49 protein-coding genes, 1 tRNA gene, 1 pseudogene and 1 other annotated feature (2 of these 52 cut by a window edge) are annotated in these 56,878 nt (G+C 62.8%); of the genes and pseudogenes, 29 read left to right on the forward strand and 22 right to left on the reverse strand.

The window, feature by feature from the left end; genetic code table 11:
* The 4 genes from E7811_RS15830 to E7811_RS15845 all read left to right on the forward strand — a co-directional run.
* Positions 1-644: the 3' portion of a hypothetical protein gene (locus E7811_RS15830; protein WP_136395650.1), read on the forward strand. 88 nt of this gene lie to the left of the window's left edge; 644 of the gene's 732 nt are visible here — the last part of the coding sequence; its start codon lies beyond the left edge, outside the window; it ends in the stop codon at positions 642-644.
* Positions 645-748: 104 nt separating this feature from the next.
* A complete protein-coding gene (locus E7811_RS15835) occupies positions 749-943 on the forward strand; it encodes a helix-turn-helix transcriptional regulator (protein ID WP_136395651.1) in 195 nt (64 codons plus the stop codon).
* A gap of 33 nt (positions 944-976) precedes the next feature.
* On the forward strand, positions 977-1,402 hold the full coding sequence (locus tag E7811_RS15840; protein WP_136395652.1) for a helix-turn-helix domain-containing protein: 426 nt from the start codon (positions 977-979) through the stop codon (positions 1,400-1,402).
* Positions 1,403-1,451: 49 nt separating this feature from the next.
* Entirely contained in the window at positions 1,452-2,471 is a 1,020-nt protein-coding gene (locus E7811_RS15845; RefSeq protein ID WP_136395653.1) for a site-specific integrase, read from the forward strand.
* Between the two features lie 114 nt (positions 2,472-2,585).
* On the opposite strand, the pseudogene E7811_RS15850 reads toward E7811_RS15845, so the two are convergent.
* Positions 2,586-2,771: pseudogene (locus tag E7811_RS15850) on the reverse strand (transposase); the annotation flags it as partial.
* Positions 2,772-2,974: 203 nt separating this feature from the next.
* Here E7811_RS15850 and E7811_RS15855 point away from each other — a divergent pair.
* The 5 genes from E7811_RS15855 to E7811_RS15875 are packed head-to-tail and all read left to right on the forward strand — an operon-like array spanning position 2,975 to position 10,948.
* Positions 2,975-6,148: a sigma factor-like helix-turn-helix DNA-binding protein gene (locus E7811_RS15855; RefSeq protein ID WP_168733064.1), complete on the forward strand. Its 3,174-nt coding sequence runs from the start codon at positions 2,975-2,977 to the stop codon at positions 6,146-6,148.
* 2 nt (positions 6,149-6,150) lie between these two features.
* Positions 6,151-8,238 (forward strand): DNA phosphorothioation system restriction enzyme, encoded by a 2,088-nt coding sequence (locus tag E7811_RS15860; protein WP_136395655.1) that lies wholly within the window; start codon positions 6,151-6,153, stop codon positions 8,236-8,238.
* A gap of 49 nt (positions 8,239-8,287) precedes the next feature.
* On the forward strand, positions 8,288-8,479 hold the full coding sequence (locus E7811_RS15865; protein ID WP_136395656.1) for a hypothetical protein: 192 nt from the start codon (positions 8,288-8,290) through the stop codon (positions 8,477-8,479).
* A complete protein-coding gene (locus E7811_RS15870) occupies positions 8,476-10,527 on the forward strand; it encodes an AAA family ATPase (protein ID WP_136395657.1) in 2,052 nt (683 codons plus the stop codon). The genes E7811_RS15865 and E7811_RS15870 overlap by 4 nt, the downstream gene beginning before the upstream one ends.
* Positions 10,517-10,948, forward strand: coding sequence for a DNA phosphorothioation-associated protein 4 (locus E7811_RS15875; RefSeq protein ID WP_168733065.1), 432 nt, complete (start codon positions 10,517-10,519; stop codon positions 10,946-10,948). Before E7811_RS15870 ends, E7811_RS15875 begins: the two co-directional genes overlap by 11 nt.
* 72 nt (positions 10,949-11,020) lie before the next feature.
* Here the strand turns inward: E7811_RS15875 and E7811_RS15880 are convergent, their stop codons facing one another.
* Entirely contained in the window at positions 11,021-12,280 is a 1,260-nt protein-coding gene (locus tag E7811_RS15880) for an aminotransferase class V-fold PLP-dependent enzyme (RefSeq protein WP_211092134.1), read from the reverse strand.
* A gap of 22 nt (positions 12,281-12,302) precedes the next feature.
* Between E7811_RS15880 and dndB the strand changes: the two genes are divergently transcribed.
* The 4 genes from dndB to dndE are packed head-to-tail and all read left to right on the forward strand — an operon-like array spanning position 12,303 to position 17,341.
* Entirely contained in the window at positions 12,303-13,394 is a 1,092-nt protein-coding gene (gene dndB / locus E7811_RS15885) for a DNA sulfur modification protein DndB (RefSeq protein ID WP_136395659.1), read from the forward strand.
* A complete protein-coding gene (gene dndC, locus E7811_RS15890) occupies positions 13,378-14,943 on the forward strand; it encodes a DNA phosphorothioation system sulfurtransferase DndC (RefSeq protein WP_136395660.1) in 1,566 nt (521 codons plus the stop codon). Before dndB ends, dndC begins: the two co-directional genes overlap by 17 nt.
* Positions 14,940-16,943, forward strand: a complete 2,004-nt coding sequence (dndD, locus tag E7811_RS15895; protein WP_136395661.1) for a DNA sulfur modification protein DndD — start codon at positions 14,940-14,942, stop codon at positions 16,941-16,943. Before dndC ends, dndD begins: the two co-directional genes overlap by 4 nt.
* Complete coding sequence (gene dndE / locus E7811_RS15900; protein WP_136395662.1) at positions 16,943-17,341, forward strand: DNA sulfur modification protein DndE; 399 nt, start codon at positions 16,943-16,945, stop codon at positions 17,339-17,341. Before dndD ends, dndE begins: the two co-directional genes overlap by 1 nt.
* Positions 17,342-17,386: 45 nt before the next feature.
* On the opposite strand, the gene E7811_RS15905 is transcribed toward dndE, so the two are convergent.
* Both E7811_RS15905 and E7811_RS15910 read right to left on the reverse strand, forming a co-directional pair.
* Positions 17,387-18,621, reverse strand: a protein-coding gene (locus E7811_RS15905) for an IS3 family transposase (protein WP_136395663.1) whose coding sequence is annotated in 2 segments (ribosomal slippage) — positions 17,387-18,321 and positions 18,321-18,621 — 1,236 coding nt in all. Because the reading frame shifts where the segments join, the coding sequence is not laid out codon by codon here.
* Positions 18,218-18,334 (reverse strand) — a sequence feature (AL1L pseudoknot). (Overlaps the previous gene by 117 nt.)
* 191 nt (positions 18,622-18,812) lie before the next feature.
* A tRNA-Ser gene (locus E7811_RS15910) sits at positions 18,813-18,902 on the reverse strand.
* A 652-nt stretch (positions 18,903-19,554) separates the two neighbouring features.
* On the opposite strand from E7811_RS15910, the gene E7811_RS15915 reads away from it, so the two are divergent.
* The 4 genes from E7811_RS15915 (at position 19,555) to E7811_RS15930 (ending at position 22,918) form a co-directional block, all read left to right on the forward strand.
* Positions 19,555-20,691: an aromatic ring-hydroxylating oxygenase subunit alpha gene (locus E7811_RS15915; RefSeq protein ID WP_136395664.1), complete on the forward strand. Its 1,137-nt coding sequence runs from the start codon at positions 19,555-19,557 to the stop codon at positions 20,689-20,691.
* A gap of 47 nt (positions 20,692-20,738) precedes the next feature.
* On the forward strand, positions 20,739-21,152 hold the full coding sequence (locus E7811_RS15920) for a RidA family protein (RefSeq protein WP_136395665.1): 414 nt from the start codon (positions 20,739-20,741) through the stop codon (positions 21,150-21,152).
* A gap of 41 nt (positions 21,153-21,193) precedes the next feature.
* Positions 21,194-21,871, forward strand: a complete 678-nt coding sequence (locus E7811_RS15925; RefSeq protein WP_136395666.1) for a DUF1028 domain-containing protein — start codon at positions 21,194-21,196, stop codon at positions 21,869-21,871.
* 90 nt (positions 21,872-21,961) lie between these two features.
* Positions 21,962-22,918: a LysR family transcriptional regulator gene (locus tag E7811_RS15930; RefSeq protein ID WP_136395667.1), complete on the forward strand. Its 957-nt coding sequence runs from the start codon at positions 21,962-21,964 to the stop codon at positions 22,916-22,918.
* Here the strand turns inward: E7811_RS15930 and E7811_RS15935 are convergent.
* Positions 22,904-25,531 (reverse strand): ATP-binding protein, encoded by a 2,628-nt coding sequence (locus tag E7811_RS15935; protein WP_168733066.1) that lies wholly within the window; start codon positions 25,529-25,531, stop codon positions 22,904-22,906. The two genes, E7811_RS15930 and E7811_RS15935, sit on opposite strands and share 15 nt — an antisense overlap.
* A 190-nt stretch (positions 25,532-25,721) precedes the next feature.
* Here E7811_RS15935 and E7811_RS15940 point away from each other — a divergent pair, with 190 nt between their 5' ends.
* Positions 25,722-26,330 (forward strand): response regulator transcription factor, encoded by a 609-nt coding sequence (locus E7811_RS15940; protein WP_136395669.1) that lies wholly within the window; start codon positions 25,722-25,724, stop codon positions 26,328-26,330.
* 30 nt (positions 26,331-26,360) lie between these two features.
* Here the strand turns inward: E7811_RS15940 and E7811_RS15945 are convergent, their stop codons facing one another.
* The 5 genes from E7811_RS15945 to E7811_RS15965 all read right to left on the reverse strand — a co-directional run bounded on the left by E7811_RS15945 (position 26,361) and on the right by E7811_RS15965 (position 32,725).
* Positions 26,361-27,752 (reverse strand): glutamine synthetase family protein, encoded by a 1,392-nt coding sequence (locus tag E7811_RS15945; RefSeq protein WP_136395670.1) that lies wholly within the window; start codon positions 27,750-27,752, stop codon positions 26,361-26,363.
* Entirely contained in the window at positions 27,749-29,113 is a 1,365-nt protein-coding gene (locus E7811_RS15950) for an aspartate aminotransferase family protein (protein WP_136395850.1), read from the reverse strand. The genes E7811_RS15945 and E7811_RS15950 overlap by 4 nt, the downstream gene beginning before the upstream one ends.
* Before the next feature lie 197 nt (positions 29,114-29,310).
* Complete coding sequence (locus E7811_RS15955) at positions 29,311-30,882, reverse strand: 5-guanidino-2-oxopentanoate decarboxylase (RefSeq protein ID WP_136395671.1); 1,572 nt, start codon at positions 30,880-30,882, stop codon at positions 29,311-29,313.
* Positions 30,879-32,072 carry a pyridoxal phosphate-dependent aminotransferase gene (locus E7811_RS15960; protein WP_136395672.1) on the reverse strand — a complete coding sequence of 398 codons (1,194 nt, stop codon included), beginning with the start codon at positions 32,070-32,072 and terminating at the stop codon, positions 30,879-30,881. Before E7811_RS15960 ends, E7811_RS15955 begins: the two co-directional genes overlap by 4 nt.
* A complete protein-coding gene (locus E7811_RS15965; RefSeq protein WP_136395673.1) occupies positions 32,069-32,725 on the reverse strand; it encodes a TetR/AcrR family transcriptional regulator in 657 nt (218 codons plus the stop codon). The genes E7811_RS15960 and E7811_RS15965 overlap by 4 nt, the downstream gene beginning before the upstream one ends.
* Positions 32,726-32,799: 74 nt before the next feature.
* Here E7811_RS15965 and E7811_RS15970 point away from each other — a divergent pair, with 74 nt between their 5' ends.
* Genes E7811_RS15970 through E7811_RS15985 form a run of 4 tightly spaced genes read left to right on the forward strand, consistent with a single transcriptional unit; the run spans position 32,800 to position 35,923 of the window.
* A complete protein-coding gene (locus E7811_RS15970; protein ID WP_136395674.1) occupies positions 32,800-33,582 on the forward strand; it encodes an ABC transporter ATP-binding protein in 783 nt (260 codons plus the stop codon).
* Positions 33,583-33,622: 40 nt separating this feature from the next.
* Positions 33,623-34,396: a transporter substrate-binding domain-containing protein gene (locus E7811_RS15975; protein WP_136395675.1), complete on the forward strand. Its 774-nt coding sequence runs from the start codon at positions 33,623-33,625 to the stop codon at positions 34,394-34,396.
* Between the two features lie 13 nt (positions 34,397-34,409).
* A complete protein-coding gene (locus tag E7811_RS15980) occupies positions 34,410-35,156 on the forward strand; it encodes an ABC transporter permease (protein ID WP_136395676.1) in 747 nt (248 codons plus the stop codon).
* Positions 35,153-35,923 carry an ABC transporter permease gene (locus E7811_RS15985; RefSeq protein ID WP_136395677.1) on the forward strand — a complete coding sequence of 257 codons (771 nt, stop codon included), beginning with the start codon at positions 35,153-35,155 and terminating at the stop codon, positions 35,921-35,923. The genes E7811_RS15980 and E7811_RS15985 overlap by 4 nt, the downstream gene beginning before the upstream one ends.
* 21 nt (positions 35,924-35,944) lie before the next feature.
* Here E7811_RS15985 and E7811_RS15990 read toward each other — a convergent pair whose 3' ends face one another.
* Complete coding sequence (locus E7811_RS15990; protein WP_136395678.1) at positions 35,945-36,823, reverse strand: cation diffusion facilitator family transporter; 879 nt, start codon at positions 36,821-36,823, stop codon at positions 35,945-35,947.
* Positions 36,824-36,884: 61 nt separating this feature from the next.
* Entirely contained in the window at positions 36,885-37,493 is a 609-nt protein-coding gene (locus E7811_RS15995) for an SH3 domain-containing protein (RefSeq protein ID WP_211092137.1), read from the reverse strand.
* Positions 37,494-37,680: 187 nt separating this feature from the next.
* Between E7811_RS15995 and E7811_RS16000 the strand changes: the two genes are divergently transcribed.
* From E7811_RS16000 to E7811_RS16015, 4 genes are all read left to right on the forward strand, one after another.
* Positions 37,681-38,667, forward strand: coding sequence for a 2-hydroxyacid dehydrogenase (locus tag E7811_RS16000; RefSeq protein ID WP_136395679.1), 987 nt, complete (start codon positions 37,681-37,683; stop codon positions 38,665-38,667).
* A gap of 194 nt (positions 38,668-38,861) precedes the next feature.
* The gene (locus E7811_RS16005; RefSeq protein ID WP_136395680.1) at positions 38,862-39,890 is read left to right on the forward strand and encodes an ABC transporter substrate-binding protein; all 1,029 of its coding nucleotides are present in this window, start codon (positions 38,862-38,864) and stop codon (positions 39,888-39,890) included.
* 15 nt (positions 39,891-39,905) lie between these two features.
* Positions 39,906-42,125, forward strand: coding sequence for an ABC transporter permease (locus E7811_RS16010; RefSeq protein ID WP_136395681.1), 2,220 nt, complete (start codon positions 39,906-39,908; stop codon positions 42,123-42,125).
* Positions 42,126-42,129: 4 nt separating this feature from the next.
* Entirely contained in the window at positions 42,130-43,203 is a 1,074-nt protein-coding gene (locus E7811_RS16015; RefSeq protein ID WP_136395682.1) for an ABC transporter ATP-binding protein, read from the forward strand.
* Here E7811_RS16015 and E7811_RS16020 read toward each other — a convergent pair.
* Positions 43,200-43,985, reverse strand: coding sequence for an inositol monophosphatase family protein (locus E7811_RS16020; RefSeq protein ID WP_136395683.1), 786 nt, complete (start codon positions 43,983-43,985; stop codon positions 43,200-43,202). The genes E7811_RS16015 and E7811_RS16020 overlap by 4 nt on opposite strands.
* A 68-nt stretch (positions 43,986-44,053) precedes the next feature.
* On the opposite strand from E7811_RS16020, the gene E7811_RS16025 reads away from it, so the two are divergent.
* Both E7811_RS16025 and E7811_RS16030 read left to right on the forward strand, forming a co-directional pair.
* Positions 44,054-44,728, forward strand: coding sequence for an HAD family hydrolase (locus E7811_RS16025; protein ID WP_136395684.1), 675 nt, complete (start codon positions 44,054-44,056; stop codon positions 44,726-44,728).
* Between the two features lie 58 nt (positions 44,729-44,786).
* Positions 44,787-46,187 (forward strand): bifunctional enoyl-CoA hydratase/phosphate acetyltransferase, encoded by a 1,401-nt coding sequence (locus tag E7811_RS16030; RefSeq protein ID WP_136395685.1) that lies wholly within the window; start codon positions 44,787-44,789, stop codon positions 46,185-46,187.
* On the opposite strand, the gene E7811_RS16035 is transcribed toward E7811_RS16030, so the two are convergent.
* The 7 genes from E7811_RS16035 to E7811_RS16065 form a co-directional block, all read right to left on the reverse strand.
* Entirely contained in the window at positions 46,166-47,410 is a 1,245-nt protein-coding gene (locus E7811_RS16035; protein WP_136395686.1) for an NAD(P)/FAD-dependent oxidoreductase, read from the reverse strand. The genes E7811_RS16030 and E7811_RS16035 overlap by 22 nt on opposite strands.
* A 56-nt stretch (positions 47,411-47,466) precedes the next feature.
* Positions 47,467-48,630, reverse strand: coding sequence for an iron-containing alcohol dehydrogenase (locus tag E7811_RS16040; RefSeq protein ID WP_136395687.1), 1,164 nt, complete (start codon positions 48,628-48,630; stop codon positions 47,467-47,469).
* A gap of 4 nt (positions 48,631-48,634) precedes the next feature.
* Positions 48,635-50,014, reverse strand: coding sequence for an aldehyde dehydrogenase family protein (locus E7811_RS16045; protein WP_136395688.1), 1,380 nt, complete (start codon positions 50,012-50,014; stop codon positions 48,635-48,637).
* Between the two features lie 57 nt (positions 50,015-50,071).
* Positions 50,072-51,436: a glutamine synthetase family protein gene (locus E7811_RS16050; protein ID WP_136395689.1), complete on the reverse strand. Its 1,365-nt coding sequence runs from the start codon at positions 51,434-51,436 to the stop codon at positions 50,072-50,074.
* Positions 51,437-51,646: 210 nt separating this feature from the next.
* On the reverse strand, positions 51,647-52,990 hold the full coding sequence (locus E7811_RS16055) for a TRAP transporter large permease (RefSeq protein WP_136395690.1): 1,344 nt from the start codon (positions 52,988-52,990) through the stop codon (positions 51,647-51,649).
* 1 nt (position 52,991) lies between these two features.
* A complete protein-coding gene (locus tag E7811_RS16060) occupies positions 52,992-53,498 on the reverse strand; it encodes a TRAP transporter small permease subunit (RefSeq protein WP_136395691.1) in 507 nt (168 codons plus the stop codon).
* 9 nt (positions 53,499-53,507) lie between these two features.
* A complete protein-coding gene (locus E7811_RS16065) occupies positions 53,508-54,293 on the reverse strand; it encodes an N-formylglutamate amidohydrolase (RefSeq protein ID WP_136395692.1) in 786 nt (261 codons plus the stop codon).
* A gap of 165 nt (positions 54,294-54,458) precedes the next feature.
* On the opposite strand from E7811_RS16065, the gene E7811_RS16070 reads away from it, so the two are divergent.
* A complete protein-coding gene (locus E7811_RS16070) occupies positions 54,459-55,310 on the forward strand; it encodes a MurR/RpiR family transcriptional regulator (protein ID WP_168733077.1) in 852 nt (283 codons plus the stop codon).
* An 18-nt stretch (positions 55,311-55,328) separates the two neighbouring features.
* Here E7811_RS16070 and E7811_RS16075 read toward each other — a convergent pair whose 3' ends face one another.
* Together E7811_RS16075 and E7811_RS16080 are read right to left on the reverse strand one after the other, a co-directional pair.
* Positions 55,329-56,225, reverse strand: a complete 897-nt coding sequence (locus E7811_RS16075) for a DMT family transporter (RefSeq protein ID WP_246020497.1) — start codon at positions 56,223-56,225, stop codon at positions 55,329-55,331.
* Positions 56,226-56,344: 119 nt separating this feature from the next.
* Positions 56,345-56,878 carry the 3' portion of a 2-hydroxyacid dehydrogenase gene (locus tag E7811_RS16080; RefSeq protein WP_136395694.1) on the reverse strand. It continues 399 nt past the right edge of the window, so the window shows 534 of its 933 coding nt (coding positions 400-933); its start codon lies off the right edge, out of view; it ends in the stop codon at positions 56,345-56,347.

Here is a 56,878-nt window from a genome sequence, read left to right on the forward strand (position 1 = left end):
GCGCTCGTGACCAGCAACAAGCGTTGATACTCGCGGACATCGAGAAGGCAGAATTTGTTCGCGTGGGAGGGGCCAAATATAAGCCCACCGAGATTTTCCGTGCAGCATCACGGATTGCAGAAAAGCGCACGGCTCACATCTACCTGACAGGATTTGTGGCACTTTCATATATTTGGCAGAAAGACTTCGGCCAGTCACCAAGCCTAAACCGCTCTGCCATTATAGCATCCTGTGCGGCAAATTCTTTTGGAAAGATCAGGTGGCGTCCGGCCATAGACCCGTTCGGAAAGGAAAGGGCGACGTCCGTAACCAGCGACTTATCCAGCGTTGAGCGCATATTCCGAAAATATCGCAGTGTGGCGCATATTTGCGCCGCGCATGTTGCTGCGAGTGAATACTTGGCCCCCACGCATCTATGGGACGAAGTGCCCGAGGTGACGGCTTCACTGATTACAAACGCCGCCATGTATCAAGCGGCACTCTCTGTATCCACGAATACAAGCGGTTGGAACATTTGGGATGTCCATAAACACTTCCCTGCGTCTCTCGGGCAATGGCCGTTTCTGGAACCTGGCGAGGAGGTGCTTTCATGGATTGCACACGGCTATGAGGTTGCTGTTTCCGAGGGTCTAATCAAGAAATAGACGGGGGGGAAGTTCAACTTCCCCAGGGGGAAGAGAAACTTCCCCAATTTTTTCAGGAATGGAAAGCGGCCAATCTTCCTGCATCGCAATGCATGGAGACGCACATGCCCGAAACTTACCTTTCCGACCGCCAGCTTGGGGCGCGTTACTCGGTTCACCATCTGACGCCACGGCGCTGGGTTAACGAAGACCCGACCTTCCCTAAACCCGTGAAACTCAGCCCCGGCTGCGTGCGCTGGCGCTTGTCCGAGATCGAGGCTTGGGAAGCGGTGAAAGCCTCCGAAGATGGTAAGCGCTGATGCGGGGGTCGAGTGGCAACGGGAGGGGGCGGCATGGCTAAGCGACCGAACCCGCGCGCCATCCGCTCGACCCGCACCTACACGATTGACGAGGCGGCAATCGCCATGAACATCACCACCAGCACGATCCGCAGTTGGGTCAAGGCCGGTTTGCCCCTGATGCGATCCCGGCGACCTTATCTGATCCTCGGTGATGCGTTGCAGCACTTCTTACAGGATCGCGCAACGCAATCGCGCACACCTTTGAAAGCAGATCAGCTCTATTGCTTGTCGTGCAAAGCAGGCCGCGCGCCGATGGGCATGATGGTCGATTGCATTCCCCAAACCCCGAAGACCGCCCGACTTGAGGGCCTATGTGAGGCCTGCGGCGGCACCTGCAACCGGATGATCAGCCGCGCCCGGATCGCGGATTTTGCGGCGATCTTCGATCTCGCCCTAAACGAGGGGCGGCAAGCCTAAAGGATACTGCCAACTCCCTCTTAAACCTTCACTTCGGAAAGGATGCGCGATGGCCCGGAAGTTCAACGAAGAAAACGAACGGATCAAGCGCCGTTACCTTGAGTTTCTGCGCGAAGCCAAGCGCAGCGACATGGCGACGGTCGACAAGGCAGGCGAGGCGATCCTTCGGTTCGAACGCAGCACCGGGTTCAAGCCCTTCAAGCGGTTCCACATCGATCAGGCCATTGCCTTCAAGCGTCACCTTTCGAACGAACGGAATGCCCGCACCGGGGCACCGCTGGCCAAGGCCACCATCGACAGCACCTTGCGGATGGTCAAGGCCTTCGTCCTGTGGCTGGCAGGGCAACCCGGCTACAAGTCGCGCATCGCCTATGCCGACGCCGAATACTTCAACCTGAATGCCAAGGATGCCCGCATTGCCCATACCGCGCGCGATGCGATCTATCCGACGCCCGAACAGTGCCGCCATGCCTTTGGCCTAATGCCCAGCACCACGCCCTTGCAGCGCCGCGACAAGGCGCTGTTCGCCTTCCTGATGCTGACGGGCGCGCGGGACGGGGCGATTGCGTCCTTGCGGCTGAAAAGCGTCGATCTGGTTCAGGGCTGCGTCTACCAGGATGCCCGCGAGGTAAAGACCAAGTTCGCCAAGACCTTCACGACATGGTTTTTTCCGGTCGATGCCGCCTATCTGGAAGCCTTCAGCGATTGGGTGACTTACTTGCGCAAGGATCAACTCTTTGGCCCCAATGACGCCCTGTTCCCCAAGCCCCTGATGGGCCTGAAGGATGGGTCCTTCGCTGCCTTGGGCCTTTCTCGTGAGACCTACAACAATGCGGGAAAGTTGCGCGCAGTGATCAAGGAAGGCTTCATCAACGCAGGCCTGCCCGCCTACGCCCCGCACAGCTTCCGCAAGACGCTGGGCCTGATGGCAAATGATCACTGCAAGACGCCCGAACAGTTCAAGGCATGGTCGATGAACCTGGGCCACGATAACATCGCCACAACGCTCAGTGCTTACTGCCCTGTGTCGCCGTCTCGGCAGGGGGAATTGATCCGGGGGATGGGGTGATAAAGTGAACCGCGCCGGGTTTGCCGGAGGCTGATTTTCGTTAGTTTCGCGGCCATGGGTTCAGTTTCCAGAGTTGCGTAGAAGTTGGCCTCGGCTTCTGCGGGCGGAATGTTCCCGATTACCGCCGTCAACCTCGGCCTTCTTAACCCACTCGTTCAGCGTATGGGCCGAACAGCCGATCTTCGCCGCAATCGATACGATCGCCTGCCAACGCGAGCCATGCTGACCCTCGTTGTCGAAGACCAGCCGCACCGCGCGTTCACGCACTTCGGGGGAAAACTTGTTCGTTGTCTTGCTCATGATACTCCATCCTACTCAGGAGTTGGAGCCTCCGGCAAACCCGGCGCGGTTCAATCCAGGCGGTTGGAACATGGCAAGAGCAAGCGTCAGATTGATACCCAGCTTTTGCCACGCGGGGGCTTTACGCACCATCTCAGAACCGGGTACGATATTGGTGCTCCGCATCCGGAATGCAACAAAATCAACGGATTCAACGAACGCTCATGCTGTCCGGCCTCGCTAGGAAGATATCAAGCCTGTTGCAGGCTCCGACCAAGGTCAGGGAAGACTCAGCCGCTTCTGATGATGACACACGCCGAGCCGAACCACTTGAGGCCGGTACCACGGGATTTCTCGAGGGATCCGACCCAGACGAAGTACCTGCTGAACAAGCCGCCAAGCCTGAGTGTCTTAGGACGGAGACCCTTCCATTGGTGCAGCCTCAGCGCGCCAGGTACGATCGTATGGAGCCGGCGCCAGAAGGTCCCACAGATGATATGTCTCAGACAAGTGAGCATGCAGACTTAATCGGTGATCTCGAAGGTAAGGACAAAGCTGTTCCCTTACTGCTAACCGAGCAGGTCGCGGATAGCGATGCGGCTGACGAGGCAACGGTACGCATCCTTCAGGCCTTGGCGGATGAAGACGGCGCAACCGTCTCAGCGGATGGACCACACAAGTCACCGGGCAGGATCCAAGAGGAAATCTCATCAAACTCGGATCGTTCCGAAGGGTCTGAAGATGCGCTTCCTACCCCGGAACCATCCCGAGACCTCCGCGCCTCAGCGGAGAATGTACCCCACCCAGGGGCGAATGATGCGTTCGATGCGGTAGTCACCTCGGAAGAAGAGCATTTGATAGCAGAATTGGCCCGGTTCACGCGGGACTACGAGGAAGCGGTGGATGAGCACGAGCGCGCGTTCAGGATGGGGCTCGTCGACGAGGTAATCAGACGCCTTGATCGCTCGGTAGGCGAGGAGCGGTCCAGATTCATCCAAGATTACGTCCGACGTTCGGCAGCTGCTGAGGAGGAGACTCCAGAGGCCATGGTGAAGGAGCGGACAATCAAGGCACTTGTCGCAGACAGCGAGTGCTCGGTGCGTTTGCGCAATGCGATTGCCGGAGCTAGCAACCTACCAGTCGGGACAGTAGCTGAATATATGCGTGCGCCCGAACAATCACGCGAGGCTTTCAAGAGAATCCGAAATCTCGGTACGAAATCCATCGAAGAACTCCACGAGCTTGTGACAGACGCTTTCAGCTCGGAAGGCGTCGCCGAAGGGAAGGGCGAGCTTAGCGAGGGCGCGCAGGCCGGACGACAAGTAGAGGAAAAATTCCAGCGGGCCCTCGCTGTTGCACAGCGAATGATTGAAGGTCTTCAGTTTCCGGATGATGTTCTAAACCAATTTCCGTCAGCCCGACTGAAAAATTGCCTCGTCAAGGCCTATGCAGATCACTCGATAACGTTCTCCAAGCTACTTTCTTCGTATGAGGAGGTTGTGAGAAACCTCAGATGGAAGGGAAATTTCGGTACCAAGTCAAGCAAAGAACTCGATAGACTAATCACCGACGTAATTAGGAGCCGACTATCGGCGCATCGCATAGGTGAAGCCTTTGCTTCGAGCATTAGGGACCTTCTCGCGGGTAGGTGGATTGGCGACGAGAGTCTGCGCGCCGTCCTATCATATGAAGACGTGGACATTCTTCCCCCGTTGAAGGAGCAAGTCAGCTTAGAATGGGGTGAAACGGTTAATGAGATTGTTACCAATCTCTTGAATTATTTAGCAGAGCGCGAGCGCGAGGTGGTCAAGCGTCGCTACGCGCTAGATGGTGGCGAACCAGAAACCCTCGAGGAAATATCGAGAGACCACGATGTTACGCGGGAACGAATTCGTCAGATCGAAGCAAAAGCGCTTCGGAAGATGCGCAACAAGAGGATCATAGAAGCTCTTTCGGCAGCATTAGACTCGGAAGACGCAATTGAAGTGGTCTTTAAAAATCGGAGATTGGTGACGGAGGAACAGATTGCTTCGGTCTTTAAGGCTTTGGATCCTCGCCTTCGGTTGGCAATAGATATTTGTTATACAGGGTTGAAAGGTTTTCTTGAACGCGAGAGCGTAAAGACAGAATCAGGGTGGACGCTCGAGCAGTATCTGCTCGAGTTGCCGGAAGAACCTGAGGTATTTGCGGGTTCTCTGCGTCAACGTCTTGTTGACGCGATTTTGGGTGAAGCCTTGCCTATTCGCATATCAGCTATAGCCGATAAATTTCCTGACATTTCCATGGAAGAGCTTAAGCAGGAGCTTCGGTCGAGTTTCTCCGCTAAGATTGATGGTGATGAACTTCGGGCTGCACCTCGCCTTCCGACATACGTTCGCTATACCCTCATCCTTCGTGACGCAGGACATGCATTACATTGCAAGGAAATCAGGGCGTTGAACCATGAGATATTCGGCAAGGATGAAAGTATTCAACAAATCGGCTCGATCCTAGGTGGACTAGATGAGGCTCTCATCGTTGCAAGAGGGACCTACGATCTCTATGAGAACTTGAAGCTCAGTTCAGATGACCTGAAGACCATTAGGGCGAACGCACACGATTATCTTGAGGCACGCGAAGAGTATGTTAGTGTCAAAGTTCTCTTTTCAGAACTTTTCCAGGGATCAACGGAAAAATTTGGCGCTGATTTCGACTATTACATGCTCCTGGGGATACTACAGGATGATGAGAGATTTGATGTCAGGCGAGGGCTGATGGTAGGCCTTGCTAAATTCTCATCCAGTCAAGGTTTCCTAGGTCTCAATGAAGAAATAGTATCTGTTTTGACCGAGTCTTCACGGGCGATGTCGCTGGAGGAGATCGCGGCCGCGTTGGAAGGGCGTCGTGACACCTTCCTGACGTCAATTGCAACGAGCCTTGAGAATTCACCGCAGGCCGTATCGGTTGGCCGGGGTCATTACGATCTGACGAGCCGAGTTTTTGGTGACGAGCAGCAACAGGGGCGGCTGCGTGACTGCTGCTGTATTGCGCTTTCTTCGGGCCCAAAAACTGTGCTGGCCCTTGTAGAACTGATTTCGCCGATACTTGGCGATTTTCCTTCTCGTCCTTTAAAAGGGTTTCTTTCCGGATTTGATGCCTTCCAGGTGGAGAGCGACCTAGTTTATCTCAGACAGACGCCGCCAGAAATTTCTCGGTACCTTGAAGTCCGAGATGCGGCGTTGCGCGAGCTTGGGGACGGGGCTGACGATATAGCCAGGGTACGAGACTATTTAGCACGAAAAGGTGTGAGAGACTTGGCTGATCTTGACCCGACGCTTACGCGTGGGGCGGGGACAGCTGGAACAAGAAAGGATGAGGACGAACTTCTCGACAAACTTCTGGGTGACTTTGGGATCTAAACATGAGCCTGAAGGATATTTCACTGCCCCTATATGTTACTACTAGCGAACATGACCCGATCGCGGATTTTTTCGATCCGGTACTTGAACGAGCGTCCTACTACGATGTCGCGGTTGGATATTTCAGCACAGCGTGGTTGCGCGATGCTGCTCATGGGATAGCCGAGTTTGCGCGAGCCGGAGGAAGGGCGCGATGGATCATATCGCCTGAGCTGTCCGAGGATGATTTTCGGGCGCTTGCAGTTGATGGGGCGCCGGGGGGTGACCGCGTCGATGAGATCATATCTCGTTCCTATCAGGAACTCTATTCGGAGCTAACCCAACGAACCCGTGAAGCTCTGGGCTGGCTCATTATTGATGGAGTTCTGACTTTCAAGATCGGCATTCCTCGCAACCGCCTGTCAGGCATCATGCATGCAAAGCAAGGTCAGTTCCGAGATAGGGAAGGCAATCGTGTCGGCTTTCTTGGGTCATATAATCTGACTGGCGGCGCAGGTACTAATTGGGAGGCGTTTAGCGTCTTCTGCGATTGGGCCTCGGAGGAGAGCACTAGCCGAAACGATGCTATTGCATCATCTTTTGAGCGCATGTGGCGGGGGCAAGACCCGAACCTCGCGGTTCATGATCCGAGAGAAGCCGATCTAAGCGTATTTGCGGAGCAAGCGCGCCGCTCGACCCGCCACTATGATCTTTTCCCCAGCGCCGTCAGCGATGGTCCTTGCGTTCCCCCGCATTTTTTGAACAACGGTCGGCTTCGGGATTATCAGGAGGACGGGATAAGAAACTGGTTCAAGAATAATGGTAAAGGTATTCTTCATATGGCGACCGGGACGGGGAAGACCGTTACAGCTCTCACTACCATAACTAGGCTGAATGAGTACGTCACATCAAAGCAAGGGGAGCTGCTCACCATCATTGCTGTGCCTTATCAGCATTTGGCTGAACAATGGGCAAAGGAAGCTCGGGAGTTCGGGTACGATCCTATACTATGCTACGGTGGCTTGAGCCGCTGGATGAACAAAGCTCAAAGCCTTTTGAACGATCTTCGAGCCAAGGTACGCCAGCAGGGGATGTTCATAGTTGTAAACGCGTCCCTTCGCGACAGACCCTTCCAAACGCTAATTGAGCAAGCGCCCGGCCATCTTCTCTTCGTCGGCGACGAGATGCATAACCTGGGCGCCCGCAACGCGCTTGCCTCCTTGCCGCAGAATGCAAATTTCCGACTTGGCCTGTCAGCCACGCCTGATCGTGCTGGTGATGAAGAAGGTACGACGGAGCTCAGGCGTTACTTCGGGCAAACAGTCCTTGAGTTTGGTCTCGACAAAGCAATTCAGGGCGGCTTTCTTTGCCGCTATTTCTATTATCCAATTTTGGTGCATTTCGACGATGAAGAACAGACTGAATACGATGAACTATCCACTCAGATCAGCAAGCTATTTGCGCAAGGGGAAAAACCCGACAATGAGGAAGGAAGTGAGGCACTCAAACGCCTTCTCATCCGCCGAGCACGCCTGATCGGCAAAGCAAGTAACAAGTTGCCAGCGCTTCTCGAGCTTCTGAGGAAGCAAGAGGATGTGCATCATACATTGGTTTACTGCGGTGATAGCAAAGAGGAAGAGAAGCGCTACATCGACACGGCGCTCGAGCAAATTGGATCTGGCCTTCGGCTTCGTGCGAACAAGTTTACCTCGCAAGAGAGCAATAGCGAAAGAAGCAGGTTGTTGTCTCAGTTCGCGTCTGGTGACCTTCAGGTTCTCCTCGCAATTCGTTGTTTGGACGAAGGCGTTGACGTACCAATGACGCAGACTGCCTACATCCTAGCCTCATCAACGAACCCAAAGGAGTTCATCCAACGCAGGGGTCGCGTCTTGCGTAGGTTCCCTGGAAAGGAGCGGGCAACAATCTACGACTTTATCGTAACTCCCAGTCCAGACCTCCTGGAGGACAAGGGTGTCTCCAATGTCGAGCGGTCGCTCATGCGGAGAGAGCTCGCTCGGTTCAACGAGTTCGCAGGCCTTGCCGAAAACCATGGAGAGGCTTTATCCAAGATACGGGCGATCAAAGAGAAGCTCAGACTCCTTGACCACTAACCACACTGAATCATTACAGAATCGTACTTGTAGAAAGGGCGCCAAACATATGAGCAGCGATAAGCTCTCCCCTCGCGAGATACTGCAAGCGGCATCGCCGCGCGTGAGAACAACAGTCAACGAGATCCTGGAGATCGAGCACGAGTATCATAGCTATCGAAACCTTAGCTCTGCAGGTAGCGTCGAGAAAGAGATCGCGCAGCGCATCAAACAGCTCATCGAGCGAGAGGTGAAGAAGTGAGGATAAAGCGTCTTCTCCTTCGGAATTTTCGGCAGTTCTATGGTGACTGTGTTCTCAGCTTTGAAATAGACGACCAGTCTCGCATCACAGTAATTCACGGTGAAAATGGCGCCGGGAAGACCTCTCTCCTCAATGCCTTCAAGTGGGTGCTGTATGGACGTACAGACTTTGACACAGGTGAGCAAACGATCCTCAATGAGCTCGCGTTGTCGGAAACGGCGCCTGATGGCATTGCGGAGCTATTCCTTGAACTCGAATTTGAGCATGAGGGTTCAATCTATACTGTTAGTCGAAAACAAGAATACCGTCGAGTGGGTGACAGCCTTGATGCTGAACCAATTGGGAAATCCGTTCCGAGTGTCACTTGGGTTGATACAAGCGGAAAGTTCCAGCGGTCTCAGAATCCGTCTAGCCAAATTAACCAGTTGATACCTGAGAAGCTGCATTCGTACTTCTTTTTTAATGGTGAGAGGATTGAGAAACTTGCGAACGTCTCCGCGGCTGGTGAGATCCAGAATGCGATTCGTACATTGATGGGACTCGAGATCGTCGAAAGAGCGAGTGATCATTTGGGGCGGCTCGTTATAAAAGATTTTCGTAGGGAGGCTAGCGAGACAGCCTCGTCCGATTACCGTGAGCTCCTGGTGCGTCAGGAAAAAATCCTGCAAGACGTCGAGGAGCAAAAAAGCATCAGGAGTCTAGCTGAGAAAAATCGTGCGGGTTATCAGGGAGAAATCGACGCTATTAATGCGGCTTATGAGGAGATTTCAGAGGTTAAGGCAAAGGCGGAACGACGACGAGCTCTCGAAGATGAGAACGGGGGCTTGAAGGCTGATCTTGAGGATCTGCGAAAAGCGCGTATGGAGCTGATCTCCCAGGTAGGTGCGCTGGCGTTCCTGCCGGAGAGTATCTCTAGAGTATCCGAAAAGCTGGAAGACTGTCGGCGCCGTGGTGAGCTCCCCTACAAGATAAGGCGCACGTTTGTAGATGATTTGCTGCATGCCGGTACCTGCATTTGTGGCAGCCCCCTCGACGAAGGTTCCTCTGCGCGACATTCTGTCGAGGCCTATCGTGATAGAGCGACGGGCGAAGACCTCGAAGCGGCATTCACAGAGACAGTGAGCAACCTGCGCGCCATGCCCCGCGAGCGTGAACGGCTCTACAAGCAGATCAAGTCTTGGGCGGCAAAGGAGTCTGATTATAGGGAGCGCCTAAAGGCGATCTCTGAAGAACTCGACGAAATAAGCGGTACTTTGGGTGCGTCGGATATCGAAGACGTCAAACGCCTTGAAGAGCGCCGGAAGGAGCTCGGACGCCTCCAGGCGGATGAGCTGGTTGCGATTGCTAGGGCGAGTGACGAAATCAAACAGTATGAAGACGAGCTTTCGGGAATCAAGAAGGAAATTGAGAAGGTCAAGTCGAAATCGGAAAAAGAAGACGTGGCCCGCCAGCGTCTTGAATTTGCAGAGGAATGCAAAAGGCTTGTGGATCAGTTGCATGAGGCACTTGCCGAGGAGACGCGGAAACGACTCTCTGAGCGCGTGAATGATACATTTCGCGCGATTCTGCGGAAAGACTTTTATGCAGAGATTGATCCTGACTACACTCTTAAAATTTTCAAAGATCTTCCAGGTATTGGCAAGCAACTTGTTTCGGAGAAATCAACCGGTGAAAATCAAGTTATCAGTCTTAGTTTCATCGCAAGCTTGGTTAGTCTTGCGAAGGAGCGTAAGCAAGCCAAGGGCGCATTCTTCAAGGGTGGAGTTTTTCCAATAATAATGGACTCGCCTTTCGGTGCGTTGGATCGAGAGTATCGTGAGAAGATTGCGGAGCATATTCCTCAACTTGCCGATCAGGTGATAATCTTCGCTTCAAACTCGCAATGGAGCGATGAGGTGGACCAAAAGTGCCGTCCCTACATCGGCAAAGAGTATAGCCTTGTCTATCACGCGCCGAAGTCGGCCGGGAGAGAAGAGGATGACAGTTACGTGAAGCGAACGGATGGTCCGGAGTTCACAAAAATCGAGGAGGGCTATCTTGGCCGGTAGAGTTAGACGTCCCGCCGAGTTCGATGATATGCTCAACGAGCTGCGCGAGTCCGGTGTCTTTGCGACCTATAAGGATGCATTGGTTTTCGCGGCCGCTCTCGGTTTTCGACGTGGAAACCGAAAGTCCTTCAAGAAAAGTTCTGAGCCGATCGACCTGGATATCTTTCGGGGGGATTTTGATCGCACCATCATGAGCATACTAGCCATCGAGGAAACGGATGATCCTACAATGATTGCGCCGTCCAGCGAAGACGCGAGGGTTTTATGTTTCGAAGAGTACGCAAACGGTGGCTTGGAGATCATGAAGCGCGAGATCTGGGATGGGAAGCAAGACTGGCGAGACGGTCTTCTGGCACTCGTTCAACGTGAGGAAGAAGACCACACAATGCTCGACGACATCACGGAGCTTGCGAACTTCTAGCCTTGGTTTGCCCAATGTTGGCGACAAAGTGAGCGCGGAGGCAGCAAGGATATTGCTGCTTCTCCCGCTCGCTTATGCAAAGACCGTCAAATCCTTAATCTGCTTCGCCAGTTCTTCCCAGGCTGTTGGTGGCTGCAAGTGACTCCACGAGAAGCGAGCGACTGCTTCAATTACATCCGGATCTAGCCCCATTGCTGTGAGAACATGTGATGCCTCGCGCCTTGCAGAGGTGCAGGCTGAGCCGTTCGAGATCGCCACTTGATCACGGAGCGCGAGCATAAGCGCCTCAGAGTCCACGCCCTTGAAGCCGAGCGCTAGAACATGATCCAAAGCGTTGGACTGGTCGCCGATCACGGTCGGTTCGAGAGGTCCAAGCGCTTCGAGGGCTCTTCGCCGTTCCATAGAGCAGAACTCTTTGCGAACACGGTAGTCGCGTAATGCGATTGCTGCGGCCATACCGAAGCCGGCAATCAATGGAACGGGCAAAGTACCTGGTCGTAGACCTCGCTCTTGACCACCGCCATGGGTGAGCGGCTTTAGAGGAGGGCGCTCGTATCCCCGGCGCCTCGCGATGAGAGTGCCGACCCCTTTGGGTCCGAAAAGCTTGTGTGCGCTGGCTGAAAGCATGTCGATCCGAGCGTGCCTAGGGCCCTCTAGCTCCTTGCCGAAGCCCTGCACGGCATCCACGTGAAAGTAGGCTGTATGACCTTGCAGGCCTTCGGCGATCTCGCCAATGGGTTGCAGAACTCCTGTCTCATTATTTGCGTGCATCACGGAAACCAGCAGTGTGTCCTCACGGACCGCAGCAAGAACATCCTTTGACGAGACGCGTCCGGAGTCACCAACGCCTACTATGCTGAGCTCAAAACCGTGCGCCTCGAGCGCCCGCATCGGCTCCAGGACGGCCTTGTGCTCGATTGCAGTTGTAACCAGGTGTTTCCTTCCACTGCGGTGGCCGTGGTCAGCCAAGCCCAAGATGGCGAGGTTGTTTGCTTCGGTTGCCCCTGATGTGAATAGAACTTCAGTGGGGTCAGCGCCGGCCAACTCGGCGATCTGCTCCCTCGCGAGTTGCACGGCTTTGTTTGCCCGCGCACCATACTCGTGCGTGCGGCTGTCAGCGTTGCCATACTCAACATCGAAGTAACGCAGCATGACGTCCCGAACTTCCGGCTCCAAGGGCGTGGTGGCGTTGTTGTCTAGGTAGGTCGGCATCTCTAGATCGCACTCCGTTTGATCCGTCAGAATCGGTGGAAACCGGCGGATCGAGATGGCAGTTTGGCAGTACGTTAACTGTTTGCTATTCCATTTGACAAACAGTTTGTGGTTGGGCATGCGTGGGGTAGCGAGAGGCACCATGGACAATACCTTCCACTACGCATTTCCTGCCATCCGCGGCGTCCAGGCCGGCCGGGAATACTATGTGTCAATGTGCCCTCTGCGCCTGATTCCAAAGATTTTTCTCTTCGACGAAGAGGAGTTGACGCCAGAGCTGCGCTCGCAGCGTACGCTGAACAAGGCCCGAATTCCAGAGATGGCAAGGTACATCACCGAGCATCCTGACGGCTATGTCTTTTCAGCGCTGACAGCCTCGGTCGATGCCGATTTGGAGTTCGAGCCTGTTTCGCAGGAGAACGACCGACTGGGAGTTCTGCGAATCCCGATGTCAGGTACCTTTATCATCAATGATGGTCAGCACCGACGTGCGGCTATCGAGGCCGCGTTGAACCTCAACCCAAAGCTAGCGGACGAGTCCATTGCGGTCGTCTTTTTCAGCGACATCGGCCTGGCGCGCTCCCAGCAGATGTTCGCCGATCTGAATCGCTACGCGATCCGCCCATCTACGTCGATTTCTCTGCTTTACGACCATCGAGACAAGGCGGCGGAATTGACGCGACGGCTTGTCCTCGAAGCTGAACCATTTCGAGATCTTGTCGAGATGGAAAGAAGCACGCTGTCAGCGCGTTCACGGCGGCTATTCACGCTCAGTGCGATCTATCAAGCCACCAATGCCCTATTGGTGGACGCAACAGACGATCTAGAGGCCGGTCTGTCGACGGCTAAGGCCTTCTGGGAGGAGGTTGCAAAGCAGCTCCCAGAGTGGAGCCAAGTGCGGCGTGGGCAAATTCCAGCAAGCGAGGTGCGGCAAGACCTCATTCACTCACACGCTGTCGTCTTGAACGCCATCGGCAAGTCTGGCGCTGCCTTGTTGCGCGAGGCGCCAAAGGATTGGAAGAAGAGACTGAAGGCACTCTCGAAGATCGACTGGTCCCGGAACAGCCCAACATGGGCAGGTCGCGCGGTGGTCGGCGGGCGCCTTTCGAAGGCCACACAGAATGTCATTCTGACAGCGAACTACATCAAAAAGAGCATGGATCTAGAGCTGTCGCCGGAAGATCGGCGCATTGAAGATGCATTTCAGCGGGGAGACTATGAGCGAAGCACCTAGAACAACACGCCAATCTGTCTTCAAGGCCTCAGGCTTTCAGGAAGCGCTTTCCCAATCAGTCGAGCAAATCCAGAGGACCTACCTTGCAGACCAGATCCCGTGGGTGATTGGCTATAGCGGCGGTAAGGATTCGACCGCAGTTTTGCAGCTTGTTTGGCTAGCACTCTCGAAGCTTCCCAAGGAAGATCGTCGGAAACCAGTTCACGTTATTTCGACGGACACGCTGGTGGAAAACCCAGTGGTAGCCGCGTGGGTTGATCGATCTCATGAGGTGATGGGAGAGAATGCAGCACGTGAAGGTCTGCCGATCTATCCGCACAAGCTCACTCCTGATGTACAAAACACGTTCTGGGTCAACCTGATCGGTCGAGGCTATCCTGCGCCTCGACCAAAGTTCCGTTGGTGTACGGAGCGAATGAAGATCACCCCCGCTGATCGCTTCATTTCTGATGTGGTCAAGCAGAATGGTGAAGCGATTGTGGTGCTTGGAACGCGCAAAGCAGAGAGTTCGGTCCGTGCTGCGCGCATGAACGCAAGCGACGAGGGACGTCTGCGCGAGAACCTAAGCTCGCACAGCTCGCTGCCGAATGCCTTTATCTACAGCCCGATTTCGGAATGGACGAATGACGACGTTTGGCTGTTCTTGCTCCAGGTGAAGAACCCTTGGGGACATGACAACAAAGCTTTGTTGAGCATGTACCAAGGTGCCTCGCCGGATGCCGAGTGCCCCGTGGTGCTGGATACGTCTACACCGAGTTGCGGTGACAGTCGCTTTGGCTGTTGGGTTTGCACGCTTGTCGAGAAAGACAAGTCTATGTCGGCGATGATTCAGAACGACGAAGAAAAGGAGTGGATGGCGCCCCTGCTTGAGCTGCGCAATGCTCTTGACGAACCTGACCACGACAAGCGTGACTTCCGCCGAATGAGCGGGGCAGTGCAGCTTTTCAACAGGGACGCCCGGCCAATTCCAGGCCCGTACACACAGGCTACTCGCGAAGATTGGTTGCGCCGTCTTCTGACTGCTCAAGAGGTCGTGCGCAACCACCCGAAGGCCCCACCAGAGGTTCGTGGCATAGAGCTAATCACTCAGGACGAACTTCACGAGATTCGGAGGATATGGGTCATCGAGAAATACGAAGTCGAGGACCGGGTGCCCGTGATCTACGCAGAGACGACCGGTCGCACGTTCGGCGCGAAAAGGCTGGATGATTCACAGCCCTTCGGAGAAACCGAAATGACTATCCTGAAGCAAGTTGCGGGTGAGGATCAGATCCACTTTGAGCTTGTTCGGGAGCTCCTACAGGTTCAGCGAAGCTATCGATCCTCTGGCCGACGAGCGAAACTCTTCGAGCGTTTGGAGGAAGCCTTCAAACGAGGTTTCTACAATGATGTGGAAGATGCAACTGCGAGGGCCGCGCGACGCCGCAATCTAGGAACACTCCTGGAAGCAGTCGGTGATGCAAGCAGTGGCAGCACTGACGCTGCAAAAGCGCTTCAAGAAGAACTCGGTGAACTTGCCAATCTTAAAAAATCGGAGGCTGCCGAATGATCCTGGACGAAATCATCCTACACAACTTCGGCGTTTATCGAGGGCGCCATAGCTTTGTGCTGACGCCAGACTCAGCGAGCAAGCCTATCATTCTCATTGGGGCGCAGAATGGTGCTGGCAAGACGACATTCCTGGAAGCCCTTCAGCTTGCCTTCTTTGGAAAGATGGCCCGGGGGCAGTTTCGCGGAACTGGGACGTATGATGACTACCTTCGCGACGCCATCAATAAGACCGCCCCGTTGAGCGACGGCGCCGAGGTGAAAGTTACCTTTCGGCGTGCGATGGAAGGGCGCGAGCAAGTATTCCAGATCCGGCGCTCATGGTCCGCCAGCAACAACCGAGTCCGAGAGGTGTTTGAAGTTGTTGTGGATGGTCAGCTCGATCGAGTCCTAACTTCGGAGTGGAGTGACTATATTGAAGAGCTCTTGCCACCTCGTATCGCCCCGTTGTTCTTTTTTGATGGCGAGAAGATTGAGCACTTCGCGGATCTGGATCGGTCTTCCGAGATCATCGGTACTGGGATTAATGCCCTCCTCGGCCTCGATATCGTCGAACGCTTGAAGGTTGACCTTGAGGTACTTGAGGCTCGCAAATTAGCAAACAACGGCGGCACGGACCTGCGTGAAGAACTTAGTCTCGCTGAAGCGGAGCTAAAAGAAGCGGAGCAACAGGCTCGTTTAGCGAATGAGCGCACTGCGAGCGCCCGAGTCAATGCAGAACGGAGTTCCCTTGTGTTGCAACGTGCGCGCTCAGCCCTTGAGGCCGAGGGTGGTAATCTGTTCGCTACGCGGGAAGCTCTAACGGCCGAAAGAGCCCGCCTTGATGAGGCGCTTGAGCACGCCCGGAAAGAGCTCAGATCTTGGGCAGCCGATGGCGCACCGCTGCTCCTTGTACCAGGACTGCTTCAAGCAGTTTGTGATCAAGCGGGCCAAGAAGTCGAAATCGAAGCGACGCGCGCGCTCCTTTCGCATCTTGCGGCACGCGACCATCGAGCGCTTTCACGGTTTAGGGACTTTGGTGCGGCAGAAGCGCTTGTTCATGAAGTCGAGGCCTTCTTCAGCGAGGATCGGAAGAAGCTGGAGCTGACGGCGTCAAAAGAAACCCATTTGAACTTGAGCTTTTCTGCTCGTGAAGCAGTAGCTACCCTTAGCGGAGGAGGCCGCGACAGTTTGCTTCATGCTCGAAAGGCACTCCTCGAGAGATTGGAGGATCTCGAAGCAAAACGTGACGAGCTCGAACGCAAGTTGGCATCTGTTCCGGCAGCGGAAAGCGTCGCTCCGCTCCTGCGGGACGTGTTGGAAGCGGAAGTGTCGCATCAGCAGGCGGAAGCGGAGCTCCAACGCTGCGTGCAAGCGAGCGAAGCCGCAGACCGAGAAATTGCGGCTGCACGTAGCCGCTACAAGTCTAAGCTGGAAAAGATGGTTAGCCTTCAATTGCAACGTGAAGACGCTGACCGACTTCTACAACACTCGGCTGGAGTGCGCCGAACACTGTCGCGCTTCGCGACCGAGGTCATCCACCATCACATTCAACGGATCGAGCAATTCATGCTCGACGGTCTTCAGGCTCTCTTCAGAAAGCATGATCTCGTGGCGAGCGTCACGATCGATCCAAAAACCTTTGCGATCGAATTGCATGGTAGCGACGACCATATAGTGTCCCCCGATCAGCTTTCGGCCGGGGAGCGCCAGCTCTTCGCCGTTGCATTGCTCTGGGCTTTGGCGAGAGCGTCAGGTCAGGCAGCCCCAACGGTCATCGACACGCCGCTTGGGCGACTGGACTCACAGCATCGTACTCGGCTCGCAGAGCGATACTTCCCTTGTGCTGGGGAACAGGTGATCCTTCTCTCAACGGATGAAGAAATTGATGAGCGGATTTTTCAGAAGCTCGAGCCGTTCATCACAAGGAGCTTCACGGTCACATACAACAGCGAGCAGAAAAGCAGTCAGGTTGTGCCCGGTTATGCGTTCGCTGGCGAAGCTGGAATGGAGGCTGCGTGATGATGATTGAGACCGTCCGCATCGATGAACAGGGGCGCGAACAGTTGATTAGACTGAAGCGACACACGGGGATTGAGACTTGGAACGTCCTCTGCCGTTGGGCACTTTGCGTATCACTTGCCGAACCGACCAAACCCCCGGCGCGACAATTCAAGGGGGAGCCTGCTGTAGAGATTGCGTGGCGTGTCTTTGGAGGTGTTTATCACGAGACGTACTTGGCGCTAGTCAAACAGCGCTGTTTGCAGGACGGTCTCGACCTCGACCCTGCCACGGTTCATGAGCAGTTCCGTCTGCATCTACATCGTGGGCTCGGCTACCTCGCATCTGATCGAAACGTTCGCTCGATTGGTGGCCTTGCTCATAAACTGGATGAAATCATCAAGCCTGCAGCGGCCTAACGTGTGAACCGCCCCGGGTTTACCGGAGAGTTTGTGTTTCAATGATTAGGCTGCTTTTTCGTCAGTGTTCAAGCTTGCGTAGAATGCCTCCTCTGCTTCGTTTGGCGTGACGTATCCGATGGCGCTGTGCAGGCGGGTGTTGTTATACCAGTCGACCCATTTCAGAGTTTCCCACTCGACCTGACCAACGGCCTTCCATGGGCCGAGGAACTTGATGACCTCGGTTTTGAACAGGCCGATGATGCTTTCGGCCAAAGCATTGTCATAGGAGTCCCCGACACTGCCGACCGAGGTGTCGATCCCGGCCTCGGCGAGCCGCTCGGTGTATCGGATCGACAGGTATTGGCTGCCCCGGTCACTGTGATGGATCAGCTTGTCCGCCTCGGATGGCGCTCTTTGGCAGATGGCCTGGTTCAGAGCATCGAGAACAAAGCCGGTTGTCATTGAGGTCGAAACGCGCCAGCCGACAATCCTGCGGGCAAAGACATCAATCACGAAGGCAACATAAACCATCCCTTGCCAGCTTGAGACATAGGTGAAATCACTGACCCACAGCTGGTTCGGCATATCGGCAACGAAGGCCCGGTTCACCTTGTCGTCCGGGCAAGGTTGGGCGGTATCAGGGTTGGTCGTGACGACCTTCTTGCCCCGCACAACGCCTTGTAATCCCATGCCATTCATCAACCTCTCCACCGTGCAGCGGGCGATGTCGTGACCGTTTCGGCGCAACTGATGCCAGACCTTGCGCGCGCCATATCGTCCCCGGCTGCCATCGAAGGCCTGCTTGATCGCAGCCATGTCCAGCCGGTCTTGCCTGGTCCGGTCCGAGGCCAAGTCCGGATCGCGCTCCACAGCCTTGAAGGCATAATACGTCGATGGTGCGATCCCCATAACCCGACAGATCGGCCCGACACCAAACACGCCACGCTGATCGTCGAGAAACGCGATCATTTGCGAAACGGGCGGTCGAGCTCCGCCGCCGCGAAATATGCACTGGCCTTCTTCAGGATCTCGTTGGCCTGGCGAAGTTCGCGAACCTCCCGCTCCAGTTCCTTGATCCTGTCCTTCTCGGCACTCGTCAGCCCACCGCGTTGCCCTGCGTCACGCTCGGCCTGCTGACACCAGACACGCAGGCTGTCGGGCGAACAACCAAGCTTCGGCGCAATCGCCTTGTAGGCGGCAGTGTCGCTGGCGTAATCGCTGCGGTTCTCTCGGAAAAGCCGAACTCCGCGTTCGCGAAGCTCGGCAGGATAGGCGGGGGTGAATCTCTGCTTTGTCATAGGGCTCATCCTTTGAGTGTTCTACTCTCCGGTAAACCCGGGGCGGTTCAGAGGCGTTTGATCGATTTCGTCTAAAGATTCTACCAGTGAGAGCCAAGTGCCCCACAAACTCCAAGCGTTTTTCTTTTGTGGGGTTGTTTGTGGTGTGGCTGCCGGGACGTCACATTTTTTTCAATAAAATCAATGATGTATGGCGGAGACGAAGGGATTCGAACCCTCGAGACGGTTTCCCGTCTGCACCCTTAGCAGGGGTGTGCCTTCGACCACTCGGCCACGTCTCCGCGGACGGGTATATGAGTGAGGGTTGGGGAAAACAAGGGGCTATCTTTCCCGGTGCTGCCTGCAGCCCGGGCAGAGGGCTCGCGGTGGTGCGGGGAGGTCCTGCCGTGATCGGTGTCCGGGGTTGGCGTTGCCGGTCAGATCAGGGTCGCGCCGACCGGTCCGCGCGGATCCTGTCGGAGCTTGCGCGAGCTGTGCCTCATGGCTGCGCCAGCTCAGGCGGAACCGGCATTGACGGGCCGATTGACCGGGGCGATTGACCGGGGCGATTTGCGGGGGCGTTCGGCGGGGCGGGTCTTGCCGGCAAAGCCGGGCGCGTCGGGCATCCTGGGGCGTGCGACGGGTTGCGCCCCGGCGGCAACATGCTTGTCCCCGTGTCCGCTGTGGCGCCGGAGGGCGCCGCTGATCCGGCATCAAGTTAGCCGAAGGCTAATCCATGCTGCCAAAATACCTGCTTTCGTCCTTCGCAAATCCGGCGCAATCTGACGCCGCGCACAGGACCGATCCGCATGACCGTCCCGCCATGCCTGCCGCCATCCCCCGCACGGGATGCCGGGCGCGGCCATGGTGGCCGGTCCGGTTGCCGGCCGGATCGCACCACGCCGTTGCAGGACCCGCGACGCCGGGCCCGGTCTTGAAGGGAAGGAAACGCCGATGACACGCCACGACAGCAGCCTTCGTCCGATCGACGAATTGCGCGCCAATGTCGCGCAACCCTTCGAACGTGCGCTGGCGATGCCGAAATCCGTTTATACGTCAGAGGACTTCCTGGCCCAGGAGCTGGAACATGTCTTCGCGAAGGAGTGGCTCTGCGCGGGCCGCGCCGATGCACTGCCGCATCCGGGCGATTACCTGACGCTGGAGATCGCGGGCGAACCGGTCATCGTGCTGCGCGATCGCGACGGCAAGTTGCGCGGCCTGTCGAATGTCTGTCGCCACCGGATGTCGGTCTTGCTGGAGGGGCGCGGGAACGTCCGGTCGATCGTCTGTCCCTACCATGCCTGGACCTACAACCTTGACGGATCGCTGCGCGGTGCACCGGCGATGACGCTGAACGAAACCTTCTGCAAGGAGGCGATCGGCCTGCCGCAGGTCCGGGTCGAGGACTGGCTGGGCTGGATCCTCGTCACGCTCAACCCTGACGCGCCGCCGCCCTCGGTCGCGCTGGCCGATGTGGAAAAGCTGGTGGGTTATCTCGACATGGGCAGCTACCAGGAGCATTTCCGAGAGGAATTCCTCTGGGCCACCAACTGGAAGGTGCTGGCCGAGAACTTCATGGAAAGCTACCACCTGCCGGTCTGCCACTCCGGCACCATCGGGGGATCGGTCGACCTGATGAAGATGACCTGCCCCGAGGGTCTGCCGGCCTTCAACTACCACTGGATCGTCAAGAACGACACGGTGCCGCTGTCGCTGGCGCATCCGTCGAACACGCGGCTTCAGGGGGACGAGCGGCGGATCACCTGGCTTCTGTCGATCTATCCGTCGCTGATGATCACGCTGACGCCGGGATACTTCTGGTACCTCAGCCTGACGCCGGACGGTCCTGGCCATGTGAAGGTGCTGTTCGCCGGCGGGATGAGCGCGGACTGGTGCGCCGATCCGCGCGCCGCCGAACATCTGGCGGGCGTGAAGGCGCTGCTTGAAGATGTGAACATCGAGGACAAGGGATGCGTCGAGAAGGTCTATCAGGGGCTTCTGGCCGGCCTTTCCTCACCCGGTCCCCTGTCGCATCTGGAACGACCGAACTACGACTTCGCCACCTATCTTGCCAGCCGCATCCCGGATTGACCGGAGCGGCCGACGTCCCCCTTCACCCCTTCCCGGAATGATCGACGATGGCCCACAAACGCATCCGCCCCTTCAATACACGCGACACCTATCCCGAACAGAAACTGGACAATGACCTTTGCCATGCCGTCGTCGCGCGCGGCACGACGATCTTCCTGCGCGGCCAGTGCCCGCAGGACATCGACACGTTCCAGAACATCGCCAGCCACGATCCCGTGGAACAGACCCACAAGGTGATGCAGAACATCCGCCAGCTGATCGAGGAAGCGGGCGGCCGGATGGAACATCTGTGCAAGGTGGTGGTCTACCTGACCGACGTGCGCCACCGCGAGGCGGTCTATCGCACGATGGGCGAATACATCCGGGGCGTGCATCCGGTGTCCACCGGCGTTGTCGTCACCGCCCTGGCGCGGCCCGACTGGCTGGTCGAGATCGACGCCACTGCCGTAATTCCGGATTGATCCCGGATTGAAGCCGGACCGCGCAACGAAAGAGGGCCTGAATGACGTTTTCGCTTGTCGCGCGTTGCGCCGCCACGGGGCGGTTCGGGATGGTGATATCCTCATCGTCGCCCGCCGTCGCCGCGCGCTGCGCGCATGTCCGGGCCGGGGTCGGCGCGGTGGCCAGCCAGAACGTGACCGATCCGGCACTCGGGCCGCTGGTGCTTGACGCGCTGGAGACGGGCGCGGGCGCGGCAGAGGCGCTTTCCCGTGTGACCCAAGGCCGGGATCACATCGCCTACAGGCAGATCCTTGTCGTGGACGGGCAGGGTGGCACCGCGATCCATTCGGGAACGAATGTTCTGGGCCTCTGGGGAGAGGCGCGCGGGCACGACTGCGCGGCGGGCGGGAATCTTCTGGCCAATACCGATGTCCCCTCGGCGATGGTGGCAGCCTTCGAGACCGCGCGCGGCGATCTGGGCGACCGGCTGGTCGCGGCGCTGATCGCGGGCCGCGACGCGGGGGGCGAGGCGGGCCCCGTCCATTCGGCGGGGCTGAAGATGGCCGACCGGCTGTCGTGGCCGGTGGCCGACCTGCGCATCGACTGGCTGGACGAAGGCTGCCCAATCGCGGCGGTGGCCCGCGCCTGGGAGGTCTACAAGCCGCAGATGGCCGCCTACGTGACCCGCGCGCTTGATCCGACAGGCGCGCCCTCCTACGGGGTGCCGGGGGATGAGTGAGCCACTTGGCAAGCGCGCACCCTCCGGGCTAGCCTGAACGGCGCCGCCGCCCCCGTTTCCCCGCCCCGATCCTTCGCCGCCGGACCTGCGATGCCCCTGCGCTTCACCCTTCGCCAGCTTGAATACCTTGTCGCCGTCGGCGAATGCGGGTCGATCGCGAAGGCCGCGCAGCGGGTGAATGTGTCCTCGCCGTCGATTTCCACCGCCATCGCGCAGCTTGAAGAGGAATTCGGCCTGCCGCTGTTCGTGCGCCGTCACGCGCAGGGCCTGTTCCTGACCCAGGGCGGGCGGCAGTTCGTGGAAGAGGCGCGCGCCGTCCTGAAGGCGGCGGGGCGGCTTGGGGATCTGGCCAATGACATCACCGGCAAGGTGCGTGGGCCGCTGTCGCTGGGTTGCCTGCTGACCTTCGCGCAGGTGATCCTGCCGCAGCTGCGCCGGTCCTTCGTGGCGCGCTTCCCCGAAGTCACGATCCGCCAGTCGGAATGCAATCAGGCCGAGATCTACGACGGGCTGCGCACGGCAGAGCTGGATGTGGCGCTGACCTATGACCTGAACATCCCGCCTGACATCGAATTCGTCGAACTGGTCAGCCTGCCGCCCTATGCGCTGTTTCCCGACGACCATCCCCTTGCCGGGGCGCGGCAGGTGACGCCCGCGGATCTGGCGCCGCACCCGATGGTGCTGCTCGACCTGCCACATTCGGTGGATTACTTCCTTGGCTGCTTTTCCGAGGCGGGGGTCAGCCCGCAGATCGCCGAGCGGACCCGGGACATGGGGGTGATGCGGTCGATGGTGGCCAGTGGCTTCGGCTATTCCATTGCCAACATCCGGCCCTCCAGCGACATGGCCCCGGACGGGATGCGCCTGCGCTATGTGCCCCTTGTGGGGCCGGTCCGGCCGATGCGGCTGGGGCTTGTGCTGGCCGAAGGCGCGCGCGGCGCGCTGACCATTCGCGCCTTCATCGATCACTGCCGCGAGACGATCACGCCCGACAGCGCGCCGGGCCTGCGCCTGCGGATCGACGACGGGGGGTCAGTCGGGGCTTAGGGCGATCACCTCGCCGCTTCGGTCCGCAACAAGCGCGGCGCGGGTGTCGGACCAGACCGGCGCGAGGCCTGCCAGTGTCAGGCGATCGGCATGGCCCGTCTTGATCGCGATTTCCGCCTGGCGCAATGCATCGGCAAGACGGGCGGCGCCGAAGGTTCCGGCGGTGCCGGCCAGCGTATGGCAGAGCCGTTGCGCCTCATCCCAATTTTCGGGGGGATCTGGCAGGGCAGCGATGTCCGCGATCCGCGCGATCGTCGCGTCACCTTCGCCCAGCACACGGTCCAGAAGACCCGCGATCCGGCCGGGACCCAGTTCGTTGCACAGCTCGTGCAGCCGCACCTCGTCGATCAGGGGCGCCTGCGTCGCCGCGGGCGGTCGGCGGTCGGCAGCGCGGGCATCCATGGTGCCGTCGATGGCGCCCTGCAATGCGGCGTTGCTGATCGGCTTGATCAGCACATCGTCAATGCCCGCCGCCCGGAAACTGGCCAGTTCGTCGGGAAGCGCATGGGCGGTCACGGCGATAATCCGTGCGCCCTTCGATGCGCCGCCCTGCGCGCCCGCGCGGATCTGGCGCGTCGTGTCGACGCCGTTCAGGCGCGGCATCGAGATATCGGTCAGGATCACATCGAACGGCGTTGCCCCGGCAAGCGCCACGCCCTCGACGCCGTCGGCGGCCTCTACCACCTGATGGCCTGCGGCAACCAGATGCTTGCGCAGGATGAAGCGGTTGATGCTGTTGTCCTCGATCACGAGGATGCGGCGTCCGGAGGGGGGTGCGCCGGTCCTCTCGTCGGCGGATGCTGCGCTGTCTGCGGCCCTGGCCAGTGGCATGGGGATGCGCACCCAGAAGACGCTGCCCATGCCCGGCTCGCTTTCCAGCCCGATCTCGCCGCCAAGCGCCTCGGCCAGTCGCCGCGCCACGGCAAGACCCAGTCCGGTGCCCCCCTCCTGCCGGGCATAGCCGGTTTCAAGGGTGACGAATTCGTCGAAGATATGGGCCTGTTCATCGTGCGGGATGCCCGGCCCGGTGTCGACGACCCGGATTTCAAGCAGACGGCCGGCGGCATCTTCCTGATATTCCGTCTCGACCGTGACCGAGCCGTTGCGCGTGAACTTCACCGCATTGTTGATGAGGTTCAGCATGATCTGGCCCAGACGGGCCGGATCTGTTTCGGCACGCCCAAGCGGCCCCGTCAGGTTGCGCAGCGAAAGTGTGTTGCCGTTGGCCTGGGCTGCGGGTTCCTGGTTGGCGATGCAATCGGCCAGCAACCGGTCCACGTCGACCGCGACCGGGTGCAGCGTGATCGCGCCGGCCTGCGCCGCGGTGATGTCCAGCACCGCGTTCACATGGCCCAACAGAAGCCGGCCCGAGCTTTCGAGCGCCTCGACCAGATGGCGCTGGTCGCGGGTCAGTCGCGTGTTGGCCAGAAGTTCCGCCGCACCCACCATTCCGTTCAGGGGGGTCCGCATTTCGTGGCTCATGACGGCAAGGAAATCGGCCTTCGCCCTTTCGCCGGCCTGCGCGTCCTCAAGCGCGCGGGCGAGGGCGCGTTCGGTCCGCCTCCGTTCCGAAATGTCGCGCAGAAAGCCCACGACGATCCCCTTGCGCGGATTTTCGGCATCATGCGTTCCGGCAAGCGACAGTTCGATCGGAAAGCGTTCACCGTCTGCGCGTTGGGTTTCCAGTTCCAGACGGATCGGCGGTTCGTCGGGTCCGCCAAGTCGGGGCAGCGCCTTCAGGATTGCGGCGCGTTGGGTTTCGGCGACATCCGGCGGGCAAAGAAAGCTCACCGCGTCACGGCCGCGGACCTCGGCGATGGCGTGCCCGAACATCGCCTCGGCGGCCGGGTTCAGGTCCTGGATCCGGCCCATCCTGTCGGTGACGATGATCCCTTCGCCGGTGGTCGAGATCACGGTATCCAGCCGCGCGTTGGCCAGGCGGATGCTTTCGGCCTGCGACCGGGTCCGAAGCGTCTGCTGGCGCAGCATCGCAAGCGACACCGAAAGCGTGATGACCAGCCCCGACATCGCCAGACCGAGCCGCATCAGCGTGTCGAACACCGATTGCCGCTGTGCCTCGGCGGCATTGTTCAGCGTGGTGAGCGTGCCGATTGACAGGATGCGAAGATGATCCTGCGCCTCGCGGCTGTCGTTCAGGAACCGTGGCATCGCCTCGGCGAGCGCAGCATCCTCGCCATCGATCAGGGGGGTGTATTCGGTCAGGAAACGGCGCAGCTTTTCCAGTCGTGCCACATTTTCCTCGCGCTGCGTGACCTGGGCATAGATCGGACCTTCCTCAAGGATCGTGACGCGGTTGTAGATGACGTCGAACCGGCGGCGGACCTCGGCCAGAAGCGGCGCGCGCCGTTCGGGCAGGGTTGTCAGCGCCATCTGCATGGCGTTCTGAAGCTTCAGGAATTCAACCTCGGACTGGGTGACCATCCAGATCGCATTGTCGGTAGAGGCCCGACGCAACCCGCCGAGTTTGGTCCTGACATCCCACAGAAGCGCGCCGGTCGTCACCACGAACCCGACCAGAAGCACCACCGTCACGCCCAAACGGATGCGGCGCGCGATGGTTCCGGCAAGGGACGACTGAGGAATACCGTTCATGGTGACCGAAACGCTGGACCTGACCCGAAGGCTAGGCGACCTTGGCGGGCCGATCCAGATCATTTTCCGGCCGTGCCACGGTGTCAGCCTAGCGGAACCGTCTCATCGGCGTTAAGACTGGGCGGAATGTTGGATTTTGCCTTGGTGACTGTTTCTTTTTGTGACGAATTCCGCCGGGAAGGACGCGATCATGCGATTGCTTATAGCCGATGACCACGACCTTGTCCGCGAGACGGTCGCCGCTTTCCTGACGGCCTCCGGTGTCGAGGCCGTGCAGTCCGTCGCCACCCTGGACGAGGCGCTGGTTGCCATCCGTGACGAGCCGCGTTTCGACCTGATCCTTCTGGATTACAACATGCCGGGCATGAATGGGGTCGAAGGCGTGCGTCGCACCGTGAACGCGGCAAAGGGCGTGCCGGTCGCGGTGATCTCGGGCATGGCCTCGCGCGAACTGGCCGAGATCGCCGAACGCGCGGGCGCGGTCGGCTTCGTGCCGAAGACGCTCGGCGCCAAGGCGATGGTTGCGGCTGTCCGTCTGATGGCGCAGGGGGAACGGTTCCATCCATTGGGCCTGCTGAGCAGCGAGATGCCGGGGGGCGAGGGCCCGAATGCGCTGACCCGGCGCGAGCTTGATGTGCTGCGTGGCCTGGTCGAGGGGCTGTCGAACAAGGAGATCGCCCGCGACCTTGACCTACAGGAGGTCACGGTCAAGCTGCATGTCAAGACGCTCAGCCGAAAGTTGGGTGCGCGCAACCGCACCCATGCCGCGATGATCGCCCGCAACGCCGGGATGATCTGAACCGCAGGTGCCCGGCGGTCCTGCCCGTCGTCAGACCGTGTGCAGGTAAAGATCGAAATCCACGTCGCTGACCGTCCGCATGACACGCGCGTATTCCGCCGCCTTGATTGCGGTGAAGGTGCGGTGCATGTCCTCGCCAAGCGCGTCCTTCAGGAATGCAGACCCCTGCGCCGCCTCGATGGCCGACCGCCAGTCGGCGGGGATCGGGGGCGCGTCGGTCGCCTCGTATCCGTTGCCGGTGGTTTCGGGGCCGGGGTCGATCCGGTTCTTCAGGCCGTGGCGGATGCCGGCCAGAACCGTCGCCGCCACCAGATAGGGGTTTGCATCCACGCCCGCGGGACGGTGTTCGATCCGCCGCGCGCGGATGTCGCCCGCCGGGATGCGCAGCGCGACCGACCGGTTGTTCACCCCCCAGGTGGGGCTGACCGGCGCGTAGGACTGGCTGGCAAAGCGCCGCCAGGAATTCGCATGCGGGGCAAAGACCAGCATCGATTCGCCCATCGTCGCGCGCAGCCCGCCAAGGGCGTGCAGGATCGTCTGGGTCCACTTGCCCTCTTCCGCCTCGGCAAAGACGTTGCGGCCCTTGTCATCCTGAAGCGAGACATGGAAATGCATGCCCGAACCGGCGTAATCCTCGTTCGGCTTGGCCATGAAACAGGCCGTCACGCCGTGGGCGCGGGCCTGCGCACGCACGATCCGCTTGAGCCGCATCAGGTCGTCTGCGGCCTGCAACACGTCCTCGCGATAGTGCAGCGTCAGTTCGTACTGGCCCGGGGCGTATTCCGAAATCATCGTTTCCGCCGTGATCCCGGCCTTCCCGGCAGCGGCGTAGATGTCCGAGAACAGCGGCAGCATGCCGTGCAGGTGATCGACCGAATAGACCTCGGTCTTGGTCGAGGGGCGGCCATCCAGCACATCCGCAGCGGGCACCATCTTGCCCCGCGCGTCACGGTCATTGGCCAACAGGAAGAATTCCAGTTCGAACGCGCCGGCGGGGTGCAGCCCCTCGTCGGCCATCGCCTGCACCTGACGGGCCAGCGCGTGGCGCGGGTCCGATGTCATCGGACGCCCGTCGAGTTCGTAAAGCGACATGAACACCTCGCCGCGCGGGGGCGTTGTGTTGTGAAGCGGCTTCAACGTGCCGGGGATGGGCCAGGCGCGCAGGTCGCCGTCGCCCTGATCCCAGATCAGGCCGGTTTCGTGGACATCCTCGCCGCAGATATCCAGGCCCAGGATCGAGATCGGCAGATGCCGCCCGCCTTTGTAGAAAGACAGCAGTTCATGCCGGCGGATGATCTTGCCCCGGCCGATCCCGTTGGAATCGTGCAGGATGATGTCAAAGGCCTCGATTTCCGGGTGCGCGGCAAGAAAGGCCTCGGCCTCGGCGAGGGTGGAGCCCGAGGGGCTGTGCATGTCGGTCATTTGTCGTCTGCGAAAAGGAATGAGAGGATTTCGTCGAAGGCGGCGATCAGCCCGTCGATCTGGCGTTTCCTGGTGGCTGGGCTGACCAGCATCATGTTGTGGAAGGGCGCGATCAGGCAGCCGCGGTTCAGAAGGGCGGTGTGAATCGCGGCCTCGACCTCGGGCGCATGGGCGGCGGCGGCCTCGGTCCCGTTCTTCAGGGGACCGGGGGCGCAGATGAATTCCACCCGCGCGCCCACCCGCACCACATGCCAGGGCGCACCGTGCCGTTCGATGGCCGCGTGCAGCCCGTCCGAAAGCCGTTCCGCCCCCTTTTCCATGTGGTCGTAGTTTTCCTTGGTCATCACCTCGGACAGGGTCGCCTCAAGGCAGGCGAACTGCATCGGATTGGCCGAAAGCGTGGTGCCCATGCCGGAGTGGCCCGGCGCGCGCGTTTCGTTGTAGCGGGCATAGGCCGCAGCCACATCGGGCGTCATGCCCCAGACGGCGGTCGGCATCCCGCCGGCCACGCATTTGCCGACAACGAAGATGTCGGGCGACAGCGAATGAACCCGGCTATAGCCGCCAAGCCCGGACGAGATGGTGTGCGTCTCGTCGATGATCAGCAGCGCGCCGTGGCGGCGGGAAAGCTGGCGCAGCGCATCATGGAACCCGGCTTGCGGCAGCACCATGCAGGAATTGGTCATCACCGGTTCGGTCAGGATCGCGGCGATCTCGCCGGTTTCCAGCGCGGCGCGCACGGCCTCCACATCGTTGAACTCGACCGAGACGGCGGTCTTCGTCAGGTCCGCGACCTGCCCGACCAACCCCGCGCGCGGCGCGGTCCGGCCGTTGGTCAGTTCCACCATCGTGTCATCGACGGTGCCGTGATAGCAGCCGTTGAACACCAGCAACTTGGGCTTGCCGGTGACGGCGCGCGCCACGCGCAGGGCAAATCGGTTGGCATCGGTGGCGGTGGTCGCGATCTGCCAGCGGAAATCGCCGAAGCGTTCGCACAAAAGTGCGCCTGCGCGCAGGGCCGCGGTGGTGGGCAGCATATAGGTCAAGCCGCGGCGGGCCTGTCGGCGGATGGCCTGCGCCACGGGTTTCGGCGAATGGCCGAACATCGATCCGGTGTCGCCCAGACAGAAATCGTCGATCCCGTAGCCGTCCAGATCGGTCAGCCGCGCGCCCTTCGCCTTCGTCACCAGAAGCGGGAAGGGCATGGGCCAGTCCTTCATCCAGTGCATCGGCACCCCGTCGAGCCAGGCATCCGCCCCGGCTTCAAGCGCGGCGCGGGTCTTGGGCCGGGTCGCGGCAAAGCGTTTCGCCTCGCGTTTGGCAAGGGCCTTGATCCTGTCGCGGCGGACGCCGGCGATCATGTCACCGGAAGCGACGGAGGGCTGGGGGGCATCGGTAGAGACGGATTTGCGGGCCATGGGATCACCTTCGGGCAGGTGTTCCGCTTATGCGTCCAGATTTGATCAAATTCAAGCGCCATCGTCAGGCAGGCGGCAAGGGCCTGCCGCGCGCAGCGTCGCAGGGTGCCGCCATCAGGGAAAGCCGTCAGGCAAAGCGGTCAGGGAACGCGAACCTCGATCATCCTCGGGCCGGTCCCGGGTGCGGCCAGCGCCGCGCGGATCGCGGCCGGATCGGGTGGGACGCTTTGGAACGGCAGATCGCAGGCGGCGGCGAAGGGTTCCATCCTCAGCGGCGAGGGCGTGCAGCCGACCACCGCGGCCCCGGCCCCGGCCATCGCCTCGGCGATCTCGCGGAAGCCCGCGTTGTTCCAGACAAGGAAGGTCAGGGGCAGGTCCTCGTCCACGGCGGTGCGCAATTCGCCGGGGCTGAACTGCAACCCGCCATCGCCGATCAGGCAGACCACCGGCGCACCACCCGCCGCGATCGCGGCGCCCACGGCGGCGCCGGGGCCGAAGCCAAGCGCGCCGTATCCGGTCGCCGCGTTGAACCATCCGCCGGGCCGGTCGTGATCGTAGTAAAGGTTCGCGGCATAGACAGGCTGGGTGCTGTCGCCCACGATGATGGCGCCGGGCATCGCCTCGCGGATCGCCTCGACGGCGGCCAACTGCCCGGGCATCGCCGGGGAAAGCCCCGCCAGTTCGGCGCGCGCGGCCAGACGGGCGGCCGCGGCGCGGGTCGCGCCATCGCCGCGGCGGGGGGGCAGGGCCTCGCACAGGGCGGTCATCGCGGCCCCGGCCTCGGCACGGATGCGCAGCGCGGCCGGGTGGCGCGCCAGTTGTTCGGGGCAAAGGTCGATCCGGATCATGCCGGAAAGGTCGGGCAGGCCGCCGCGCACATACATGTCATAGTCGGTCGGGCCCAGTTCCGTGCCGATGGCCAGAACCTGATCCGACGCGGCGATCACCGCGCGCACGGCATCCAGCGAGGGCGATCCCGGCACGGTCAACGGATGGCCGTGCATCGCACCGCGCGCGTTCACCGTCTGGATCACGGGGGCGTCGAGCGCCTCGGCCAGCCGTCGCAGGGCGGCGGCCGCATGCCGCGTTCCGCCTCCGGCAAGGATCACGGGGTGCTGCGCCCGGCTCAGTCGCGCGGCGGCATCGGCCAGCGCATCCGGGTCGGGCCACAGGGGGGCCACGGCCACGGGCGCGGGCAGCGGCGGGCAGGGGGCCGACATCACATCGGTCGGCACTTCCAGATGCACCGGGCCGGGGCGGCCCGATCCCAGCAGGGCAAAGGCCCGGTCCAGCGCCGGGGCCAGGGCCTCGGCCCCGGTGACCTGGATCGTCGGGCACAGCGGTTTCACCATCCCCTGCTGATCGGGCAGTTCATGCAGCCAGCCCATCCCCTGACCCAGCGTCGCGCGGCGGTTCACGCCCGAGATCACCAGCATCGGCACGCTGTCGGCCCGGGCCTGCGCCATCGCGGTCAGCGCGTTGGTCAGGCCGGGGCCGGTGATCACCAGCGCGACGCCGGGCTTGCCGGACACGCGGGCATAGCCATCGGCCATGAAAGCCGCACCCTGTTCGTGCCGCGCCGTCACATGCCGGATGCCCGATCCGGGCAGGCCGCGGTAAAGTTCCACCGTATGCACGCCGGGGATGCCGAACACCACCTCGACCCCGCGCGCGGCCAGCCCGGCGGCCAGTTCCTCGCCCACCGATCTCATGCGGCGTCTCCCTTCCGGTTCAGGTCCAGGGCAAAGGCGGCGATGCGGCGGCAGGCTTCGGTCGTCGCCTCGTCGGGCTGGGTCAGCGCGAGCCGCAGCCAGCCGCCAAGGGCCTGGCCGAAACTTTCGCCCGGCATCACCGCCACGCCGCATTCCTCAAGCAGGCGGCCTGCGAATTCCTGCCCGGAAAGCCCGGTGGCGCGCACGTCCACAAGGGCGAACATCCCGGCATCGGGCCGATGGACGGCAAGCCCCGCCGTGCCGTGCAGCCTGTGGCGGATGATGTCGGCGCGGCGGGCAAAGCGTTCGGCCATGCCGGGCGCCACGGGCGAGGGGCGGCTGATTGCGCGCGCCGTCATGTCAGCGATGAACGGCTGGTTGCCGAACAGCATGGTTTCCGAAAGCGGCAGCAGGCGTTCGCAGAATTCGGCCGATCCCACGCACCAGCCCGACCGGAAGCCGGGCGCAGCATGGGATTTCGAGATCGAGGCCGTGGCGATGGTGCGGTCTGCCAGTTCCGGGAAATCCAGCGGCGAGACGAATTCGGCACCGGCAAAGACCAGATCCTCATAAACCTCGTCGGACACGATCCACAGGTCATGGCGGATCGCCAGATCGCCGATGTCGGCGATGTCCTGCCGGGTCAGCACGGCGCCCGTCGGATTGTGCGGGGTGTTGAGAAAGATCACCCGCGACCGGGGCGTGATCCGCGCCGCCAGATCGGCGGCCTGCATCCGGAAACCCTTTTCCGGGCGCAGCGGCACCGGCACCACCCTGGCGCCGCAGGATTCGATCACCCCTTCATAGGACGCATACAGCGGGTCGCCCACCAGCACCTCGTCGCCGTCCTCGGCAATCGCGCGGAAGACGGCGTAAAGCGTGGTCTGGGTGCCGGGAAAGCACATGATGTTCTCGGCCGTGACCGGGCGGCCGCGCCGCGCGCTGTAACGGGCGGCCAGCGCCTCGACCAGCGCCGGTTCCCCCCGACCGTTGGAATAGCCCGTCCGCCCGGCGGCCATCGCGCGGGCGGCATCCTCGATCATCTCGGGCGGGCAGGGGACATCGGGTTCACCGATCGTCAGTTCGATGATCTCGCGCCCTTCGGCGGCCAGTTCGCGGGCGCGGATGTGCACGCGCCACTTGGCGCTGCCCAGGCCCGAAAGGCGATCGGTGACAGAGGCGTATTTCATGGCGTTTCGCTTTCGGCGGCAGGATCGGGAATATGGGGCATCAGATCGACCCCGAGGATGGCGCCCACGGCGGCGACGCCGATCCGGGCAAGTTCATCGTCGGGGAAGGATTCGGGCAGGGCGCAGCCTTCCAGCCACAGCCCGTCGATCACCCCGTTGCAGGCGATGGCGAGCCTGCGCAGGTCGCCTTCGTCGCGCGATCCGGGAAGATCGGCGATCAGGCCCTGCAGCTGGTCGCGATAGTTCAGATAGGTCGCCTCGTGGACCTCGCGGATGGCGGGGTCGCGGCGCACCATCTGGATGAAGGCAGCCCAACGACCCAACCTGCCCGCATGCACGACCGGCGGGCGCAGCGAAGCGGCGACGAAGGCGGCAAGGCGCGCGGCGGGGTCGGCACCGGCGTTGCGGATCACGTCGAGGTTTTCGGCCGTCATCCTGTCCATCAGCCCGCGATAGGCGGCGCGGGTCAGATCCTCCTTGCCGGTGAAGTAGTGCCGAATCAGGCCGGGGGTCACGCCCGCACGGGCGGCGATCGCGCGCACGGTGGCCGCCATGACCCCGCCTTCGGCCACAAGATCAAGCGTTGCGGAAATCAGCGCCTCGCGCCGCCGCTCTTCGCCTTCGCGTGTGAATTTGCGCCGTTCGCCGGTCATGCCGCACCTAATTATACACTTGCATAATTACCTTTCCCGCGTCTTACTGCAATCAGGAATCCGACGGAGTCCCGATGCGCGACGATACCGCCAGCCGTTCCCCAAGCCCCGAGGCCATCCGCATCGAAGGGCTTCACAAGTCCTTCGGCCCGCTTGAGGTTCTGAAGGGCGTCGATCTGGTTGCCCATGAGGGCGACGTGGTGGCGATCATCGGCGGATCGGGGTCGGGGAAGTCAACGATGCTGCGCTGCATCAACTTTCTGGAAACGCCGTCGTCGGGACGGATCGTGATCGGCGGCGAAGAGGTGCGGATGCGGCCCGACGGAAGTCCCGCCGATCGCAGGCAGATCGAACGGCTGCGGCAGTCGCTGGGAATGGTGTTCCAGCAGTTCAACCTGTGGACCCACAAGACCATCCTCGAAAACCTGATCGAAGTGCCCGTGTATGTGCTGGGCACCCCGAAGGATCAGGCCGTGGCGCGGGCCGAACGGCTTCTGGCGCGGGTGGGGCTGGCGGAAAAGGCGGGCGCCTATCCCGCGTTCCTGTCCGGGGGCCAGCAGCAGCGCGCGGCCATCGCGCGGGCTTTGTGCATGGAACCCCGCGCGATGCTGTTCGACGAACCCACAAGCGCGCTTGACCCCGAACTGGTGGGCGAGGTCCTGGGCGTGATCCGCGATCTGGCCGCCGAGGGCCGGACGATGATCCTTGTCACGCACGAGATGAAATTCGCGCGCGAGGTTTCCAGCCATGTGATCTATCTTCACAATGGCCGCATCGAAGAGGAAGGCCCGCCTGACCGGGTCTTCGGCGATCCGAAGTCGGACCGCCTGAAACAGTTTCTCAAGACCGTGGCTTGACCCGGCGAACCAACAAGGCACCAACAGAAGAGGGTAAAAAATGAAAAAACTTGCTGCACTTACGCTGACCGCGACGCTGATGCTCGGCGGGGCCGCGATGGCCCAGACCGTCAAGGTCGGCATCGCCGCCGAACCCTATCCGCCCTTCGCCTCGCCCGATGCCTCGGGCAACTGGGTGGGCTGGGAAGTCGATCTGATCGGCGCGGTCTGCGCCGCCGCCGAAATGGAATGCGAAATCGTCCCGGTGGCCTGGGATGGCATCATCCCCTCGCTGACGGCGGGCCAGATCGACGCGATCATGGCCTCGATGTCGATCACGGCGGAACGGATGCAGACGATCGACTTCTCTGACAAGTATTACAACACGCCGACCGTGATCGTCGGCGCCAAGGGTGTCGAGATGACGCCGGACGCTGCGGGCCTTGCGGGCAAGATCCTGGGCGTGCAGGTTTCGACCGTGCACGAAGCCTATGCACAGAAGCACTTCGCCGGCTCTGTGGCCGAGATCAAGGTCTATCAGACCCAGGACGAGGCGAACCAGGATCTGGTCGCGGGCCGGATCGACGCGACCCAGGCCGACAGCATCGCGCTGGACGACTTCCTCAAGACCGAAGCCGGCATGGCCTGCTGCGAATCGAAGGGCGCCGTCACTGATGATCCCGAGGTTCTGGGGCTTGGCGTCGGCGTTGGCCTGCGCAAGGGCGAGGACGAGCTGAAGGCGAAGTTCAACGCGGGCATCGCCAAGGTTCTGGAAGACGGCACCTACGACAAGATCTCGGCCCCCTATTTCGCCTCGTCGATCTACGGCGGCTGAGGCCTGAGCGGTGATGGAGCTGATCGGGGCCGCGGGCGCGGCCTCAACGCTCGACCTTCTGGCATATTCGCCCCCCGGCTGGGGGGCGAACCTGCTCAGGGGGCTCTGGAATTCGATCCTGATCGCGGGTGGCGCCTTCGGCCTTGGCCTGCTGATCGGGATTTTCGGCGCCTATGGCAAGCTTTACGGCGGCCCGGTGCTGCGCGACCTGCTGGCGGTCTATACCACCGTCGTGCGGGCGGTGCCGGAACTCGTGCTGATCCTCATTCTCTACTACGCCGTCACCGATGCGGTGAACCAGGCGCTGATCGCCTTTGGCCATGAACGTATCCAGATCTCGGGCCTGGCCGCCGGGATTGTCGTCTTGGGCTTCGTACAGGGCGCCTATGCGACCGAGGTGCTGCGCGGCGCGATCCTTGCGGTGCCCCCAGGCCAGATCGAGGCGGCGCGCGCGATGGGGATGCCCGCCACGCTTCTGGCCCGGCGGATCACCCTGCCGCTGATGCTGTCCTATGCCATTCCCGGCCTTGCGAACCTGTGGCTGGTGGCGACAAAGGACACCGCGCTGCTGGCCGTGGTGGGCTTTGGCGAACTGACCCAGGAAACCCGGCAGGCGGCCGGCGCGACCAAGGCCTATTTCACCTTCTTCATGGCGGCGGGGGCGCTTTATCTGACGCTCTCGCTTGTCTCGACCTATCTTTTTGCCCGGCTTGAACGCCATGCGCGGCGTGGGCAGCCGTCGGTCGGGGGGGCGCGATGAAGGCGCTTTTGCAACCGCACCGGATCGTGATGCTGGCCATCGCCGCGGCGATCGTGCTGTGGTGCGTCTTCACCCTGCGGTGGGACTGGTTGCCGAAATACCTGCCGCTTGCGGTCGAAGGCATCTGGCGCACGGTCTGGATCCTTGCGGTGACGGTGGTGATGGGCATGGCGCTGGCCATTCCGCTTGGCCTCGCGCAGGCGGTGGGGCCCTGGTATCTGGCCGCGCCCGCGCGGGTCTTCTGCACGGTAATCCGCGGCACGCCGCTGCTGTTGCAGCTTTGGCTGCTTTACTATGGGCTTGGGTCGCTGTTCCCGCAGATCCCCTGGATCCGGCAATCCGACCTCTGGCCGATCCTCAGGCAGGCCTGGCCCTATGCGGTGCTGGCGCTGACCCTGTCCTTTGCCGGCTACGAGGGCGAGGTGATGCGCGGCGCGTTCAAGGGCGTGCCGAAGGGCCAGCTTGAAGCCGCAAAGGCGATGGGGATGCCGCGCTGGAAGATCCTCACCCGGATCTGGCTGCCGCAGGCCGTCCACCGCGCACTGCCCACGCTCGGGGGCGAAACGGTGCTGCAACTGAAGGCCACGCCTCTGGTGGCGACGATCACGGTGGTCGATATCTATGCCGTGTCCAGCCGGGTGCGTCAGGACACCTACATCGTCTATGAACCGCTGCTGCTTCTGGCGGTGGTCTACATGGTGATCACGGGCATCATCGTTCTGGCCTTCAGGGCGCTTGAACGCCGTGTGCCTTCGCGCATCGCCTGACCTGCGGATCGGGCGCGCGGATCAGTCCTGCGCCACGTCCTTGTGGATGATGACATCGCATTGCGGATAGGCCAGAAGGATCGTGCGTTTCAGGCCCGCGCCGATCTCGTGCGCCTCGCGCAGCGACAGTGCGCCGTCGAGTTCGATGTGCAGGTGGACGAAGACCCGGCTTCCGGCCTTCCGCGTCTTGAGGTCGTGAAACCCTTTCACGCCCGGCCATTCACGGGCCAGCGTGGCGATCCCCTCGATCACCTCCGGGTCGGCGGCGCGGTCCATCAGCGCATCCCACGCCCCCTTGAAGATCGACAGCGCGCCAAAGGCCATGATGGCCGCCGCGACCAGCGCCACCACGCTGTCGATCTGCGCCATGCCGAACTGCGCCGAGGCCCAGAGCGACAGGATCGCGCCCATGTTGGGCAGAAGGTCGCCCAGGTAATGCAGCCGGTCGGCCTTGACCACGGGGTTGCGGGTGCGCCGGGCGACGCGGCCCTGCCACCAGACAAGGCCAAGCGTCAGCACGATCGACACGCCCATGACCGCGATACCCGTGGTTTCCTCGGTCAGTTTCGCGGGCTGCGAAGTCAGCAGGCGCCGGACCGCCGCCCAGGCGATCACACCCGCCGACACCAGGATGAAGATCGACTGGCCAAGCGCGGCCAGATCCTCGGCCGAGGAATGGCCGAATGCGTGGTCCTCGTCAGCGGGTTTCGCGGCATAAAGGATCGCGGCCATCGCCGCGACCGAAACCATCAGGTCAAGCGCGCTGTCGGTCAGCGAGGCGGCGACCGAAAGCGAGCCGGTTTCGGAAAGCGCCCAGAGTTTTAGCCCGACCAGCGTCAGCGCGACGGCAACCGATGCCACCCCGGCGGACAGGTTCAGACGTGTGGCGCTTGTGGTCATGGAACCGGCCCCGCGAAATCAGGCCCCCCGACTATCGCAGGCGCCGCGCGCCCGGCAACATCTATTCGATGATTTCGCCGGGGTCGGTGCCCCACAAGGCCGTCTTGCGGACCCAGCCGCGCCCGCCGTCGGTGTTCAGCCTGCACCAGTCCGGGTTGCATTCCAGGATGCGGCCGATCACGCCGCGTTCCGCCTGCAGCACGATCTGCCCGCGATCGTCGGGAGCGGACCGGAATTCTGCCAGGTCCTGCATCACGATGGCGCTGCGCACGCCCGACAGAAGCGAGTAATGCACCCAGCCGCCCGCGCCCTCGATATCCTCGACGCGGCGCCAGTTCTCGAATTCCGCGGTGATGCGCAGGGGCATGCCCGCGCGGGTAAAGACCCAGTCGATCCGATGGGTCAGGCCGGGGCCGCGGCGGGCGTTGCCTTCGGTTCCCTTCAGGCTGACGTAGCGCGGCAGGGGCAGGTTCGTGACCGCCCCCCGGTTCGGGTCGCGTTCGGGCTTTGCCGTGGCCTTCGATGCAGCAGTGGCCGGAGGCGCCGCGACTGAAGGCGCCGCGCCCTCGGCCGCGGGAGCCGCCGCCGGGGCATCGGCCGAGGCCGCGACCGTCTGCGCCGCCGCTGCACCGATGACAAGCCACAGGGCGGCAAGGCCCGCGCCAATCATCGCCGATGCGCCGAAAATCCGCCGTCCGCCCCGATCCCTGATCTGCATCTTGCCTGTCCCGCGGCCCCGTCCAGCCGGGGCATATTGTCTTTGTTGCTCTAGCCTTCGCGTCCGGGGTTGTGCCTTGTCCCGGTTGGGGGCACTTTGCCATTGTGGACCCGGATTTGGAAGTGCAGGGGGAAAGAACATGCCAGCTCAGCGTCTGAGTGTTGTCGTTACGCGACGCTTGCCCGAAGTGGTAGAGACCCGGATGAAAGAGCTGTTCGACGTGCAGTTGCGCGACCCAGACACCAAGATGACGCGCGAGGAACTGGCCGAGGCGATGCGCCGGGCCGATGTGCTTGTGCCCTGCGTCACCGACCAGATCGACGCCAGCCTTCTGGCGCAGGCGGGGGACAAGCTGAAGCTGATCGCGAACTACGGCGCGGGGATCGACCATATCGACGTCGCCAGTGCCCGCCAGCGCGGCATCCTTGTGTCGAACACCCCCGGTGTCGTGACCGAGGACACCGCCGACATGACGCTGGCGCTGATCCTTGCCGTGACCCGCCGCATCCCCGAGGGGCTGGCCGAGATGCAGTCCGGCAAGTGGCAGGGCTGGTCGCCGATGGCCCATCTGGGGGGGCGTGTCGGCGGGCGGCGTCTGGGGATTCTTGGCATGGGCCGTATCGGGCAGGCGGTGGCCAAGCGCGCGCGCGCCTTCGGCATGCAGATCCATTACCACAACCGCCGCCGCGTCCGTCCCGAGGTCGAGGCCGAGCTTGAGGCGACCTATTGGGAAAGCCTCGACCAGATGATCGCCCGGATGGACATCATCTCGATCAACTGCCCGCACACGCCTTCGACCTTCCACCTGATGAATGCGCGGCGCCTGAAGCTGATGAAACCGAGCGCCGTGATCGTGAACACCTCGCGCGGCGAGGTGATCGACGAAAACGCCCTGACGCGCGGGCTGCGCGCGGGCGAGATCGCCGGGGCGGGTCTGGACGTGTTCGAACACGGGCACGAGATCAACCCGCGCCTGCGCGAACTGCCCAATGTCGTGCTGCTGCCGCACATGGGATCGGCCACGATCGAGGGGCGGGTCGAGATGGGCGAGAAGGTGATCATCAACATCAAGACCTTCGCCGACGGCCACCGCCCGCCGGATCAGGTCGTGCCCGGCATGCTGTAACCGGCGGCCTGTGACGGGCCCTCCGTGACTGGCCTTCCGTGGCGGGCCTTCCGTGGCTGGCCTTCCGTGACGGGCAGGCACCGCCGGTTTTGTCATCAAACTGTTACAATACTTGTTGCGCGCTCCGGGTGGGCGCGCTTACGCTGCTTTGACCAAAAGAAAAAATAACCGTGAATGTATCTAGGGAGGAAAACATGAACGGAACCCGGCTTACGGCCTCTGCGCTGGCGCTGGCGACGGGGCTGACCGCGACGGCGGCAGCGGCCGACGGGCGGCTCAGCTTCTACTGTTCGGCGCAGGAGGAATGGTGCCAGATCATGGCCCGCAGTTTCGAGGAAGCGACCGGCATCAACGTCGACATGACGCGCAAGTCTTCGGGTGAAACCTTCGCGCAGATCCAGGCCGAGGCCAGCAATCCCAAGGGGGACATCTGGTGGGGCGGCACCGGCGATCCGCATCTTCAGGCCGCCGAAGAGGATCTGACCGAACCCTATGTCAGCCCGATGCGCGACCAGCTGCACGACTGGGCGATCAAGCAGGCGGAAAGCGCCGGCGACAAGACGATCGGCATCTATTCCGGCGCTCTGGGTTTCGGCTACAATTCCGACATGCTGGCCAAGGCGGGGCTGCCCGCGCCGGCCTGCTGGGAAGACCTGGCCAAGCCGGAATACAAGGGCATGGTGCAGATGGCCAACCCGAACTCGTCCGGTACGGCCTACACGACGCTGGCCACGATGGTGCAGATGATGGGCGAGGATGGCGGCTTCGACTTCATGAAGCGGCTTCACGGCAACATCAACCAGTACACCAAATCCGGCTCGGCCCCGATCAAGGCGGCAGGCCAGGGCGAGACGCTGATCGGCATCGTCTTCATGCACGATTCGGTGGCGCAGACCGTCGCGGGCTTTCCCGTCGTGACCGTCGCCCCCTGCGAGGGCACGGGATACGAGATCGGGTCGATGTCGATCATCAAGGGCGCGCGCAACATGGACAACGCCAAGAAGTTCTATGACTGGGCGCTGTCGGTCGAGGCACAGAACCTTGCCCTTCAGGTCAACGCCTTCCAGGTGATGTCGAACAAGGGGGCCGAGGTTTCCGACAAGGCGCCCGACCTGTCCGGCCTGAAGCTGATCGACTACGACTTCAAGAAGTACGGTTCGTCCGATGAACGCAAGCGCCTGCTGGCGAAGTGGGATACGGACGTCTCAACCCTGCCGCAGTAAGCGCAAGCCAGACCCTTGCGGATCGCAAGCACGGAAAAGACCACCCATCCGGTCCTGATCTTCTGGATCATCGCCGGATGGGTCGGTTATGCCCTTCTGCCCTGGTACGGGGTCGAAGAGTTCTGGACCTTCGACTGGCTGTCGGACGGCTGGCCGTCCGAGGCCGATTATGCGCCGGCCCTGGGACTTGTGCTTCAGGGCCTCAAGCCTTGGCTTCTGCCGATGCTGCCCGCGCTGGCGGCGCCGCTGCTGGTTGTCACACGGCGCAAGACCGATCCGCTTTATGCCCGCGTCCTGATCGCCTCGGGCGCCTTCGGCTTTGCCTGGCTGGTGGCGCAGGGGCTGGGAATCGGGTTGCGCGGCTTTACCGCTGATTGGCTGGCGGCGATCTTCGGACAGCTCGACGACCGGCAGTTCGGCATGGGCTATGGCGCGATGATCACCGCCTCGGCCTTCCTGTTCCTTCTGACCCAGGGGCTGGCCGCGCGCGGTTTGGTCAAGGGCGACGTCTTCGTCGCCTCGGCCATCGGGGGGGTGATCGCCGTTGTCACCATCTTTGTCTTCTTCCCGATCGCCAAGATGCTGATGGCGGGCTTCGTTTCGGATGAGGGCGGGCTTTCCGTCGGCCATTTCCTGAACCGGTTCTTCGATGCCCGGATCTGGGGGCTGGGGTGCCTGACCGGGGGCACGCGCTGTGGCGTGGCGTGGAATTCGCTGTTCCTGGCCGTTCTGGTGGGGATCATCACCACCGCGCTTGGCCTTGCCTTCGCGCTGGTGCTGACGCGATCAGGCTTCCGCTACAAGCGGGTCTTGCGGGCGATGACGGTGCTGCCGATCATCACGCCCCCCTTCGTGATCGGCCTTGCCATCATCCTGCTGTTCGGGCTTTCCGGCACCGTGACAACGACCGTCGCGGGGGTTCTGGGGATCGAGGCGACCCGCTGGGTCTATGGCCTGCCGGGCATCCTGATCGCGCAGGTCCTGGCCTTCACGCCGATTGCCTTTCTGGTGCTGATCGGCGTGGTCGAGGGCGTCAGCCCCAGCATGGAAGAGGCCGCCCAGACCCTGCGCGCCAGTCGCTGGCAGACGTTCCGCACGGTATCGCTGCCATTGATGCGCCCCGGTCTGGCCAACGCATTCCTTCTTGGATTCATCGAAAGCATGGCCGATTTCGGCAATCCGCTGGTTCTTGGCGGGAATTACGACGTGCTGTCGACCGAGATCTTCTTTGCCATCGTCGGTGCGCAATATGACCAGAGCCGCGCGGCGATCCTTGCCATCGTGCTTTTGTTCTTCACCCTCGCCGCGTTCTACCTGCAACGGTTCTGGCTGGGGCGCAAAAGCTATACCACAGTGACCGGCAAGGGCGATGCGGGGGTGCATCCGCCGATGCCGCGCGGGCTGGCCATTCCGGTCTATCTGATCGTGGGGGGCTGGACAGCTTTTACCGCCGTTGTCTACGGCATGATCCTTTACGGATCGGTGGTGGAGCTTTGGGGGGTGCGCAACAACCTGACCTTCAAGCACTATATCACCGCCTTCCGCGTCAGCTGGGGCGAAAACGGCATCCGCTGGACCGGGTCCGCCTGGGACAGTTTCTGGACCACGATCATGATCTCGACCATCGCGGCGCCCTTGACCGCGGCCGTGGGCCTGATCACCGCCTATCTGCTGACGCGGCAGGATTTCGCGGGCAAGCGCAGTTTCGAATTCGGCACGATGCTGTCCTTCGCCATTCCCGGCACGGTGATCGGCGTGGCCTATATCCTGGCCTTCAACGTGCCGCCGATCGAGATCACGGGCACCGGCCTGATCCTCGTGATCAGCTTCATCTTCCGCAACATGCCGGTGGGGGTCAGGGCGGGCATCGCCTCGATGAGCCAGCTCGACAAGTCGCTGGACGAAAGCAGCCTGACGCTTGGCGCGAATTCCTGGCAGACCTTCCGCCGGGTGATCCTGCCCTTGTTGCGGCCGGCGATCCTGGCGGCGCTGGTCTACAGCTTCGTCCGGGCGATGACGGCGATCTCGGCGGTGATCTTCCTCGTCTCGGCCCGCTACGACATGGCGACCAGCTACATCATCGGCCGGGTCGAGAACAACGACTACGGCCTTGCCATCGCCTACTCGACCGCGCTGATCTTCGTGATGCTGGCGGCGGTGGGCCTGCTGCAACTGTTGGTCGGGCGCACCCGGATCGGGCGGCGCACGGCCCATTCCACGACCACGGGACATTGACGACATGACGCGCATCAACGCCAAGGCCGCCTCGGTTCGGTTCGAGAATGTCACCAAGATCTATGGCCGCGACGTGGTGGCGGTGGACGACATCACCCTTACGGTGCGGGCGGGGTCGCTTGTCACGCTGCTTGGGCCATCGGGCTGTGGCAAGACCACGACCCTGCGGATGATCGCGGGGCTTGAAATGGCCAGCCGTGGCACGATCCTGATCGGCGACAAGGACGTGACGCAACTGCCCGCGACGGACCGCGACGTGTCGATGGTGTTCCAGTCCTATGCGCTTTTCCCGCATATGACGGTTCTGGAAAACGTCAGCTACGGCCTGAAGTTTTCCGGCTTCAACAAGGCGGAAACCCGTGATCGCGCGATGGCGGGGCTCGATCTGGTGGGGTTGAAGGATTACGGCGGCCGCCTGCCGTCGGAACTGTCGGGGGGGCAGCAGCAGCGCGTGGCGGTGGCGCGGGCGCTTGTGCTGGAGCCCCAGGTGCTTCTGTTCGACGAACCGCTGTCGAACCTTGACGCCAAGCTGCGCCGCAAGGTGCGCGAAGAGATCCGCGAGATCCAGCAGACGCTTGGCCTGACCGTGGTCTATGTGACCCACGACCAGGAAGAGGCGCTGGCCGTCAGCGACGAGATCGTGGTGATGCGCAACGCCGCCATCGCCCAGGTCGGCACGCCGCGCGACCTTTACGAGGCGCCCGCCGATGCCTTCGTCGCAGACTTCATCGGCGAGGCGAACCTGATCCCGGTCGAGATCGTGGACACCGACGGCGCGACCGCGACCATCGCGATGGGGGGGTATCGCCATGCCCTGCCGTCGCGCGGGCTGCCGAAGGGCCCCGCGTTGCTGGCGGTGCGCCCCTCGCGGCTGGTGCTGTCGGACAGGGGCGGGGCGGGCATGGCCGCCCGCATCGCCAAGGCGACCTATGTCGGCAACCGCATGGAATACACCGTGGAAACCGATGTCGGCAGTTTCTTTGCGGTGAACGAGGATGTCGTCCATCCGCTGAAGCCCGGTACGGATGTGGCCCTGGGTCTGGCGGAAAGCGGCCCGGTCCTGGTGCCGCGGGCCTAGTCGAAGGCGCGGTCGGCCATTTCCTGGATCGCGTCGAACACCGCCGCCCCGCCGCCGACGACGCGCCCGCCTTCGGCCAGCGCGGCGGTCACGTCCACCTGCTGCATCCGACCGCCCGCCTCATGCACCAGAAGATAGCCCGCCAGGAAATCCCACGCGTTCATATGCGCCTCGGCATAGCCCAGGATGCGCCCCGAGGCGACATAGGCCAGCGACAGCCCGCCCGATCCGTTGCGCCAGAACACCGTGCCCGCGTCACAGGCCAGCGAGACAAGCCGCTTGATCCCCTCGATCTCGCGGCGGCCGGAAAAGCCCACCCCCAGCGATCCGTCGCGCAGCGATGTCTTGGCGGTGCAGCGGATCGGCTGGTCGTTGCAAAACGCGCCGCCGCCCTTCATGGCATGATGCATCTCGTCGGCCATCGGGTCGTGGATCACGCCGATCACCACCTCTCCATCCTTGACGCAGGCCAGGATCACGCACCATTGCGGGATGCCGTTGATGAAGTTCGTCGTGCCGTCGATCGGGTCGATCACCCAGGTGTAGCCGCTGCTGCCCGCCGTGGGCGCGCCTTCCTCGCCAAGGATCGCATCGTCCGGGCAGGCTTCGGCCAGCATCCGCCGCACTGCAAGTTCCACCTCCTTGTCGGCCTCCGAGACGAAATCCTGATGCCCTTTCGCGTCCACGGCCAGCGTCTGCCAGTTGCGGAAATAGTCGCGCGCCAGGTTCCCCGCCTCGCGGGCGATCCGGCGGGCGATGGTATAGCGGGCGTCATGCGGCATGATGAAGATTCCGTTGCAAATGTAACAGCGGCAGCCTACGCCCGCCGTGCCGGGAATGGGAAGGGGCGATGATGGATCTTCAGGCGCATCGCGCGGTGATCTTCGATCTGGACGGCACGCTTGTGGAAAGCGAACCGGCCTGGGCCGCGGCCAAGGTCGCGGTTCTTGCGCGGCATGGCCATTCGGTCAGCGAAGACCTGCTGGATCGTTATGTGGGCCAGGGCCTTGCGGGGTTTCTGGCCGAGGTCTTCGGCCCCGGTCTTTCCCCCGATCTGCGTCACCGCCTTGGCGTTGAAATCGGGGTCGAGGCGGACAGGCTCTTGCCCCTTCATCGCGAGGTGATCCCCGGTGCGGCCCGGTTCCTGCGCGATGTCGCCGAGGCGGGGCTGCGCGTTGCGGTCTGTTCCTCGTCCCCGCGCCGCCATATCGACGCGGCGCTAGACCAGCTGGGCGTTGCCGATGCCGTCGAGCTGACGGTCTCGGCGGCCGAACTGCCGCGCGGCAAACCGCACCCCTTGCCCTACCTGGAAACCCTGACCCGGCTGGGGCTGGCACCCGAAGGCGCGGTCGCGGTCGAGGATGCCCCGGCAGGCTTCCAGTCGGCGCAGGGCGCGGGCCTTGCGGTGATCGGGATCGGTCCGCGGGCGTTGGTGCCTGCGGTGGCCGAAGGGCTTTCCCTGGCCGTGCCGGACTACCGGGCGCTGACGGCCCGTGTGCGGCTTCCGTCCCGGATCGGCTGTTGACGCCGCAACGCGGCTGGGGCTTCCTGTCGCACGAACCCCGAAGCCAGGAGAGCGGGCCGTGATCCTTGAAAACCGGACCCTTGAGGAACTGAAGCCCGGCGATACCGCCGAACTGCGCAGGCTTTGCACCGTCGACGATGTGCTGGCCTTCGCCAATGTCTCGGGCAACCACAATCCGATGCACCATCACGCGAAGGATGGCGATGGCGACGGGCAGGCCGAAATCGTCGTGCCGGGGTCGATGGTGGCGGCCTTCCTGACGGCGGTTCTGGGCACCGTCCTGCCCGGCGGGGGCACGCTGTCGCGCGCGCTGGAGGTGCGGTTTCCGAACCGGGCGGTGGCGGGCGATGAACTGGTGTCGCGCGTGACGGTCGTGTCTGTCGACCGGGCCGAGGGGCTGGTGACGCTGGATGCGCTGGTGACACGGGCGGCCGACGGATTGGTCCTGCTGGAAGGCCGGGCAACGGTGCAGGCCCCGCGGACCAAGGTGGCCTATGACACGCGCGACATGCCCGGCCTGATCGTTCAGCGCCACCGCCATTTCGAAGCCCTGCTGGCGCGCGCGGCACCGCTGCCTGCCCTGCGCACGGCGGTCGTCTGCCCGGAAAAGCCCGATGCGCTGAACGGGGCGCTTCTGGCGCGCGATCATACGCTGATCGAGCCGGTCCTTCTGGGAAGCGCTGCGCGCATTGCCGCCGTGGCAGCCGAACTGGGCCGCGACCTGACAGGAATCGAGGTGATCGACCTGCCCGATCCGGTGGCGGCCGCGGCGGCAGCCGTGGCCCTTGCGCGCGAGGGGAAGGTGCAGGCGTTGATGAAGGGGCACCTGCATACCGACGAGCTTCTCCGCCCGGCGGTGGATCGCGACACGGGATTGCGCGGGCGGCGCAGGTTCAGCCATGTCTTCGTGATGGATGTGCCGGGTCTTGCCCATCCGCTTCTGGTGACGGATGCGGCGATCAACATCGCGCCTGACCTGATGACCAAGGTCGATATCGTGCAGAACGCGATCGACCTTGCCCTGTCCCTGGGGATCGAACAGCCCAAGGTCGGCGTGCTGTCGGCGGTAGAGACGGTCAACCCGGCGTTGCCGTCGTCGATCGACGCGGCGCTTCTGTCCAAGATGGCCGAACGCGGGCAGATCAAGGGCGGGGTCGTCGACGGGCCGCTGGCGATGGACAATGCCGTGGACATGGCCGCCGCCCGGACCAAGGGCATCACCTCGCCGGTGGCAGGGCGGGCCGAGGTGCTGGTCGTGCCGGGGATCGATGCGGGCAACATGCTGGCCAAGCAGCTGACCTACCTGTCGCATGCCGAGGCCGCGGGCGTGGTGATCGGGGCGCGGGTGCCGATCATCCTCAACAGCCGGGCCGATGACGACATGGCGCGGCTGGCCTCTTGCGCGGTGGCGGCGCTTTACGACCTGTGGCTTCGCGATCAGAATCGCGCGGGCAGGTAAGGCGCCATCGCCAGACCCGGATCGCGCCCGGCGACCAGATCCGCCACGATGCGCGCCGTCACGGGCGCCAGCGTCAGGCCGATATGGCCGTGGCCATAGGCATGGATCACATCCGCCCCCGCCCGGCTTGGGCCGATCACCGGCACGCTGTCGGGCATCGAGGGGCGGAAACCCATCCAGTGGCGCGCGGGCGGTCCCAGATCGGGAAAGATCGCCTTTACGCCCTCGACAAGCCGGGCGATGCGATGGGGCGAGGGCGGTGCGGTCAGCCCGCCCAGTTCAACCGTGCCCGCCGCGCGCAACCGCCCTGTCATCGGGCAAAGGTAGAACCCGCGCGAGGTCGGGCAGCAGGGGCGGTTCAGCCGCGGCGCATCCATGTCCCATTCGACGTGATAGCCGCGTTCGGTATCCAGCGGCACGCGGTCGCCCGCCTGCCGCGCCAGCGCGCGCGAATGGGCCCCGGCGGCCAGGACCACGCGGCGCGCCTCGACCCGCAGGCCCGGCCCGGTCAGAAAGATGCCCCCCGCCTGCCGTGCCAGCCCGTTGACGCGGTGGGGCAGGTGCGTAACGCCCGCCGCCGCGCAGGCCGAGGCCATCCGCCCCATCATCCGCCCCGGATCGGTCAGGAAGACCGCCCCCGGAAAGAAGGCCCCGCCCCACGCGACCGGGGGCAGGTTCGGCTCCATCGCGGCAAGTTCGGCCGGGCCGATCAGGTCGACGGTGATGCCGTGGCTGCGGCGAAAGGCCATGTCGGCCTCGGCCGCGCGGCGGGCGGCCGCGGTTTCATAGACGTAAAGGCAGCCCCGCTGTTGCAGGATGTCGGCGCCCCCGATTCCGGCGGCGAGCTCCTGCCAGAGGGGCGTTGCATCGGCCAGAAGCGCCGCGATCGCCGCCGCGTTCCTGCGCGCCGCCCCCGGCAGGGATTGCCGCGCAAAGCGCAGCAGCCACGGCGCCAGCGTGGGCAAGGCCGCGCGGCGGATCGCCAGCGGCGAATTGCGGTCGAACAGCAGCGACGGCAGGTTCTTCAAGACGTCGGGTGTGCCGACCGGCATCACCGCGTAATCCGCGATCGTGCCGGCATTGCCGTATGATGCGCCCGATCCCGGTGGTTCGGGGTCGATCAGCAGCACCTCATGCCCGTCGGCGGCCAGACGCAGCGCGCAGGCCATGCCGACCACACCCGCGCCGATCACCGCGATTTCGGTGGAAAGACGTTCTGTCATCGCCCTGTCAGTCCGTGGTGCCCGGCGGGTTCATCCGGCCCGCCGGGCGGCTGTCATCACATGCAGGCCTCGAACAGCGCGCGGGTGTTTTCGCGCGTCATGGCCACAGGGTTCCCGCCGCAGGACGGGTCTTCCAGCGCCATGTCGGTCAGTTCGTCCAGCCGGTCGCGTTGCACCCCCATCGCCGTCAGGTTCTCCGGGATGGCGAGGCGCGCGCGCAGGGCCATGATCGCGGCGCGGAACCCGTCGAACCCGCCCGCGATGCCCAGATAGGCGGCGGCGGCCTTGATGCGGTCCTCGATCGCGGCGCGGTTGAAATCCAGCACCATCGGCATCACCACGGCGTTCGTCGTGCCGTGGTGGGTGTTGTAGACCGCGCCCACCGGATGCGAGAGCGAGTGGATCGCCCCCAGCCCCTTCTGGAACGCGACAGCCCCCATCGCCGCCGCGCTCATCATGTGGGCGCGGGCGTCAAGGTCGTTCGGGTTGTCGTAGACCTTCGGCAGGTTCTCGAACACCAGCCGCATCCCTTCCAGAGCGATGCCCTGGCTCATCGGGTGGTAATGCGGGCTGCAATACGCCTCGAGGCAATGGGCCAGCGCATCCATGCCCGTGCCTGCGGTGATGAAACGCGGCATTCCCACGGTCAGCGCCGGATCGCAGATCGTGACCACGGGCATCAGCCTGGGATGGAAGATGATCTTCTTCTTGTGGGTCGCGCTGTTGGTCAGCACACCGGCCCGGCCCACTTCGGAGCCGGTTCCGGCGGTTGTGGGCACGGCGATGACGGGGGCGATCTTGTCGGCATCGGCACGGGTGTACCAGTCGTCCACATCCTCCAGGTCCCAGACCGAAAGATCCTCGCGCTGGCCGGCCATCAGGGCAATCATCTTGCCCAGATCCAGCGCCGAACCGCCACCGAAGGCCACCACCCCGTCATGCCCGCCCGCGCGATAGACGCTGATGCCGGCGGCCATGTTGCCCTCGTGCGGGTTCGGGTCGACATCGCTGAACACGGCGCGGCCAAGGCCCGCGGCGTCAAGCACATTCAGCGCGCCCGCGGTGATCGGCAGGGCGGCAAGCGCGCGGTCGGTCACCAGCAGGGGGCGGCTGATGCCTGCGGCCTTGCAGTGATCGGCCAGTTCGGCAATCCGGCCCACGCCGAATTTGATCGCGGTCGGGTATGACCAGTTGCGATTGGGCACATTGTGCGCGGTCATGGTGTCAGACTTTCTTGAGGTGATAGGATTTCGGGCGCGTCAGGCTGAGGAAACCGAGATAGGACAGCGAGGTGCCCCGCCCGGTATCCTTGCATCCCGTCCAGCACAGTGCCGGGTCAAGGTAATCGGCCCGGTTCATGAAGATCGTGCCGGTTTCGATCTGCGCGCCGATGGCGGCGGCCGTGTCATAGTCCTGCGTCCAGATCGAGGCGGTCAGGCCGTAGGGGCTGTCGTTCATCAACGCGATGGCCTCGGCGTCGTCTTTGACTTTCATGATCCCCACCACCGGGCCGAAGGATTCCTCCATCATCACCCGCATCTTGTGGTTGACGTTGGTCAAGATCTGCGGCGCGAGATAGGCGCCGCCATCATTGGCGGGGAAATGCGACGGGTCGATCATCGGTTTCGCCCCCATCGCCACCGCTTCGGCGATCTGGTCGCGCACCACCTTGGCGAAACGGGCATTGGCCATCGGGCCGATGGTGGTGGCCGCATCGAAGGGGTTGCCCAAGGTCAGGCCCTTGACCCATGCCACCGCCTTTTCCACGAAGGCATCATACAGGCTTTCGTGCACATAGATCCGTTCGATCCCGCAGCAGCACTGGCCGGCGTTATACATCGCGCCGTCCATCAGCGTATCGACCGCCGCATCCAGATTTGCGTCGGCGCGGACATAGCCGGGGTCCTTGCCGCCCAGTTCCAGGCCAAGGCCGGTGAAGGTGCCCGCCGCCGCGCGTTCGATCGCGGCGCCACCGCCGACCGAACCGGTGAAATTCACGAAACCGAAGGACTTGGCGCCGATCAGGTGTTCGGTCGTGGCATGGTCCAGCACGACGTTCTGGAATACATCCTGAGGCACGCCGCCCGCGTGGAACGCCTCGGCCAGCCGTTCGCCCACCAGAAGCGTCTGGCTTGCGTGCTTCAGGATCACCGTGTTTCCGGCGATCAGCGCGGGCACAAGCGTGTTGATCGTGGTGAGGTAGGGGTAGTTCCAGGGGGCGACGATGAAGACAACGCCCACGGGTTCGCGCGCCAGATAGCGGCGGAAGGCGTTCGAATCCTCGATCACCTTGGGCGCCAGGCTTTCGGCGGCGATTTCCGACATGTAGTCGGTCCGGGCGTTCACGCCGCCGTATTCCCCGCCAAAGCGCGTCGGGCGGCCCATCTGCCAGGCCAGTTCCTCCACCACCACATCCTTCATGTCGTTCAGGATCTTCACACCCGCCTTCACCAGCGCGATGCGTTCCTCCAGGGGGCGCGCGGCCCAGCCTTTCTGCGCGGCCTTGGCCCGTGCCACGGCGGCCTCGGCCGCATCGCGCGAAAGGGGCATCCGTTCGGCATAGACCCGGCCATCGACCGGGGAAATCAGTTGGATCGGTTTCATCTTCTGTCGTCCTCATCTGCGCGGCGAGCCGCGCGGTCATGTCCTGTCGCCGTGGCCTCAGGCCCGGTCGAATCCGCGCGCAACTTCCCAGTCGGTCACGACGCGGAAATACTCTGCCAGTTCCCATTGCGCGGCATGGTGATAGTGGTCGATCACGTCATCCCCGAACGAGGTCCGGAGGAAGGCGGATGTCCGCAGTGTTTCTGCCGCGGCCACCAGCGTTTTCGGCACTTCGCGCACCTCGCCCGCCTGATAGATATCGCCCGCGGTTTCGGGCTCCAGTTCCATCTTCTTCTCGATCCCGTCAAGCCCTGCCGCCAGAAGCGCCGCACAGGCCAGGTAGGGGTTCAGGTCGGCCCCGCCGATGCGGCATTCCACGCGCACGGCCTTTGTCCCCTCGCCGCAGACGCGGAAACCGGCTGTGCGGTTGTCGCAGGACCAGACCGCCTTGGTGGGCGCGAACATGCCCACGACAAAGCGCTTGTAGCTGTTCACGTTCGGCGCAAGGAAAAAGGCGATATCGGAGGCATGGGCCAGCTGGCCTGCAAGGAAATGGCACATCAGGTCAGACATGCCATGCGGCTTGTCTGGGTCGAAGAAGGCGGGGGCGCCGTTCGACCAGAGCGACTGATGCACATGGCTGGACGATCCGGCGCGGCGGTGGTCGTATTTCGCCATGAAGGTGGCCGATACCCCGTGCTTCGCGGCGATCTGCTTGACCCCCAGCTTGATGATCGAATGCATGTCGGCGGTGTCCATCGCATCCGAATACTTCGCGTTCACCTCTTCCTGTCCGGCGTCGGCCTCGCCCTTGGAACATTCGATCGGGATGCCCGCGCCCCACAGGCCGTTTCGGATGTCGCGCATCACCGGTTCGTCCCGGCTGGTGCCGAAGATGGAATAGTCCACGTTGTGCCGGGCCACGGCCGTCATCTGGCGATAGCCGGTGTCGAACAGATGGGCATAGCTTTCCTCGAACAGGAAGAATTCCAGTTCGGTCGCCATCATCGCATCGAAACCCATGGCCTTGGCGCGTTCGATCTGGCGTTGCAGCATCGTGCGCGGCGCGTGGGGCACAAGGTCATGCGTGTGGTGATCCAGCACGTCGCACATCACCAGCGCGGTGCCCGGCACCCATGGCAGGCGGCGGAGCGTGGAAAGATCGGGGCGCATGATGTAATCGCCATAACCCGCCTTCCAGCTTGAGGCCTTGTAGCCCGGCACGGTGATCATCTCCATGTCGGTGGCCAGAAGGTAGTTGCAGCAGTGGGTTTCTTCCCACGCGCTGTCCAGAAAATGCTGCGCGACAAAGCGCTTGCCCATCAGGCGGCCCTGCATGTCGACGATGCAGGCGGCAACGGTATCGATTTCGCCCGCGGCAACGGCGGCCTTCAGGCTTTCAAGGGTCAGGTTTGCAGGCATGGTTCGCCTCTTTCGGTTGTCTTTCAGGGGTCCGGTCGGTCGGGGAAGCCCGGCAGCGCCTGCCGGGGCGGAATGTCAGCCGCGCGCCCCGGCGCCACCGAATTCCGGCTTGCGCGTCCAGAAGGTCAGGCCGTGGCCTGCGGTGGCTTCGGTCGGTCCGTCTTCCCTGAGTGTCATGGTTTCCTCTTGGTCATGTCCTTTGTTGCGGGGTCATTTTCCGTAGATTGTGTTGGGCAGCCACAGCGCGATCTGCGGGAAGGCCATCACCAGTGCCAGCGCCAGCGTCATCACCAGGACGAAGGGCAGGATCGACCGGTAGATGTCGATGATCGTGATCTCCTTCGGTGCCATCGCCCGCATCAGGAACAGGTTATAGCCGAAGGGTGGCGTCAGATAGGCGATCTGGCAGGTGATGGTATAAAGCACGCCGTACCAGATCAGCACATCGGCCTTGTCCATGCCAAGGTCCAGCACCCGGACCAGCGGCACGTAAAGCGGCGCCACGATCACCAGCATGGCCGTGTCATCCAGGAACATGCCCATCACCAGATAGGACAGCTGCATCAGGATCAGGATTTCCCAGGGGCCAAGCCCGAGGTCGCCGACAAAGAAGCCCTCGATCGCCTTGACCGCGCCAAGGCCGTCGAACACCGCCCCGAAAGTCAGCGCGGCCAGGATGATCCACATGAACATGCAGGAAATGGCCAGCGTCAGGCGGGTGCATTTCTCGAACACCTCACGGTTGAAGCGTCCCTTCAGGATGGCCGCGGCCACCGTCGTCAACGCCCCGATCACCGAGCTTTCGACAAGGCTGGTGTAGCCGTTCACGAAGGGCACCATCATCACGAAGAAGATGATGAAGGGCAGCGCCCCCGCGCGCAGCAGGCGCAGTTTTTCCGCCGTCGTGATCTCGGCGCGTTCCTCTTCGGAAAGGGCCGGACCCAGGGAGGGCGTGATCTTGCAGCGAAGCCAGATGTAGAGGACGAAAAGCGCCGCCATCATCAGCCCTGGAAACACCCCGGCCAGCCACAGCTGCCCGACCGGCTGGCGCGCGATCATCGCGTAAAGCACCAGCACGACCGAGGGCGGGATCAGGATGCCCAAGGATGACCCGGCCTGGATCACGCCCGTGACCATGCGCTTGTCATAGCTGCGGCGCAGAAGTTCCGGCAGGGCGATGGTGGCCCCGATCGCCATGCCCGCGACCGAAAGCCCGTTCATCGCCGAGATCAGCACCATCAGAAGGATCGTGCCGATGGCAAGCCCGCCCGGTACCGGCCCGAACCAGACATGGAACATTCGATACAGGTCGTCGGCCAGCCGCGCCTCGGACATCACATAGCCCATGAAGACGAACATCGGCAGCGTCAGCAGCGGATACCACTTCATCAGCTTCATGCCCGCCCCGAAGGCAAGGCCCTGCCCGCCGGTGCCCCAAAGCATCAGCGCGGCGACGACGCCGACAAAGCCGATCACGCCGAATACACGCTGGCCGGTCAGCATCATGACCAGCATCGACAGGAACATCACAAGGGCGATCATCTCATACGACATGTCAGATCGCCTTTCCGCGCAGGGCTGCCACATCCTTGAAGAAGATCGACAGCGACTGCAGGATCATCAGGAACACGCCCAGGTTCATCACCGCCTTGATCGGCCACATGTAGGGCCGCCAGGGCGAGGGGCTGCGTTCGTTGTACTGGATCGAATACATCATGCTTTCGATCCCGCCATACAGCAGCACGCCAAGGAAGATGATGACGGCAAAGACGGTGAAGGCATCGAACCAGCTGCGCCTGCGTTCGGTCCAGTTGCCGTAAAGCAGGTCCATCCGCACATGATCGCCGGTCTGCATCGAATAGGGACCGCCCAGCATGAAATAGGCGATCATCACGAACTGTGCGGCCTCGAGCGGCCACATGCTGGGCGTCGAGCTGAGCTTGGACAGGGACGACCAGAGCAGGATCGCCATCAGCACATACAGCAGGTACATGGCGAACCGGCCGACGCGGTAATTGATCGCATCGACGATCCGGACAAACAGAACGATCGGGCGCGGCATCGGGTCTCCTTATCCTGCCTTCACCCTGAGGCTGATGCGGGCCAGCGCCTCGGTCAGCACGGGGGCAAGTATTTCGGCCATCGCCTCTTCGGCGGCGGGCGTGGCGATCAGGTCGTTGCGGATTTCCAGCATGACGTTCTGCAGCGCGTAGGGCGTGGCGTGCAGGCGCAGGCTGTGGGTCACGTCATCGGCGGCGGAATAGGGGGCGTTGAGTTCGGTCCGAAGCCCGGTGCGTTCGCGCGCCACCTCGACGACGGCGCGCGCCAGCGTCGGGTCGTGATCGTGGATCACGCCGAATTCCACGGCCCGTGGCTGGTCGAAGTAAACCGGCGTGAAGCTGTGGATCGTCACCATCACCGGCGCCAGGCCAAGCGCGATCCGCCCGGCGATGCAGCCATGCAGCGCATCATGGAACGGCAGATAGATCGCCTGCGTCCGCCGGTGGCGTTCCGCCGGGCCGATCGACTGGTTGCCGGGGATGTCATGCACCTCGGACCGGGCGGGCATGGCGCCGGCCATGTCGGGCGCGCGGTTGCAGTCATAGACGAGCCGGCTGACCGGGGCATGGACCAGCACCGCATCAAGCCGCCGCATCAGTCCCCGCGCCAGTCCGAGCGCGCCGGGGTCCCAGGCGATATGGGCGTGGCGCTGCGCCTCTGTCAGGCCCAGATCGCCCCATGCGGCCGGAATGGTGTTCGAGGCATGTTCGCAGACCAGAACGACACGGCCGCCCGCGCCCGCGTTCTCGACATGCGCCGGAAAAGGCCCGGCTGGCGTTTCCTGTGCCGCTGTCATGGCAGCGAGTCATCTCCCTGTATGGGCGGAGCGTCCCAATCGGCTCTGCCTCTGTCAACATGTTTTCTTTCGCGCCCGATCTGTTACGATGTTTTCTGACCGATCCCGGGCCGGGTGCCTTTTCTGTTCGCATGTCAAGGAGAGCGCGTGGATATTTCCCCCTCGATGGAAGAGCGCCTGCGCGCAGCCCTCCCGGATCTGACCCGGGCCGAACGGCAGCTGGCCACCCATGTGCTGCAGCATTTCCCGGTGGCTGCGCTCGGGTCGATCACCGCCCTTGCGCGCGCTGCCGAGGTATCGACGCCGACGGTCGTGCGGCTGGTGCAGAAGCTGGGATACAAGGGATATCCCGATTACCAGAACGCGCTGCGCGGCGAGGTCGAGGCGATGCTGGTCTCGCCCATTGCAAAGCATGACCGGTGGGCGGGGGGCGTTCCCGATACCCATATCCTGAACCGCTTTGCCGATGCGGTGCTGGCCAACCTGCAATCCACCCTCGGCCAGATCGACCATGCCGAATTCGATGCGGCGGCGGCGCTTCTGGCTGACCGGAACCGCCGTGTCTTTGCCATCGGCGGGCGGATCACCCATGCGATGGCAGATTACTTCGTATCGCTGATGAAGATCGTCCGCCCGGATGTGACGCTTCTGTCGGACATGTCGAACACATGGCCGCCCGCGCTGCTGGAGATGCAGAAAGGCGATGTGCTGCTGGTCTTCGACATCCGGCGGTACGAGAATTCGGTGCTGCAACTGGTGGAACTTGCGGTGGAACAGGGGGCCGAGGTGGTGCTGATCACCGACCGCTGGGTCAGCCCTGCCGCCTCGCATGCGCGGCACACCTTCTGCTGCTACATCGAGGTTCCGAGTGCCTGGGACAGCACCGTTTCGATCCTCGTCCTGGTCGAAACGCTTCTGGCCGCCGTCCAGAGCCTGACCTGGGGCGAAACCGAAGGCCGGATGAAGCGGCTGGAAGACCTGTATGCGCGGTCAAGGTTCTTTCGCAGGCATCGCTGACGCGCCTGCGGGGCGGCGTCAGGTGATTGGTGGGGCCACCGGTTTGCGCCTTGCCCCCGACATCGCGTTGAAAGCGATGGCCGACATCAGCACCGCACCGCCAAGGAACGTCGCCTGACTGGCCGTTTCTCCCAGGAAGGCCCAGACCCAGACCGGCGCCAGCAGCACCTCGACCATTGAAAGAAGGGTCAGTTCGGCCGCCGGGATCACCCGGCTGCCCAACGTGTAAAGCACCATACCGGCGGCCAGAAGGCCCGCGCCCATGCCCATCGCGATGGCCCCGTCCTTGACCGACACCGCAAGGCTTCCGCCCGTCGCCCACAAGACGGCCGCCGCGACCAGCGCCGAGAAGACCCCGCCCAGGATGACGGCGGGCATCATGTTCTCGACCCGGCGCCAGCGCAGCGCGATGGAAAAGGCGGCAAAGCCGAAGGCCGAAAGAAGGGCCGCGATATTCCCGGCCAGAGCCCCCGCCGCCAGCCCTTCGCGCACCATGATCCACATGCCCGCCAGCGCCAGCGCCATCGCGACCCAGGTCGCGAGGCGCACCGGCTCGCGCAAGAGGATCCAGCCAAGGACCGCCGCCAGGAAGGGCGAGGCCGAGAACAGGAAGACGGCATTTGCGACGGTGGTCGACTGGATCGCGAAGATCGCCCCCGCGAAGGCAAAAACCAGCCCCGCCCCGCCGACGATCCCGGCAAGCCCGACCTTGCGGATCCGCCGCAGCGGATGCCCGCCCGAGGACCGTGTGACATAGGCCAGCAGCACGGGCACAAGGCCCAGCGACCGCCAGAACAGGACGGCCCAGGTTCCCGCCTCGTCGATGTTGCGGATCGCAAGCCCCATCGCCGACCACAGGACCGAGGCGACGATGACGAAGATCACGCCATTGGAATAGGACATCGGACCGGACATTGCGCGGGGCTCCTTCGCGGGCAGTGTTTCGCCCCGAGGGTGGCGCGTCTGTTCCGTTTGCGACGCCGGCTTGCCTGCGGCGGCCCCGGTTTTCCCGGTTCGCGACGGCCCGTCAGCCGTCAGTAGCCGCGCACGCGATCCACCTGATGCAGCAGAGGTTCGCCTGCCTCGGCGCGGCGGATGTTTTCGGCCACCACCCGCGCGGCGCTGTCCGCCCGCGTATCGGCGGCGATATGGGGTGTCACAGTCACGCGCGAATGGGTCCAGAACGGATGACCGGCCGGCAGGGGTTCTACCCGGAAGACGTCCAGCGTGGCATGTCCGACCTGACCGCTGTCCAGCGCGGCCAGAAGCGCCTCGTCGTCGATCAGCGGCCCGCGGCCGGGGTTGACGATCGCGGCACCCGGGGCGAGCCAGCCCAGCGTTTCGGCGTTCAGGATGTTTTCCGTCCCGGGCGTCCGGGGCAGCAGCGTCACGACGATCTCGGCCCCGGAAAGGGCTTCGCGCAGCCCGTCCGTGCCGTGATGGCAGCGCACGCCCGGCAGCGATTTGGGGGTGCGGCTCCAGCCGCGAAGATCGAAGTGCAGCGCCCCCAGCGCCTGCAGGCAGGCCGCACCAAGCGCCCCGAGCCCCAGCATCGTGACCTTGCGGTC

The organism is Aliigemmobacter aestuarii, from assembly GCF_004799285.1.
Lineage (GTDB): Bacteria > Pseudomonadota > Alphaproteobacteria > Rhodobacterales > Rhodobacteraceae > Aliigemmobacter > Aliigemmobacter aestuarii.

What these genes read in the sequence shown, in the direction of transcription:
- E7811_RS16070 (WP_168733077.1), top strand. Translation starts at nt 54,459, where the DNA reads ATGGAAGAGCGCCTGCGCGCAGCCCTCCCGGATCTGACCCGGGCCGAA.
- E7811_RS16045 (WP_136395688.1), bottom strand. Translation starts at nt 50,014, where the DNA reads ATGAAACCGATCCAACTGATTTCCCCGGTCGATGGCCGGGTCTATGCC.
- E7811_RS15945 (WP_136395670.1), bottom strand. Translation starts at nt 27,752, where the DNA reads ATGACCGACATGCACAGCCCCTCGGGCTCCACCCTCGCCGAGGCCGAG.
- E7811_RS15855 (WP_168733064.1), top strand. Translation starts at nt 2,975, where the DNA reads ATGCTGTCCGGCCTCGCTAGGAAGATATCAAGCCTGTTGCAGGCTCCG.
- dndC (WP_136395660.1), top strand. Translation starts at nt 13,378, where the DNA reads ATGAGCGAAGCACCTAGAACAACACGCCAATCTGTCTTCAAGGCCTCA.
- E7811_RS15975 (WP_136395675.1), top strand. Translation starts at nt 33,623, where the DNA reads ATGAAAAAACTTGCTGCACTTACGCTGACCGCGACGCTGATGCTCGGC.
- E7811_RS15955 (WP_136395671.1), bottom strand. Translation starts at nt 30,882, where the DNA reads ATGAGATCGGTGGGCGAGGAACTGGCCGCCGGGCTGGCCGCGCGCGGG.
- E7811_RS16020 (WP_136395683.1), bottom strand. Translation starts at nt 43,985, where the DNA reads ATGCCGCATGACGCCCGCTATACCATCGCCCGCCGGATCGCCCGCGAG.
- E7811_RS16050 (WP_136395689.1), bottom strand. Translation starts at nt 51,436, where the DNA reads ATGCCTGCAAACCTGACCCTTGAAAGCCTGAAGGCCGCCGTTGCCGCG.
- E7811_RS16015 (WP_136395682.1), top strand. Translation starts at nt 42,130, where the DNA reads ATGACGCGCATCAACGCCAAGGCCGCCTCGGTTCGGTTCGAGAATGTC.
- E7811_RS15880 (WP_211092134.1), bottom strand. Translation starts at nt 12,280, where the DNA reads ATGCCCAACCACAAACTGTTTGTCAAATGGAATAGCAAACAGTTAACG.
- E7811_RS15920 (WP_136395665.1), top strand. Translation starts at nt 20,739, where the DNA reads ATGGCCCACAAACGCATCCGCCCCTTCAATACACGCGACACCTATCCC.
- E7811_RS15965 (WP_136395673.1), bottom strand. Translation starts at nt 32,725, where the DNA reads ATGACCGGCGAACGGCGCAAATTCACACGCGAAGGCGAAGAGCGGCGG.
- E7811_RS15930 (WP_136395667.1), top strand. Translation starts at nt 21,962, where the DNA reads ATGCCCCTGCGCTTCACCCTTCGCCAGCTTGAATACCTTGTCGCCGTC.
- E7811_RS15835 (WP_136395651.1), top strand. Translation starts at nt 749, where the DNA reads ATGCCCGAAACTTACCTTTCCGACCGCCAGCTTGGGGCGCGTTACTCG.
- E7811_RS15985 (WP_136395677.1), top strand. Translation starts at nt 35,153, where the DNA reads ATGAAGGCGCTTTTGCAACCGCACCGGATCGTGATGCTGGCCATCGCC.
- E7811_RS15915 (WP_136395664.1), top strand. Translation starts at nt 19,555, where the DNA reads ATGACACGCCACGACAGCAGCCTTCGTCCGATCGACGAATTGCGCGCC.
- E7811_RS16055 (WP_136395690.1), bottom strand. Translation starts at nt 52,990, where the DNA reads ATGTCGTATGAGATGATCGCCCTTGTGATGTTCCTGTCGATGCTGGTC.
- E7811_RS15860 (WP_136395655.1), top strand. Translation starts at nt 6,151, where the DNA reads ATGAGCCTGAAGGATATTTCACTGCCCCTATATGTTACTACTAGCGAA.
- E7811_RS15840 (WP_136395652.1), top strand. Translation starts at nt 977, where the DNA reads ATGGCTAAGCGACCGAACCCGCGCGCCATCCGCTCGACCCGCACCTAC.
- dndB (WP_136395659.1), top strand. Translation starts at nt 12,303, where the DNA reads ATGGACAATACCTTCCACTACGCATTTCCTGCCATCCGCGGCGTCCAG.
- E7811_RS15925 (WP_136395666.1), top strand. Translation starts at nt 21,194, where the DNA reads ATGACGTTTTCGCTTGTCGCGCGTTGCGCCGCCACGGGGCGGTTCGGG.
- E7811_RS16075 (WP_246020497.1), bottom strand. Translation starts at nt 56,225, where the DNA reads ATGTCCGGTCCGATGTCCTATTCCAATGGCGTGATCTTCGTCATCGTC.
- E7811_RS16005 (WP_136395680.1), top strand. Translation starts at nt 38,862, where the DNA reads ATGAACGGAACCCGGCTTACGGCCTCTGCGCTGGCGCTGGCGACGGGG.
- E7811_RS15990 (WP_136395678.1), bottom strand. Translation starts at nt 36,823, where the DNA reads ATGACCACAAGCGCCACACGTCTGAACCTGTCCGCCGGGGTGGCATCG.
- E7811_RS15980 (WP_136395676.1), top strand. Translation starts at nt 34,410, where the DNA reads ATGGAGCTGATCGGGGCCGCGGGCGCGGCCTCAACGCTCGACCTTCTG.
- E7811_RS16060 (WP_136395691.1), bottom strand. Translation starts at nt 53,498, where the DNA reads ATGCCGCGCCCGATCGTTCTGTTTGTCCGGATCGTCGATGCGATCAAT.
- E7811_RS15940 (WP_136395669.1), top strand. Translation starts at nt 25,722, where the DNA reads ATGCGATTGCTTATAGCCGATGACCACGACCTTGTCCGCGAGACGGTC.
- dndE (WP_136395662.1), top strand. Translation starts at nt 16,943, where the DNA reads ATGATGATTGAGACCGTCCGCATCGATGAACAGGGGCGCGAACAGTTG.
- dndD (WP_136395661.1), top strand. Translation starts at nt 14,940, where the DNA reads ATGATCCTGGACGAAATCATCCTACACAACTTCGGCGTTTATCGAGGG.
- E7811_RS15845 (WP_136395653.1), top strand. Translation starts at nt 1,452, where the DNA reads ATGGCCCGGAAGTTCAACGAAGAAAACGAACGGATCAAGCGCCGTTAC.
- E7811_RS15950 (WP_136395850.1), bottom strand. Translation starts at nt 29,113, where the DNA reads ATGATCGCCGGCGTCCGCCGCGACAGGATCAAGGCCCTTGCCAAACGC.
- E7811_RS15995 (WP_211092137.1), bottom strand. Translation starts at nt 37,493, where the DNA reads ATGATTGGCGCGGGCCTTGCCGCCCTGTGGCTTGTCATCGGTGCAGCG.
- E7811_RS15970 (WP_136395674.1), top strand. Translation starts at nt 32,800, where the DNA reads ATGCGCGACGATACCGCCAGCCGTTCCCCAAGCCCCGAGGCCATCCGC.
- E7811_RS15865 (WP_136395656.1), top strand. Translation starts at nt 8,288, where the DNA reads ATGAGCAGCGATAAGCTCTCCCCTCGCGAGATACTGCAAGCGGCATCG.
- E7811_RS15960 (WP_136395672.1), bottom strand. Translation starts at nt 32,072, where the DNA reads ATGAAATACGCCTCTGTCACCGATCGCCTTTCGGGCCTGGGCAGCGCC.
- E7811_RS16040 (WP_136395687.1), bottom strand. Translation starts at nt 48,630, where the DNA reads ATGACCGCGCACAATGTGCCCAATCGCAACTGGTCATACCCGACCGCG.
- E7811_RS16000 (WP_136395679.1), top strand. Translation starts at nt 37,681, where the DNA reads ATGCCAGCTCAGCGTCTGAGTGTTGTCGTTACGCGACGCTTGCCCGAA.
- E7811_RS15935 (WP_168733066.1), bottom strand. Translation starts at nt 25,531, where the DNA reads ATGAACGGTATTCCTCAGTCGTCCCTTGCCGGAACCATCGCGCGCCGC.
- E7811_RS16025 (WP_136395684.1), top strand. Translation starts at nt 44,054, where the DNA reads ATGATGGATCTTCAGGCGCATCGCGCGGTGATCTTCGATCTGGACGGC.
- E7811_RS16065 (WP_136395692.1), bottom strand. Translation starts at nt 54,293, where the DNA reads ATGACAGCGGCACAGGAAACGCCAGCCGGGCCTTTTCCGGCGCATGTC.
- E7811_RS16035 (WP_136395686.1), bottom strand. Translation starts at nt 47,410, where the DNA reads ATGACAGAACGTCTTTCCACCGAAATCGCGGTGATCGGCGCGGGTGTG.